The 41,157-nt window shown below is 60.8% G+C and carries 32 protein-coding genes and 1 pseudogene (1 of these 33 running past the window's edge); 10 read left to right on the top strand and 23 right to left on the bottom strand.

Features of this window, described 5'->3' with window-relative positions; all coding sequences use genetic code 11:
• Window positions 1-226 precede the first annotated feature (226 nt).
• Window positions 227-877, bottom strand: a complete 651-nt coding sequence (locus BN1800_RS06415) for a TetR family transcriptional regulator C-terminal domain-containing protein (protein WP_027507826.1) — start codon at window positions 875-877, stop codon at window positions 227-229.
• A 179-nt stretch (window positions 878-1,056) separates the two neighbouring features.
• Between BN1800_RS06415 and BN1800_RS06410 the strand changes: the two genes are divergently transcribed.
• Window positions 1,057-2,358 carry an amidohydrolase family protein gene (locus BN1800_RS06410; protein WP_086995594.1) on the top strand — a complete coding sequence of 434 codons (1,302 nt, stop codon included), beginning with the start codon at window positions 1,057-1,059 and terminating at the stop codon, window positions 2,356-2,358.
• A gap of 19 nt (window positions 2,359-2,377) precedes the next feature.
• On the opposite strand, the gene BN1800_RS06405 is transcribed toward BN1800_RS06410, so the two are convergent.
• From BN1800_RS06405 to BN1800_RS06375, 7 genes are all read right to left on the bottom strand, one after another.
• Window positions 2,378-2,800 (bottom strand): VOC family protein, encoded by a 423-nt coding sequence (locus tag BN1800_RS06405; protein ID WP_086995591.1) that lies wholly within the window; start codon window positions 2,798-2,800, stop codon window positions 2,378-2,380.
• 15 nt (window positions 2,801-2,815) lie between these two features.
• Entirely contained in the window at window positions 2,816-4,156 is a 1,341-nt protein-coding gene (locus tag BN1800_RS06400; RefSeq protein WP_086995588.1) for a thymidine phosphorylase, read from the bottom strand.
• Window positions 4,157-4,159: 3 nt separating this feature from the next.
• Entirely contained in the window at window positions 4,160-5,692 is a 1,533-nt protein-coding gene (locus tag BN1800_RS06395) for an amidohydrolase family protein (protein WP_086995587.1), read from the bottom strand.
• 9 nt (window positions 5,693-5,701) lie between these two features.
• Window positions 5,702-6,520: an ABC transporter permease gene (locus BN1800_RS06390; RefSeq protein WP_086995584.1), complete on the bottom strand. Its 819-nt coding sequence runs from the start codon at window positions 6,518-6,520 to the stop codon at window positions 5,702-5,704.
• On the bottom strand, window positions 6,517-7,440 hold the full coding sequence (locus BN1800_RS06385) for an ABC transporter permease (protein ID WP_086995581.1): 924 nt from the start codon (window positions 7,438-7,440) through the stop codon (window positions 6,517-6,519). The genes BN1800_RS06390 and BN1800_RS06385 overlap by 4 nt, the downstream gene beginning before the upstream one ends.
• Window positions 7,437-8,525 (bottom strand): ABC transporter ATP-binding protein, encoded by a 1,089-nt coding sequence (locus BN1800_RS06380; protein ID WP_037140815.1) that lies wholly within the window; start codon window positions 8,523-8,525, stop codon window positions 7,437-7,439. Before BN1800_RS06380 ends, BN1800_RS06385 begins: the two co-directional genes overlap by 4 nt.
• Before the next feature lie 138 nt (window positions 8,526-8,663).
• Window positions 8,664-9,842, bottom strand: a complete 1,179-nt coding sequence (locus BN1800_RS06375; protein ID WP_086995579.1) for an ABC transporter substrate-binding protein — start codon at window positions 9,840-9,842, stop codon at window positions 8,664-8,666.
• Window positions 9,843-10,646: 804 nt separating this feature from the next.
• Between BN1800_RS06375 and BN1800_RS06370 the strand changes: the two genes are divergently transcribed.
• The gene (locus tag BN1800_RS06370; RefSeq protein ID WP_027507834.1) at window positions 10,647-11,603 is read left to right on the top strand and encodes an alpha/beta hydrolase; all 957 of its coding nucleotides are present in this window, start codon (window positions 10,647-10,649) and stop codon (window positions 11,601-11,603) included.
• Between the two features lie 177 nt (window positions 11,604-11,780).
• On the opposite strand, the gene BN1800_RS06365 is transcribed toward BN1800_RS06370, so the two are convergent.
• The 9 genes from BN1800_RS06365 to BN1800_RS06325 all read right to left on the bottom strand — a co-directional run bounded on the left by BN1800_RS06365 (window position 11,781) and on the right by BN1800_RS06325 (window position 24,585).
• Window positions 11,781-13,100 (bottom strand): glycosyltransferase family 4 protein, encoded by a 1,320-nt coding sequence (locus BN1800_RS06365; protein ID WP_086995576.1) that lies wholly within the window; start codon window positions 13,098-13,100, stop codon window positions 11,781-11,783.
• On the bottom strand, window positions 13,097-15,334 hold the full coding sequence (locus tag BN1800_RS06360) for a hypothetical protein (RefSeq protein WP_086995573.1): 2,238 nt from the start codon (window positions 15,332-15,334) through the stop codon (window positions 13,097-13,099). The genes BN1800_RS06365 and BN1800_RS06360 overlap by 4 nt, the downstream gene beginning before the upstream one ends.
• A 17-nt stretch (window positions 15,335-15,351) precedes the next feature.
• Entirely contained in the window at window positions 15,352-16,083 is a 732-nt protein-coding gene (locus BN1800_RS06355) for a hypothetical protein (protein WP_086995571.1), read from the bottom strand.
• Complete coding sequence (locus tag BN1800_RS06350; protein ID WP_086995568.1) at window positions 16,080-17,342, bottom strand: glycosyltransferase family 4 protein; 1,263 nt, start codon at window positions 17,340-17,342, stop codon at window positions 16,080-16,082. The genes BN1800_RS06355 and BN1800_RS06350 overlap by 4 nt, the downstream gene beginning before the upstream one ends.
• Window positions 17,339-18,178, bottom strand: coding sequence for a class I SAM-dependent methyltransferase (locus tag BN1800_RS06345; protein WP_086995565.1), 840 nt, complete (start codon window positions 18,176-18,178; stop codon window positions 17,339-17,341). The genes BN1800_RS06350 and BN1800_RS06345 overlap by 4 nt, the downstream gene beginning before the upstream one ends.
• Window positions 18,175-20,430 carry a glycosyltransferase family 2 protein gene (locus BN1800_RS06340; protein WP_086995563.1) on the bottom strand — a complete coding sequence of 752 codons (2,256 nt, stop codon included), beginning with the start codon at window positions 20,428-20,430 and terminating at the stop codon, window positions 18,175-18,177. The genes BN1800_RS06345 and BN1800_RS06340 overlap by 4 nt, the downstream gene beginning before the upstream one ends.
• 65 nt (window positions 20,431-20,495) lie before the next feature.
• Entirely contained in the window at window positions 20,496-21,155 is a 660-nt protein-coding gene (locus BN1800_RS06335; protein ID WP_027507841.1) for a calcium-binding protein, read from the bottom strand.
• A gap of 272 nt (window positions 21,156-21,427) precedes the next feature.
• On the bottom strand, window positions 21,428-22,828 hold the full coding sequence (locus BN1800_RS06330) for an HlyD family type I secretion periplasmic adaptor subunit (RefSeq protein ID WP_086995560.1): 1,401 nt from the start codon (window positions 22,826-22,828) through the stop codon (window positions 21,428-21,430).
• Complete coding sequence (locus tag BN1800_RS06325; protein WP_086995557.1) at window positions 22,825-24,585, bottom strand: type I secretion system permease/ATPase; 1,761 nt, start codon at window positions 24,583-24,585, stop codon at window positions 22,825-22,827. Before BN1800_RS06325 ends, BN1800_RS06330 begins: the two co-directional genes overlap by 4 nt.
• Before the next feature lie 196 nt (window positions 24,586-24,781).
• On the opposite strand from BN1800_RS06325, the gene BN1800_RS06320 reads away from it, so the two are divergent.
• The 7 genes from BN1800_RS06320 to BN1800_RS06290 all read left to right on the top strand — a co-directional run bounded on the left by BN1800_RS06320 (window position 24,782) and on the right by BN1800_RS06290 (window position 34,539).
• Entirely contained in the window at window positions 24,782-25,354 is a 573-nt protein-coding gene (locus BN1800_RS06320) for a MarR family transcriptional regulator (RefSeq protein WP_027507844.1), read from the top strand.
• Between the two features lie 43 nt (window positions 25,355-25,397).
• A complete protein-coding gene (locus BN1800_RS06315) occupies window positions 25,398-26,645 on the top strand; it encodes a glycosyltransferase family 4 protein (RefSeq protein WP_027507845.1) in 1,248 nt (415 codons plus the stop codon).
• A 182-nt stretch (window positions 26,646-26,827) separates the two neighbouring features.
• Entirely contained in the window at window positions 26,828-28,309 is a 1,482-nt protein-coding gene (locus tag BN1800_RS06310) for a DUF6212 domain-containing protein (protein WP_027507846.1), read from the top strand.
• Complete coding sequence (locus BN1800_RS06305) at window positions 28,299-30,977, top strand: glycosyltransferase (protein ID WP_086995554.1); 2,679 nt, start codon at window positions 28,299-28,301, stop codon at window positions 30,975-30,977. Before BN1800_RS06310 ends, BN1800_RS06305 begins: the two co-directional genes overlap by 11 nt.
• Window positions 30,978-31,016: 39 nt before the next feature.
• Window positions 31,017-32,195 (top strand): polysaccharide pyruvyl transferase family protein, encoded by a 1,179-nt coding sequence (locus tag BN1800_RS06300; protein WP_086995550.1) that lies wholly within the window; start codon window positions 31,017-31,019, stop codon window positions 32,193-32,195.
• 39 nt (window positions 32,196-32,234) lie between these two features.
• Window positions 32,235-33,407 (top strand): polysaccharide pyruvyl transferase family protein, encoded by a 1,173-nt coding sequence (locus tag BN1800_RS06295; RefSeq protein WP_086995547.1) that lies wholly within the window; start codon window positions 32,235-32,237, stop codon window positions 33,405-33,407.
• Window positions 33,408-33,411: 4 nt separating this feature from the next.
• Complete coding sequence (locus BN1800_RS06290; protein WP_244564448.1) at window positions 33,412-34,539, top strand: glycoside hydrolase; 1,128 nt, start codon at window positions 33,412-33,414, stop codon at window positions 34,537-34,539.
• 191 nt (window positions 34,540-34,730) lie between these two features.
• Here BN1800_RS06290 and BN1800_RS06285 read toward each other — a convergent pair whose 3' ends face one another.
• Window positions 34,731-35,348: a GGDEF domain-containing protein gene (locus tag BN1800_RS06285; RefSeq protein WP_244564447.1), complete on the bottom strand. Its 618-nt coding sequence runs from the start codon at window positions 35,346-35,348 to the stop codon at window positions 34,731-34,733.
• Window positions 35,349-35,838: 490 nt separating this feature from the next.
• Here BN1800_RS06285 and BN1800_RS06280 point away from each other — a divergent pair.
• Window positions 35,839-36,060: pseudogene (locus BN1800_RS06280) on the top strand (HigA family addiction module antitoxin); the annotation flags it as partial.
• A gap of 113 nt (window positions 36,061-36,173) precedes the next feature.
• Here BN1800_RS06280 and BN1800_RS06275 read toward each other — a convergent pair.
• The 5 genes from BN1800_RS06275 to BN1800_RS06255 form a co-directional block, all read right to left on the bottom strand.
• Entirely contained in the window at window positions 36,174-37,259 is a 1,086-nt protein-coding gene (locus BN1800_RS06275; protein WP_086995538.1) for an ABC transporter ATP-binding protein, read from the bottom strand.
• Between the two features lie 11 nt (window positions 37,260-37,270).
• The gene (locus BN1800_RS06270) at window positions 37,271-38,323 is read right to left on the bottom strand and encodes a carbohydrate ABC transporter permease (protein WP_027507856.1); all 1,053 of its coding nucleotides are present in this window, start codon (window positions 38,321-38,323) and stop codon (window positions 37,271-37,273) included.
• Window positions 38,320-39,348 carry a carbohydrate ABC transporter permease gene (locus tag BN1800_RS06265; RefSeq protein ID WP_027507857.1) on the bottom strand — a complete coding sequence of 343 codons (1,029 nt, stop codon included), beginning with the start codon at window positions 39,346-39,348 and terminating at the stop codon, window positions 38,320-38,322. The genes BN1800_RS06270 and BN1800_RS06265 overlap by 4 nt, the downstream gene beginning before the upstream one ends.
• A 131-nt stretch (window positions 39,349-39,479) precedes the next feature.
• Complete coding sequence (locus BN1800_RS06260; protein WP_086995535.1) at window positions 39,480-40,748, bottom strand: ABC transporter substrate-binding protein; 1,269 nt, start codon at window positions 40,746-40,748, stop codon at window positions 39,480-39,482.
• Window positions 40,749-40,832: 84 nt separating this feature from the next.
• Window positions 40,833-41,157, bottom strand: the 3' portion of a protein-coding gene (locus BN1800_RS06255; protein ID WP_086995532.1) for a hypothetical protein. It continues 2,159 nt past the right edge of the window; the window shows 325 of its 2,484 coding nt (coding positions 2,160-2,484); its start codon lies off the right edge, out of view — the gene reads right to left on this strand; the stop codon is at window positions 40,833-40,835.

Raw genomic sequence — 41,157 nt, 5'->3', positions numbered from 1 at the left:
ATCCTGCCCCCGCAACCAAAAGCTGACGACTAATTCAATGGGCTTCGAGGAAACTCGGAGCCCTTTTTGCGTGAAAGGCACACCCTTTTCCCGCGGAAGCGGTTGTGCGCGAACGAAGACAAGACGAGATCTCCCTCTCACCGCCGCGGGACTAGGCGGCGACGGAGAAAGAAAGCCAATGCTCCCGAGAATGCTCTTTCTGCCCATCGCGATAGCTGGGTGGGTCTTACCCGGTATGTCGGTTAGGCGGCATCACTCCGGCTAGCACGGTGCGAACAATTGTGTCGGCCGCGATGTTGAAGTCAGCGGGTGTAAGTTTGCCGGTGTTCAACGCGTCGCAGGCGAGCGGCTCGAAATCGCTGTAGAACTGCGTGGCAGCCCACAGAATGATAAAGAAATGCCGTGGGTTGATGATTGCCATGCGTCCCTCGCTCATCCACTGCTCCAGAATCGCGGCGTGCCTATCCGTCGCCAGACGCATATGAGCGCGATCCTTCTCGCTTAAAAAGCGAGCACCCTGAATGATCTCACTTGCAAAAAGCCGGGATTCGCGCGGATAGTTCCGCGTGTATTCCAGCTTCACCTTGACGTAGTCGCGCAGTGCTTCCGCGGGCTCCCGGTCGGCACGCAGGCTGGACAGGGCGTCGTCCCAGCCTGCGATCAGGTTCGCGATAATGGCGGAATAGACCTCCTCCTTCGAGGCGAAATAGTAATAGATGTTGGCCTTCGGAAGTCCGGCCAGTTCCGCGATTTCGGCGATGCGGGTACCGTCGAAACCTTTACGGGAGAAGACGTCGGTCGCCACGTCGAGAATGATCCTCATGTTGCGCGCGCGGATCTTCTCGTCGAGTTTGTCAGCCGTCCGGCTCTTGGGCATGCTCTGGCTCATCCTTCTTGCCGCTTACGTGATTTTCAACCGACCGCAGCAATTAAAAAAATTGACGACTTGGTCAGGTTACCTCTAGCTTGCGCGGATAACAACGACCGGTCCCGCAAGGCAATCGGCTATCCGCTCGATCTAGGGAGCGACGCCAACTCAATCTCCGGAGCCGAATGATGACCTTCGACCTTCTCGTCAAGAACGCCAACCTTCCCGATGACCGGACCGGCATCGATATCGCCGTGTCGGGCGGCAGGATCGTCGCCGTCGAAAGCGGCATTACCGCCGAGGCCGGCCGCGTCATCGATGCCGGCGGCAAGCTTATCACCGCACCTTTCATCGATATCCATTTCCACATGGACGCGACGCTATCGCTCGGCACGCCGCGACTCAATCGCTCCGGGACGCTTCTTGAAGGCATCCAGCTCTGGGGCGAGCTGAAGCCGCTGCTCACCAAAGAGGCGGTTATCGAGCGTGCGCTGCGCTATTGCGACCTCGCCGTTTCACAGGGGCTGCTCGCGGTCCGCAGCCACGTGGATGTCTGCGACGACCGACTGGTGGGCGTCGAGTCCCTGCTCGAAGTGCGCGACCTCGTGAAAGACTATCTCGACCTGCAGCTCGTCGCCTTTCCGCAGGACGGCTTCTTCCGCTTGCCGACCGCGTCGAAGAACCTCGTTCGCGCGCTCGACATGGGGGTCGAGGTGGTCGGCGGGATCCCGCATTTCGAGCGGACCATGGAAGATGGGCGGCTGTCGGTGAAGGCACTGTGCGAACTCGCGGCCGAGCGCGGCCTGATGGTCGACTTGCATTGCGACGAGACCGACGACCCGATGTCACGGCACATCGAAAGTCTCGCTTACGAGACCCAGCGCCTGGGCCTCAAGGGTCGCGTTGCCGGCTCGCACCTCACCTCCATGCATTCCATGGACAATTATTACGCCTCGAAGCTTCTGCCGCTGATCGCCGAAGCGGAAATCCATTGCGTGCCAAACCCGCTTGCGAACATCGTACTGCAAGGCCGCCACGACACCTATCCGAAGCGGCGCGGCATGATGCGGGTGCCAGAACTGATGGCGTTGGGCGTCAATGTCGCCTTCGGCCAGGATAGCTGCATGGATCCTTGGTATTCGTTCGGCAGTGCCGATATGCTGGAAGTTGCCCACATGGCCGTGCATACCGGTCATATGACTGGCCGTGAGGCGGTGAAGGTCTGCTTTGCGGCGATCACCGAAAATCCCGCCAAGGTCTTCGGCCTCGAAGGCTACGGCCTCAAACCCGGATGCAATGCCGATTTCGTGCTGCTTGAAGCCCGCGACGCGATCGAGGCTGTGCGGATGAAGCCTAACCGCCTTGCGGTTGTTCGTCGCGGCAAGGTGATCGCCGAGACGGCTCCCCGCACGGCTAGCCTTTCGATCGAAGGCCGGCCGGCGACCGTCGAGCCCTGGCGCTACGCGCCGGTGGAGGCTTCAGCGACGTAAGGATGAGAACAGCGGCGGCTCAGAAATTGCCCATCGAGCCGCCGTCGTTCCAGGCGTAGATCTCCCAAAGCTCATCATCTGGACCGGCAAAATAAGCGCCGCGGGCGTTCCAGACATAATCGTTGGGTTCGCTGTAGAAAGGCACGCCCTTTTCCTTCAGCTCTGCATAGGCCTCGTCCACCACCTGCGGCGAGGGTACCCGCACGGCGATGCAGGCCTTGTGCGGTCCTTCCGCCTTGGCGTTCGGCACCCCGGTATTTTCGCTCAAGTGGTCGATCTCCCAGCAGGCGAGCGTCAGGCCGGCGCCGTTGAACTCGGCAAAACCCTCGGCGCGGCGATTGAGTTCGAAACCGAGCTTGCCGACGTAGAAATCGATCGAGCGCTGGGTGTCCTTGACGAGAATACAGATGTCGGTGATCGCGTGGGATTGAGCAAAGGGCATGGCGGGGCGATTCTTTCAGTCGGATGTTGACAGGCGGCCGGTAACGACCGGCCGGCGTTCAGGCTGGTGACGGCCGATGAGGATGGCTGCGGAAATCGCCTCGGCCGCCGTGGCGAAGGCGGCTTCGCAGCGGCAGTGAAGGATGCAGAGTGGCTCGCCTTTCTCAACGACGTCGCCGACGTGCACGATGCCGGTCAGGCCGACGTCGTGATCAAGCGCGTCGCTGGCGATCTTCCGGCCGGCGCCGAGCCCGACCATGGCAAGACCGACCGCATAGGCGTCGACCCTCCTGACGAAACCCGAAGTGGGCGAGGGAAGAGGGGACACGAACGGCGCCGGAGGAAAATAGCTGCCGGCGTTCTCAACGAGATCGGCCGGGCCGCCGAGCGCCGCCACCATCCGGCTGAAACGCTCGAGCGCAGAGCCCTGTGCCAGCCGCTTCTCGAGCATGGCGGCCGCTTCTTCGGTGGAAGCGGCAAGGCCGGCCATGACGAGAATTTCGGCGGAAATATCCATCACCAGCGCCCGCATACGCGGTTCCTGACGGCGGCCGGCGAGAAAATCGATCGCCTCGCGCAGCTGCAACCGGCTGCCGATCGCATCCCCCATCACCTCGTCCATCTCGACGATCGGCGCCACCATGGGCAGGCCGGCGAGGCGCGCGACCGAAATCAGGCTTCCAGCCAGTTCGTCGGCATCCGCATAGGTCGGCATGAAGGCACCGGAGCCATAGTTGACGCTCATGACGAGGCCGGAAACACCCGAAGCGAGCTTCTTCGAGAGGATCGAGGCGGTGATCAGCGGGATCGATTCCACCGTCGCGGTGACATCGCGAACGTAATAGATCGCCGCATCGGCCGGGGCCAGCTTCGTCGTCGGGCCGATGATCGCGACCCCGGCATCCATTACCGCCTGGCGGAACATTTGCGTGGAGGGGGCAATTGAGGCGCCCGGTATCGCCTCCATGAGATCGACCTCGCCACCGGTGTGGCCCAGACCGCGAGCCGAGATCATCGGCATGTGGATGCCGCAGGCGGCGACCAGCGGCGCGAGGATCAGGCTCACCTTCTCGTCACCTGTGCCGCCGCTCGAATGTTTGTCGATGATCGTGCGAGGATCGATGCCGGCACCGGTCCAGTCGATCACCTCTCCGGAATCGCGCATCGCCAGCGTCAGCGCCGCAGTCTCCTCCGGCGCCATGCCGTTCAGGAAGCAGGCCATGGTGAAAGCGGCGATCTGCGCCTCGGAGACCTCGCCGGCGCCGATGCCCTCGACGAAGCGGCGGATGTCCGCTTCGGAAAGGCTCTTGCCGTTCCTTTTGGCGCGGATGATCTGGGCGGGGAGAAAGACCGACATCGCTCAGCCTTCGCGGCGGTTGACGCCGGGCCAGAGCGGCAGATCGCCCTGGTAGCGGTTCATGCCGATGTCCTGGATCGTCGCGCGCCGATACATTTCACGCATGTAGGGCTCGAAGCGGGCGTTCAGCCGCTCAAGTTCCTCATGCTCGGCCAGATAGGCCGGCAGAAGCTCGCGCAGTTCCGCGAAAATCTCCGCCTCATCGATGGTGGTGAGCCTGTTGTCCTCGACGACGACCTGACCATTGACCATCACCAGACGGATGTTCGATCCGTTCTCGCAATAAACGAGATGGTGGTCGAGCCGGTTCATCGGCATGTAGTCGTAGCCTGTGATATCGAGCATGATCAGGTCGGCGCGCTTGCCGACTTCCAGCGAGCCGGTCACGGCATCGAGCATCGCCGTGCGAGCGCCGCCGATCGTGGCGGAGCGGAGCACCTCAGCCGCCGTCACCCAGCGTTCGGTATCGGGCGCGGCGATGTCGTGAAGCAGGGCCGCGAACCGCATCACGTCGAAGATGCGGGCGGTGTCGTTGCTGGAGAGCCCGTCGGTTCCAAGCCCGACATGCACGCCGGCATCGAGCAGCCGGCGGACGGGCGCGATGCCGGAACCGAGCTTCAGGTTGGAAACGGCGTTGTGCGCGACCGAGCACCCGGCCTCTCTCATCATGGCCATGTCTGCGTCGCTAACCCAGATCGAATGGGCGATGGTGGTATTGGCCGTCAGCACGCCAATATCCTTCATGTAGCGGATCAAGCTTCGGCCGTAGAATTCCGGCCCGGTGACCGCTTGCGTCTTCGTTTCCAGCACATGCGTGTGATAGGGCACGCCCTTGTCCCGGGCCAAGTTTACGCAGGCCTGCATCATCTCCACCGAGCAGCGCTGCGGGGCCGAGGCCGAGACCATGAAGCCGAGCCGGTCGGCGCGGCCGTGCTGCGAACCGAAGACGTCGGCGCAATAGGCCATGTAATCGGCCACGGTGATCGAGGGGCCATCGACCTCATCCTGCAACGCGGCGGGCATGATCTCCCGAAGATAGGGCATGGTGTCGAAGACATGCCTGTCGATGACGCAGTGGGAAATGTTGGCCCGGATGCCGGCGTCATCATATGCATCGAAGACGCGGGTGAGGCGAGCGATGTCAAAGCCCGGTGGATCGAAAAAGTCGTCGACCAGGGTCGTGACGCCGGCTTTCAGCGATTCCATCGCCGTCAGCAGACTGCGCAGATAGAGCAACCGTTTCGGGATCGGACCTTTCATCAGGATCGGATAGGAATAGAGCATCCAGACTTCGAGCGGCGTGCCCTGGTAGCGCCCCTTGAAGAAAGTCTCCGAGGAATGCAAATGGGCGTTGATGAGGCCGGGCATGATCAACCCGCCGGTCGCATCGACCACCCGGGCGTCTGCGGGAGCCGCGAGATCCCGATCGACCGCCGCGATGCTGTCGCCTTCAACGAGCAGATCGCCTGAGAACGGCGTCGTACCATGGGTCTTGTCCATGGCGAGAATGGTGGCATTCTTGAAGAGAAGCGTCATGCGTATGCTCTAGCTTTGATTGTCGGGCCTGCCGACCAGAAGCGGCAGCAGCACGAGTTCGAGGCCGATGAGGACGAGGCAGGAAATTCCGAAGACGATCGTGCCGATGGCGTTCAGCGACGGATCGATCGCGGCGACGAGAACGGAATAGATGGCGACCGGCAGGGTCGGTTGGAACCCGGAGACGAACCAGGCGATGATGAATTCGTCGAAGGAGAAGGTGAAGGCGAGCAGCCAGGCGCCGAAGATGCCGGGCAGGGCAAACGGCAGCACCACCTTGGTGACCGCCTGCCATTCGGTCGCGCCGAGATCCCATGCTGCCTCTTCCAGCGCCGCCGGCATCTGGGCGAGCCGAAGCTGGATGATGGCGAGCGCCGGTGCGGTGATCAGCACGACGTGGGTCAGGAAGACCGCGAACAGCGTTCCCGACAGATGCAGCCGGGCGAGCAGGCCGAGGAAACCAACACCGAGGATCAGCGGCGGAATGAGGATCGGCAGGGTCACCAGCGCCAGGAACGTCGTCTTGCCGCGGAAGGTGAAGCGGTTGAAAGCGTAGGCTGCGAAAAAGGCGATGACCGTCGCGACTGTCGCGGCCGCCGGCGAAACCACCATCGTGTTGCCGAGCGCCTTCAGCAGCGTGCCGTCGGAAAACAGCTTGTCATACCATTGCAGCGTGAAGCCCTGCAGCGGAAAGCCGGGGAAACGGTTCTTCTGGAAGGAGAACAGCACCAGCACGACCAGCGGCAGAAACATGAAGGCATAGGCGAGGCCGAGCCAGAGGCCGCCGGCAAGGGTCCACGGGTTGCGGCGGTAAGGAGCGGAGATCACGAAGTCCTCCTGTGTGCACGGTCGGCGGCGACGAAGCCGAACGCCAGAGCAAGAACCATGACGGCGATCAGGATCGTCGCGAGCGCCGACGTCCGCGGTAGGTTGGTGGAGCTCGAATAGTCGGACATGATCATCGAAGCATAGGTGGGCAGCTTGCCGATGATCGAGGCACCGGCGCCGCCGCCCAGCAGATTGCCGGAGAGCGCGTCCCCGAGCGAGACGATCACGGCGAAGCTCGCCGCCGTCATCAGCCCGAAACGCGACAAGGGCAGGATCACGCGGGTGAAGGCCTGCCAGCGCGTGCAGCCCAATTCGCGCGCCGCCTCGATCAGCACCTTGTCGATGGCTAAGATGCTGACATAGAGAATGACGATCAGGATCGGCGCGAGATAATGAATGAGGCCGATGCGGGTGGCGATCTGGGTATAGATGATGTCGATCCGGTAGTCGGAAAGCCCGACCTGTTTCAGCACCGAATTGATCACGCCGTTGCGTGACAGGATGGTCTGCCAAGAATAGAGGCGCAGTACGTAGCTTGACCAGAACGGTGCGACGGCCAGCAGCAGCGCCAGCCGCTGCCAGCGGCCCGGCACGGCGAAGGCGATCGACAGTGCCACCAGGTAGGAGAGGATGGTCGCAACCGCCGCCGTGGTGATCGCCACCCAGAGGGACTGGACGAGCGCCAGGCCATAGCGCGATTTCGAAAAGAAGCTCGCGAAGATTTCTGCGTAGTTGCCGAAGGAGAAGGCAGGGACGGCCTGGAAATTCTCGACCCGCCAGAAGCCGATCCACAAGAGAAAGGCGAGAGGCAACAGGAACAGAACGGCCAGCCACAGGCCGAGCGGCGCGAGAAAGAGGATCTTGAGCGGGCTGTCGTCCGGCGTCTTCAGCCGCTTGGAGGGGGAGGCGGTGTTCGTCATGCGGCTCCCCGGATCAGCGAGGCGTTTTCAGGCGAGAACCAGGCCGAAGCCGGGCGGTTGATCTCGACGGCGAGAACCTGCGGCACGGTCATCTTCACTTCGGTGCCGTCAACCAGGTCGAGCAGGTATACATTGTGGGAGCCGGCGTATTCACGGCCTCGCAAGGTGGCGTCGAGGCGGTTTTCGCCGGCAACGCCGGTGGGGGCCGGCGACAGCTTGTCGGCCTGCACCACCACGAAGACCGGGGTGCCGACTGGCGGCGAATCGTGGGTCCGGACCTCGACCTGGCCATGGCCGCAATGGACGATGACGCGATCATGCGCGACTTCCTGGATGCGCCCGGCAAAGAGATTGTTGGTGCCGACGAAGCGGGCGACGAATTCCGTCTTTGGCCGGGCATACATCTCCTCGGGCGCGTCGATCTGCTCGATTTTCCCCTTGTTCATGACAACCACCCGGTCGGCCATCGAAAAGGCTTCGACCTGGTTGTGGGTGACGTAGATGAAGGCCATGCCGAGCTGCTGCTGGATGCGCCTGAGCTCTCCCTGCATGCGGATTCTCAGATGGGCGTCGAGTGCCGAGAGCGGCTCGTCGAGGAGCAGGATTTCCGGCTCGGTGACGAGCGCGCGGGCAAGTGCCACGCGTTGCTTCTGCCCGCCGGAGAGCTGGCTGATCTTGCGCCCCATGAGATCGGTGAGGCCGACCAGCTCGGCCATGGCCCTTACCCTGCCGGCGACGACCGCTTTGTCGTGCGGCTTCAATGTCAGGCCGAAGGCTATGTTGCCGGCGACGTCAAGGTGCGGGAAGAGCGCGTAGTTTTGCCAGACAAGCCGCGTCGAGCGCAGGTTGACGGGCACGTCGGAGACGTCCTTGCCGCGGATGTGCAACTGGCCGGAACTGGCGGTCTCCAATCCGGCGAGAATGCGCAGAAGCGTAGTCTTGCCACAGCCGGACGGACCCATGATGGCCACGAACTCGCCGCGACCGACCGTCAGATTGATGCCGTCGACCGCGACGAAATCATTGAAACTTCTCGTAATCGCGACGAGTTCGAGATCTGGGGGCGTGGTCGAGGCGATGGTCATGGAATATCCCGGAAACGAGGAAGGTGCGCCCCGCACTCGCGGGGCGCCTGGGCACGGCGGAAGGCGATCAGGCCGTCTTGAACTCGTTGAAGATGTCNGCCCCGCACTCGCGGGGCGCCTGGGCACGGCGGAAGGCGATCAGGCCGTCTTGAACTCGTTGAAGATGTCGATCCACGCCTGTTCCGGCTGGTTGGCCGGCAGGCCGCGCGGCATCGAGTGGTCGATCAGCGTCTCGACAAGCATCTTGCCGGGGTTTTCGGGGTCCGGAACGTAGGACAGCAGCTTCTTCTGGTCGTCGTCCCAGTAGTCCACGATCTTCATGTTCGGGCCGCGCGCCTTGAAGGCCTTGGTATAGACGAGCTTCGACTGCACCTTGGGCGAGGTCATGTACTTGACCCACTCCATGGCGAGATCCTTGTTCTTCGACGCCGAGCAAACGCAGGCCACTTCCTGCCAGCGAATGCCGCCCTGCTTGGGAATCGTCGAAGAGAAGTTGTCGTAACCGGCCAGCTTCAGGTCGATATCGAGGTCGCCGGTCGGCGAGGCGACGATGTCGCCGGCAAGCATCGCTTGCGCGATCGGCTGGTTGGAAGAACCGAACATGCCGATCTGCGGCCGCAGCTTGGTAAGGAATTCCTTGACCTTGACCAGCTGGTCGTCGGTGATCGCGTAAGGTGTCTGGTTGCCGGGATTGACGGCGAGGCTGGCATTGCCAAGGTTCGGCAGGTACCAGTCGAACATGCCGATCTTGCCGGCATATTTCGGATCGAGCAGAGAATTCCAGTCCGCCGCCTGTTCCGCCGACATTTCGTCCGTGTTGTAGGAGATGCCGTAGAAGGAGAAGCGCGTCGGGATCCCGTAGACGGTGCCGTCGGTCTCGCCCTTGGTGGGTGCGAAATCGCGGAACTTCGGATGGTAGTTGGCAAGCTCCGGAATGCCGTCGGTCTTGTAGGCTTCGATCGCCTTGTTCGCCTTCAGCTTCTGGACATACTCGGCGTCCGAAATGATTGCGTCGAATGTGCCGGGCGGCGTCTGGGCGAAGAACTGCAGCATCTGTTCGCCGCCGATGTAGATCTTGAACTCCACCTTCGTCTTATGGAGATCCTCGAACTCGGCGATGACATCCCTCTCTTCGTAACCCGGCCAGCAGAGAACGCGCAATGGCTCGGCGGCCTGTGCCTGTCGTGAGAATATGGTGAAATTCCCGAAGGCGGCGGCCGCGGCACCGGCGGCCGTAGCCCCCAAAAGCTTGCGGCGCGAAATCTCTGTTTGATTGGACGTATTCGTGGTGTCTTGCAGGCGAGGCTTATTTGACATGTCGTTCCCCTGATGGCGATGGTTGGCACCGATCAGAGAGCAGCAAGTTCTATGCCATGTGATTATCTGATTGATTTAATTGGGTCGTGCTTCTTTTGAGAAAGGTAGCCTTGGAACGGTCAAGGTCAAAAACTGACCAAATGGTCAATTTTTTGACAGTTGTAGAATCATCTGCCGAGTACCGACGAGGATCGGTGCTCCGGTCCGCGTCGGGCTTTGCGACGCTACCCAATTATGATGACGAAATCGCTCGGTGAATGTGTCACGACTTGAGCCCGCGCATGAGGCCTCATCGCAAAATGGTCGGGCCTCGCTAATGGGAGCACAAGGATCGCGCTGTCACTAAAGATATCAATTCACCCATTTAGGCATCGTCTCCTCAAATCCCTTGAAGACGACAAATTTTACAAGCGTCTGTGCCATCAGGGCCCCCGCAACCAAAATTTACACATTATACCAACGAGAAAGCCCTCTCAGAGGGCTTTCTTGCGTTTAAGGCCCAGCACACGGCAATCTGGCAGGCTTCCATTCGATCCGTGTCGCAACTACGCCTGTCTCCCTCTCCTCAAGTAAAGCCGCGTGCGGGAGCGACACATCATGCCTGAACGCTGGACGTGAGTAATTCCTCGGCGAACTGGATAAGCCTCTTCTGTAACCCGGAGTAAGCGATTAGCAAATATATCGTCTAAGCGTGAGTATAAATTCGGAGTTGATTTTCAGCATGTTTTTACGCATATTTCTATCATGGATAGTATATTTCAAATATTGAAGTATATTTGTTCCGTAATTGCTTGGGATCGCCGTATGCTCGTATTTTCAGATGAAAATTTGGAGGTGATACATCGTTCAGGATCATCTCCCTATCTTCTCGTCACCTTTAACGAGATGGAAATGAAGGCGAACGGCAGCCGCTTCTGGGGGCAGCGGTTCTGCGAGAAAGCTGACATTTCGGCGCTTGGCTTCATCAGTCGACGGCCGAACTGGTTTCCGGCGGCGAGCGTCGTCAAGGCGGTCGAGGCGGCCGCGCCCATCCTGCGAGCAGCACCGGAGCGGATCCTTTACGGGCACTCGCAGGGCGGCTATGCGGCGTTGCGGTACCGAAGGCGCTTCAACGCTGCCGTTGCCATCGCTTTTTGCCCTCAGATCTCGATCGATCCGAAGGCCGTTCCTTTCGACGGCCGGTTTGCACGCCATTTCTCGCCCGACCTCCACGCCAATATGGGGATCGCGCCTGATCACGCAGCTGGCCGGGCCTATCTCTTCTTCGATCCGTTCCACGCCGTCGATCACCAGCACGCGGTTCGAATCGCGACGCTGCAGGCGAGGACGCACCTCGTACCGGTCCACATGACAGGCCATGGCACCGTTCGGGCGTTCACTGGAACTGCACGCGCCCTGTCGCTGATCGAAGCCTGCCGCGAAGACGATCTTCCGGGTCTACGCGCGCTGGCTCGCGCAGCCCGAGTCATGGCGCCGATGCGACCCTATCAGATCGCTGTGACGGCGATCGCCCGGCATCGAGCCTGGGCCGACCAGTTTCATGCACGCTTCGGCTCGGCTTTCTCTCCGGTTGAGCGAGCAAACTTCCTCTATCATCGCGCCAACCGCCACATTCGCGACGGTGAGCTTGCGACGGCGCGGACCATGCTTGTGGACGCCATGACATATCAGCCGGAAAATCCTAGTTTCGCCCGCAGGATGGCGGAACTGGACGGCCGTATCGCGCGCCGCCTCGGGGCCGATGAGGCCGCGCATTCGTGATCCGAATGTTGCCGAGCCTACTCGACAAGATGGCCTTGCTGAAGAGTGACAACCTGTCTCAGGTCCAACGCTCTTGGTTGCCGGCAGCATCCTTGTTCCTACGAACGGCTTCTCAAGGGTTTGGTTGACCGATCCTCTCTTGTGAAGCCCTTTCAGCGCTTCACAAGGCGAGCGTCGTTAACGCGAGTGCGCGAGAAGCGCCGAGCTCTCGGTCATCGCGGCATCTAGCTTCCGCCGCAGCAGCGCGCGATAGAGTTTGACGTGTTCTCGCGCGCAGGCGAGGCGGTCGGCGGGCTGTCGCATGGAAACGCAGAGGCGCTCCCAGATTTGGCTATCACCCAAGACTTCGACGATGCGGTCCGCGAGATCCTGGCTGCTGCCTGCGCGAAAGTGCAGGCCATCTTTTCCTTCACGCACCTTCTCGGCCATCCCGCCGATGTCGGAGCAGATCATCGGCCTACGATGGAGCAGGGCCTCCTGGATCACGATGGGCGAGTTTTCCCACCAGACAGACGGCAGAACCACCCAGTCGACCGAACGCATGAGACGCGGCACGTCGGCGTTCTGGTAAGCGCCGTAGAAACGGACGCGGTGGCCGGCGTCTGCGATGAGCTTCTTCATCCGCTCCTGGAATTCGATCGGCTGTCGCTCGAGGTTGCCGCCGAAGATCATCAGGCAGGAGTCTTCGCCCCATATCTCCTTCGGGATGCGCGAAACAGCGTCGATCAGGAGGTCGGCCCCCTTGAACGGCGTCATTTGTCCGAAATAGGCAAAGCGGTTGCGGCGCGGTTTGGGACCTTGCGTTTCTCGCGCGGGCGCAGCTGTTTCCACGGCGATGCCATTCTCGATCACACTGAGCTTGTCCTTTTCGATGCCCCATGCGACGTAGCGCTCCGCCAGAAACCGGCTGGGGGAGACGAAAGCGTCGGCAAGGCCAAGCATCCCGCGCGCAAACAACTCCCGCTTCAGGAAGCGTGAGACGGGGATGTCGGGAAAGCAGCCGTGGCAAGCGACGGGGGATGCTGTTTCGCAGAGCTGACCGGAAGGCCGTTTCACCATCTGCCCGTGATTGTGGCAGATCGACAGATACTCGTGGAATGTGACGAGTATGGCCGCGTGCGGAAATGCTTCTCTAAGGGCGTAGAGGGCTTCAAGGCCAATGCCTAGAACATGATGGAAATGAACGACATGGGGCCTGAGATCGCGCGCGAAACGCAACAGGTCGCGGGTGATTGCCTGGGTATCGCCGTTCGACAAAAAGAAATGGTCGTAGTCGTCCGCGTGGAACAGCAACTCATCCTCGGCAAGGCGAAGGCTCATCAGCGCGGACGAGGCATGCCGCGGGACCGGATGGCCCACCCGGGCCAGGTAAACCGATTGCACGTTCGGCAATGCGTTCAGGCCGCGATGTAGGTTGTGAGAGGCGATTTCCGCCCCGCCGAGCGAAACGCTCGGGTGCGCATGCGAGACGACAAGGACGCGAAGCTGCTCGTTCATGCGGGCCTCTTTTCCGAGTGCTTTTCGACGGTGAGGATAGGCAACCATTGGCTCTTGAAGATCTTTCGATCGATCTCTTCCACCAGAGCCGCCATCGCTGGACTGCCACCGTTGCGGGCGTCGTCGCAGCCCCACATCTGCACCGATGGCAGCAAATAGGAGTCAAACCCGGAGCGGCTGAGACGGAGGCCGAGATCCAGACCCTTTTCCTGCGCGCCCAGATAGCCGCCGGAACAGCCGCCGGCGCGCAACAGGGCATCGCGGGGCATGACGCAGCACTCGAGCGAGGCCGCCGCGATACGGGTCAGCTTCATGTCGGTAACCGCTTTGAGAGGATATCCCGTATAGCGGCCCACGACTGGTTCGTCGCCGTTGCCGTCATCGATCCAGTTTCCCGCCCAGCGAATGGAATGGTCCTCGTAAACCAGGACCGGCGAGACGACGCTTCCTTTGAGCGTCGCGGCCCTGGCCAAGAGTTTTCCATACCAGCCTGGACCGTACGGGATCAGTGAGGCGGAGAGCGACACGACCGTTTCACAGGAGAGTGCTTGCGTGCCGGCTTCCAGCATGTCGTAGACGTCGCCTGTTCCCTTCGCCGATACCAGCCTGGCCGAAAGGCTATAGAACCGCGCGAGTTCCCTGAGGCGAGCAGCCTGCCTGCGGAAGCGCTCTGCGGGCATGGCGATCACGATCGGCGTGCGCCGAGTCTCCGGATCGAGCGCAAGCAAGGCCAGCAGCGGGGAAATGTCCTCCTCGCCCTCCCCGGCGCCGATGACGATCGGTGGGCCGTTTTTCTCATCGAAGGAGCCGGCATCGAGGATTGTCTCGACAACCGGTGTTAACCTTCCAGATTGTCCGAGGAACGGGACAATTTGTGAATCGACTATCGCCGGCAGCGCACCGTTTGCGGGATCGATGGAGCCGATCTGGCGCAATGCCGCCAAGCGCGCAGAAACCCGCGTTGGTTTCACTGGCAGAAACGCACGGCGCGAATCGTGCAGTGTTAGTTCGAAATAGAGGGGCGCACCAGGATCTTCATTCGGCAATTGGGCGTGGGCGATGAAGCCATGCGCGCGCTGTTCGCTCCGAAGGCTCGGTGTGAAGTGCTGCTGGTCGTCGAAACTGTCCGTGACATCGGGGCGATCAAAACGCGTCCAGCGTTCGTCGAGGCGAGCCGCGGCATCGCATCGACGCAGTCTTACCGTTGCGACGTGGCCGTCGGGGTCATAAAGCCAGCCGGAGACGAGGAGGTTTCCTCCATCGGCCTCAAATGTGCTGTCTACTCCCATTCGGACGGGATAAGGCAGGCTGGAGACGGTTTCCTTGCCCTCAAAGCTGTTGGCGGCTGCTCGCAGGGACAGGAGCACGTCCGGCGCACCATGGGTCCGCAGTAGAATCGACCGGATATGTTCGGGCGTTTCCAGCGGGCCGGCGATGCGCTTTCGGGGGTGGACCGCAACATACCTCCAACCGGCGCGCCCCCGAAAAACCAGACCTTCGATGTCGAGCGCGAGGGCAGCCTGGCTGGCCTCGAGAAGGCCGACAAAACCAGAGGCGCCATCGGGAGCGTCCCGGCGAGGAAAGATGGCGATACCGCACTCCGCAACCACCGGCGTCACATTGCCGACCACGGACACCCGGCAAGGCCCCGGCGCCATGCCGCGGCTCCAGCCCTGCAGGAACGTCGCGCCATCATGGCTCTCACCAATCAACTCGATAAACCCATCGCCGGCGTGGGCTGACTGCAAAAGCGCGGTTATGGTCAGAAGTCTGCGGCGGCTGACATTGCCGACCATCAGAGCGTCCACGAGCCGGTCGAGGACTGCGGCTGACTGAGATCCCGCAGACTCGACCACAAGCGCGGCTGCTTCCTCCGCGGAGATAAGCCGGGGCGCAAAGATGTAGCGTGCGCCGGCCTCCTCCTCTCCGAACCGGATCGTGCTCATGGCCAGGTCCGTGCCCACAGCCGGAAGGATCGCCGCGAAGCCGTGCCTGGCCCGCGGTGAGGATGCGGCCAATCGCCATTCCGAGACAAACAAGCTTGGCGTGACGGCTTGATCCTCTCCGAGGCCGACGACCACGTCGCCGGCCGTGACACGGCCGAGGCCGATGATCAGCAAGGTTGTCTCATCGACGCGGCAGCCGATAACCCTTCCAGAGCGTATTGCCCTGCTCGCGGCATGCCCGCCTGCCGAGGGGCCAATGACAGCGGGGGATTGTTCTCTAACCAGCACGCTTTACCCTCCCTGGATCAGATTCTGGCAACCAGCGTAAGGCTGGCGCCCGCGGCAAATCCCACGAGAACGAACAGCAGCAGCAGCAGGGGCTTTATTTCGCCGTTCGCACGCTTTCGCACCGTATTCAGATTCTTCTCCATTCCTGCCACAACCCCATCCAGCCGCATCAGGTGGACATCGAGATCATTCAGCCGTTGGCTGATATCCACCTTGAGGCTTTCGACCGCGTTGCTGACATCGGTGCGGCCGGCGGTCTCGGTCTTGTCGGCATCGATTTCCGGTGTGCGCTGCAGCGAGCGCTGTGAGACCTGCAACTGCCGCTGCGCCGCCATCAGCAAATCGAGCTTATCGAGCACTTTCGCTAGCGGTGCGGCGATGAGAGCCTCGGCCGCCTGCTCGTTTGGCTGGGGAACGCGCAGGGCATGCTCGGAACCGCTTCCATTTCGCGCCATGACGACAATATCGTTCGCCCGAGACTGGACGGGATCGGGCAGCGCGATTTCAAATGCGTGTTTGCCGTCGCCGATACCGTTGCGCCGCAGGTCGGGACGATTGCGGTCGGCAACAGTCTCGGCAATCACCTTGCCATCGAGGAGGACACGAATGGTCAGCCGTTGATCCGGCGCCATCGGGTCGAATGCCCAGCCGAAGACCCTGCCCATGTCAACGGCATCCACCCGGCCGTTCATCGGCTTGGCGTTGTCCTGTTCGGATGCGGCATCCGGTCGTTCAGCGGGACTAATCATAAGCTCTCCTGTGCCTGAACCGGTGCCGTCTCCATCCGCTTGAGGTAGCGGCGGGCGGTCGTGTCGATGTCGTCGGGCTTGCGGGCGTTTTCGGAGAGCTGGCGCAGCAGGTTCGGCTCTTCCGCCATGTTCCGCATCGCCGCGGCGAGCGCTCGGGGATCGTTGGGTGGAACAGTCAGGCCGTTGACGCCATGCTCGATCATTTCAGCCATTCCCCCGATGTTGCTGGCGATGACCGGGCGGCCTTGAGCCTGGGCTTCCTGAATGACAAGCGGCGCGTTCTCCCACCAGACGGAAGGAACTATGGTGCAATCGACCGCGGCCACGAGATCGCCGATATCTTCCCGTCGATAGGGGCCTCGGGACTGCACGGATTCTGACGTTTCGGTAAAGCGCCGATTGATCTCATCGACGAAGGCCTCGCTCTGGAAGGGCGCTCCGCCATGGACGCGGAGTTCGAAATCAAGGCCATCGGCCAGAAGCTGACGCGCCGCCTCGAGCAATACCGTTATCCCTTTCCAGGGGTTGAGATTGCCGAAATATCCGAAGACCGGCTTCCCGCCTTGGAGCAGATCTCTTCGTACGCTGGCTTTGCGGGCGGGGATGCCATTGGGAATGACGCTGATCGTATCTTCGTCCAGTCCCCACTGCACGAAGCGATCCCGCAAAAAGGCGCTTGGCGAGACGAAGTGGTCAACCGTGCTCAACAGGGCCTTCAGGTGGCGTTCGCGCAAGGCAAAGCGATCGAGCGGAATGTTATTGAAGCAGCCATGGCAGCGGTCCGGGCTGGCCTGGTGGCAAAGCTCCTTGCTGCCAGTGCGCACCATCAGGCCGTCATGGTGGCAGATGGGGTAGTAGTCGTGGAGTGTCATGACGATCTGGCAGTCGGGCAGGGTACGGCGGACGATGTGGGGGAATTCGGCGCCAAGCAGCAGCATGTGATGGAGATGAACCACATCCGGCCGGAAATCGCGCAGCAGCTCCGCTATGTCCGGCACAACACCATAGAGGTCGATCTGGCTCATGAAGAAGCGGTCGAAATGTCCGGACCACAGCAGGATTTCGTCACCCGCCGAGCCGATGCTCTGGAAGCTCGTGCCTGGTCTGGCTTCGCGATGGATTTGGTTCGTGGCACCGAGAAACAGGGCTTCGTGCCCCTCGCGCTGGTAGGCACGAAACAAGTCGTGAGCAAATATCTCCGTTCCACCCGGGTGAAGGGACGGATGGTTGTGGGCTGCCACCAGAATGCGCTTGCTCATCGACCGTTTACCCGGCGCTTTGCCACGATGAAGTCCTGATGGTGGCCCGCATTGGTGCCGCGCCAATGGCCAAGCGATTTCAGAGCGACGGAGAGGCCGGCCCGTTCGAGCGCCTTGTCCAGAAAGCCGTCTTCGAAACCGACCGCGGCAAGCGGTGGCTGGTTGGGTACGAACCAGCATGGGCTTTCGCCATAGCGGCGGAAGGCGAGACGCGGATCGCGCCGCCCATGTTCGTTTGCCGCCGCGATCCGGTCGACCACGAAGGCGGTCATGAACAGGCGCCCGCCGGGTGACAGGGTTCTGCGGACCTCAGCGAGGTAGACAAGGACCTCCGCGGGCGGCAGATGAGTGACCAAGGACGTCATGATGACGAAGTCGAAATGGTGATCCGGAAAGGGAAGCCTCAGGGCCTTGCCGCTGACCTTGCCATTTGGATTGTAGAGCTCGTGCGCGATATCCAGTCGCTGGAAGGCGAAATTGGAGTAGGCGGGAGTGATCGTCCGCTGACACCAGTCGATCCCGCCCTCGACCGGATCGATGCCATCGTAGCGGCTCGTTTGCGGATCGAGATACTGGGTGAGCGGCACGGCCATCCGGCCGATACCGCAGCCGATATCGAGCACGCGGGCCTCTTCGCGCAGGCCGCCGATACGGATGAAGTGCCCGAGGAATTCCGCGCCTATCGCACGAAAATCACCGTCACCCACGAAGACATTGGTGGGTTCCGGCCGCGGCAGAAAACGGTTGCCCCGAACGGCTTCAAGCAGCCAGCGAACACGATCCTCATCGACCAGTCGAGTCGGCTTGGGAGGGTGCACGAGTGCTACCTGTGTCACGCTGCGTTCCTTTCCCGGATTTTCGCATTTGTGGCGGCGGGGCGATCTTGATCTCTGCCGAATTGGTTCGCCATCAAGTCGGTGATGTCGTCTTCCCAGCGTTGCGTGTGCAGCCATGAATTGTATTGGCTGGCAACGCCGCGCATATAGTCCTGGCTACGGCGAATCGAGCGCCGCTCGAAATGATACAGGCACGCGGCCGGCTCATAGGCGATCTGGAGCCCGAGACGGCGGATCTTGAGGCAGAGGTCACTGTCCTCGTAGTCTCCGATCACGTAGTCCTCGGTGAAGCCGCCGACACGCTCGTAGATGGCCCTGCGGGTCACGAGGCAGGCGCCGGTGACGCCGGGAACCTCGCGGGCTTGTTGGGCGGGAGCATAGTCGCCGGGCATGCCCTTGTTGAAATGGTGGTTCAACCAGATCCCGCGCTGGTCGCGGCCAAAATAGAGGCCGGCATGCTGCAGCGATCCGTCTTCGAAGAGCAGTTTCGGGCCGATGGCGCCCAGCCTGCTGTTTTCCAGCAGCGGCCGCGACAGCACCTGAAGCCAACCTGGTCCCTTTGGCACGACATCCGAATTGAGCATGACCAGAATGGCGCCGCGGGCAAAACGTGCGCCGGCATTGCAGGCGCGCGCGTAGCCGCTGTTGCGGTTCATGACGACCAGCTTCATCGGCAGCCCGTGCAGGAGGTGCAGGCCGCCCAGCAGGTGCTCCGTCTCATCCTGGATTTCCGGTGAATCGAGGACAAAGATGATCTCGGCATTGGCGACGAGCCACGGATCGGTGGCCATTCCCGACAGTTGGAAGCGCAGGAAATCGAGAACCTTGTAGAGGGGTACGACAATCGAAACGAGGGGTGTGGTTTCGGGCAGGCTGTAGTCCTTCGCGGAATCGACCTCTATGGTCTTGCCCAGTCGCCGTTCTATGTCCTGCAGGGCGGGCGCGAGGATCGTGCGGAAGGCACTGTCGACCGCATGCTGTGGCGGCACGGCGCGCAGGACATGGTTTCGTTGTGTCGCGGGCTCGAAAGGCTGCGGCGTCGGTATCAGCGGCCTGACCGCTCCCGAAGCAAGGCGCATTTGAAATCGCGGTTGCAGGAGCGGCCCAGGGGATTCCGACAGCGGGACCCAGGCAACGAAACCGGTCACATCGGTCTTACTCTTCTCATCCTTCCCTTGCGCCCATGCCGGAAATTCGTAGCTATTGCCATCGAGCGGCACGGCCGTGCCGTCCTCTTTGACGTAGTCGATGCCGGCGAACGCGGATGACGGCGCGTGGAACCAGCCGCCGGCCAGCAGACCGTCGTCGAGCGCCAGAGCGAGATCGACCTCACCGGACGGATGCATCGATGACTTGGCAATCCGACTTGTCGCCAGTGGTGCACGAACTTGAAGGTCGATCGCCGTGGCGGCGCCGCTTTCCGGCAACGTGGCGAGTCGACGGACAATCATTTCGCGCAGTTCCACCGCCTCGGGGTTTTTGCCCCACCAACTCTGAAGGTTGGGATGGCGAGGCTTGCCGTGAGCAAGCTGGCGAATGGCGATGCCATTCTTGCTCAGGAGCACGATGAGAAACGGAGGGGAAGGGGAAGGTGCCTCTGCGATGAAATGGCACGATTGCAGAGCGTTTTTCGCGTTGCGTCCAAGGACAAGCCTTACGGCCATGCGTGTAATCGAAGCTGCACCGATCGCATAGACCGATGTGATGTCGCCCAGATCCGGATTGATGGCCGTCTCAATCAGATGGCATCCTTGCGCAATCTGGCAGACGATGCTGGCTGCCTGCGGTTCGGGCACGAGCGCGTGAAGGGCGTCTTCGACCACCATGGTGAAAAGATGGTCGCTGGCGATGCGGAAGGCGCTTCGCCACACGGTCAGCAGGTTGTTGACAAACTTGATGCGGGCATCCGGCGCGAGATCCGCGAATAGTGCCTCCACATCGAGGGGCGCGAGCGTGCGCGCCGGCTGCATCACGATGGTTTCGGCGGTGCTGCCGTGTTCCGTGCAAATGCCCACACTCACCGGCTGCTTTTCCGGTCTCATCGCCCAGAACATTCGTTGTCTTCCGTCGCCAAGCGGCAGCATCATGCTGACGAGCGGTACTGGCGACTGGTCCATGGACAACAGGCACTTTGTGGTGGCGGGCAGGGACGGGGGAAGATCCCAGATAAGGAGGGCCAGGTCCGCGCCGAGCCGAAAGATCTTTGCGTTTCTGAAAACGCCAGTGGCGTCTATCGATTCGTGGAACGTCACACGCTACCCCTTTGGATCGGAGTTGCGCGCCCCACGGGAGGAGGCAAGGCGCGCAGAAGTCATATTCAGTGAACGGTGAAGTAGTTCTCGGGATTGGCATGGATGTCATCGGCATCGACATTTACCAATGTGAGCGTATCGCCATGGCCGAGATCCACGACGACATTGCCGCCGACCTGCGTGACACGCGAGGCCAGGTCTTCGGGCGAAGACACATCGAGGCCATTGATGCCCTTCGAGATCTGCAGCAGATCCTCGCCCGCGTTAAAGTCGAGGATGACGTCATTCCCGCCGCCGCCGTCGAAGACGAAGATGTCATGGCCAGCACCGCCTGCCAGGACGTCGTTGCCAGCACCGCCATCGATGATGTCGGCACCATTACCGCCATAAAGTATGTCGGCGCCCTTGCCGCCGGACAGGAGGTCGCTTCCCTCTCCGCCGAGCAGGGTGTCGTTTCCCTTGTCGCCATACAGAAGGTCATCACCCCAGCCTCCGACGAGGTTGTCATTCCCGTTTTCACCGTTCAGCAAGTCATTGCCCTCTCCGCCGAACAGGGAATCGTTTCCCTTTTCGCCGAACAGCAGGTCGTCTCCGTCACCACCGAACACGAGGTCGTGCCCGTTGCCGCCGCTCACGAAATCATCGCCCCCATGGGCACGAATGAAGTCGTTAAAGCGGGAGCCGAACAGTGCATCGTCGTATGCTCCGCCTTCCAATGTGGCCATCTGCCTCTCCTCTTCGGATTGATATTGATGCGTCTCGGCGCCGGGTGCGACGATTTCGCGCTTGAACTGTGCACTGCAAAAAAACGAAGTGCAAGCATATCGTGAAGCCAAAATGTCATTTCTTGAGAAATATATTTCCCAAATTGAGTCTTAATGGCACATTATTTCAATAGTTTCCTGAATTATAAAATAATATACACATATATTACTTGGTAATAACTTCAAAATTTGAAACAATTTCTGCGATGCAGCATTCCATTTCATCTGGGATTCTAGTCTTCCCTGAACGCGCGATTGAAGCTCTCGAGGACGGGAGAGGTGAGGTAGTCGATCGCAAGGCGTGACTCGTGGACGATCAGCACCTCGGCGGGCATGCCGGGATAGAGCCGGACATCCGGATTTGCCTTGAGCGATGCCGGATCGAGTTTGGCGCGCGCGACGAAAAACGCACTGTTTGACTTTTCATCTACCGACTGGTCCGCGGCGACATATGTAATGGTGCCTTCCATCGGCAGGCGGGAGCGTTGACTATAGGCTGTCAAACGGACTTGCGAATGCGAGCCCACGGCGATGCTGTCGATGTCGCGAGGATTGACGCGCATTTCGACCAGCAGTGGCTCATTTTCCGGAACGATCTCGAGCAACGGTTGGCCGGGCGTGACCGCGCTGCCAGGGGTGCGCAGCAGGATGTTGCTGATGATGCCATCCTGCGGAGAGCGAATCTCAAGGCGCCGCAGTACGTCCTTCGAAGCGGTGATCTGCTCTTCGACGTCCGCGAGATCGATGCGTGCCGTGGTGATTTCGCCGGCAATCGTCGACTGAAAGTCACTTTCGATCCCGGTCAGCGCAAGCTGTGCTCCTGCTGCGGCTTTTTCTGCCTGGGCCTTGTTGCCGACGAGTTCGCCCCGTTCCCTGGCAAGCTCGCTTAGCTTGGAGTCGATCTCGATGAGTTGCGTGCGCGGTGCCGCGCCTTTTTTCACCAACGTTTCCGTCGCCGTCCGGTGCTCTTTGAAGAGATCGATTTGCTGGTCGGTCGCCTGGATCTGGATGTCGAGCGACGTTGCTTGTTCGAGGTGCTCCTCGATGGTCTTTTGCTGGACCTCGACGCGTCCGACCTTGGTCTCGCGCCGCTTTTCGAAAAATATCGTCTCCGCCTTGACAGCGTCATCGACCGTAGCGTCACGGGTGTCACCCAAATCGCGCGGAAAGCTGATTTGCGGCATGTCAGTCTGCTCGGCTTTCAATCGCGCCAGTTTCGCGATCAGGCCAATGCGTCGGATTTGGAGCGACTGCAGGCTGGAGCGGGCGCGCGTATCCTCCAACGCGATCAGGGGCTGCCCGGCGGAAACCTTGTCGCCCTCCTGAACAAGCAGTCGGCTCATCACGCCGCCTTCGAAATGGCTGATAGACTTTCGCTTCGAATCGACGATGACCGTGCCGTTGGCGACCGTCGCGCTGCTGAGCTCGACCGAAAAGGCCCAGGCAAAAAATCCACCGAAGGACACAAGGATCGTGGCGAGCCCCGCAACGACAAGACGACGGAGCGGTGAACGGTTATCAAACCGGTCGAATTCCAAGTTCGACGGGCCGACATCCCGCGAAGCCGGCTGATGCTGCTGGAGGCGACGTTCGGCGAGATCGGGCCGGACCGCTAGGGGGGTCTTTTCAGTCATATCGCGGCTACCTCGCGGTGTGGTTCGCCCGGCATCGTGGTTGTAACCACGGCCGTTCGCGGTCCGAACTGTGTGACGCGGCCGTTTTCGAGCACGAGCAGCTTGTCGGCGACCTGCATGATGGCTGGCCTGTGAGCGATTAAGATAACGATGGCGCCGTCGTCGCGCGCACACTGGATCGCGCGGATAAGGGCACGCTCGCCGATCGAGTCCAGGTTTGCGTTCGGCTCGTCGAGCACGATGAGGCGAGGCTGGTTGTAGAGGCAGCGCGCCAACGCTATGCGCTGCCGCTGCCCTCCGGAAAGGGTCAGATGTCCGTCGCCGACGGGTGTGTCGTAACCGAGCGGCAGGCGTCCGATCATCTCATGGATGTCGGCCAATCGCGCCGCCTCCAGCACCTTGTAGGGATCGCTGTCCGCCATTCGCCCAATGTTTTCTCGAATGGTGCCTTCCAAAAGCGAGACGGATTGCGGCAGATATCCGACCACCTGACCGAACGAGCCACGCTCCCACAGATAGGTATTGTTGCCGTCGAGGAAGACACCGCCGGACGTGGGGCGCAAGATGCCGACCAGCAGCCGCGCGAGCGTCGACTTGCCGGCCGCGGAAGGACCGATCACGCCAAGAACCTCGCCCGGAGAGAGGGAGAAAGAAATGCCCTTGATGATGGGCACATCCAGCCCGGGAGCTGCGTAGACGAGCTTATCGACCACGATGTCGCCCGACGAATGCGGCGTGGGCATCGTCTGGCGGATTGCAAGGTCCGCCTTGAGAAGGGCCTCGAGGCGACGCCAGCCAGCGATCGCCAGCACCCATTGGCGCCAATTCTCGATGATTGAATCGAAGGGGATCAGGAGGCGTCCGACAAGAATGCTCGATGCCATCATCGCGCCGGGCGTGACTTCCTGCTCCAGCACCAGATACGCGCCGGCTGCCAGGGTCATGATCTGGATGGAATAGCGCAGGCTGCGGGTGATGGACGACATCGCCTTGCTCCTGCACCCACTCGTTTCAAAGGCGGTGAGAGCCTGCAGTTGAAGGGCGCGCCAACGATTTGCCAGAGCTGGCAGCATGCCCATCGCCTCGATGGCCTCGGCATGTCGCAGCGAAGCGCCGATCCTGGACACGGCCTCGATATTTGTTTGGTTCGCTTCCTTGGTGAGTTGATGCGTCAACATGTCCGTGACCAGGCCGCCGCAAATGAGCAGTGCGGCGGAGACGGCTCCGATAAGACCAAAAAGCGGATGCAAAAGGAAAAGGGCGCCGAGGAAAATCGGTGACCAGGCAGCGTCTAGGGGCGCACTGACCGCTGACGAGGTCAGGAAGCTTCGCAATTCTGCGATGTCCCGAAGCGACTGGGTCGCGCGCGACAGGCCCTGATCGACAGAAGCCTGAACGGCGGCCGCCAGGACAGGCATGTTCAGCCCACGCACGAGCGCGCCTCCGATGGCTTGGAAGGAGAGGGCACGGATGAATTCCAGGACGCCGAGCACCACAAGGGCGCCGACAGCCAAGATAGTGAGCATTGCAAGTGTGTCCATGCTCTGACTGTTGAGTACCCTTTCATGAACTTGCAGCATGAACAGGGGCATCGTCAGTTGTAATATGTTCATACACACGCTTAGTGCAGTTGCATAAAGCAACCCGGACAAAAATACACGCTTTGCTTGCAGAATCAGCAACCTTGGGCTGCCTTGTTTTTGGCCTCCCTCGGTTCGCCCCTTGCTTCTTGTCTCATTTTGAACCGTATCACGCATGAAGATTTGCCTCGAGTTAACTTTAGAACCATCTGTTGTAGGACAGATTTGGTTGTAACTGAGCGTAAGGATAGTATTGCTTCGACCAATCTGGCACATAACAACGGGATTGTGCAAGCTCATGGTGATCGACAGTGGTGAGCGTATTTGAATATTACTTCAAGTTTTGAAGTATTTCCTTGAAACGGAGAGTCGAATGAAAGAAAACGATGTGTTCAGTTTGCCGGTAGAACTGAACGACGATCTGAGTCTTCGTCTGAGCCAGACAGCACAAACAGACCCCCGGCTTCCTCAGGGTACCGAGCTTGGGGACCTCCAACAGGTTACGTATTTCGAGCTCGCTCGCCTGATGGAGCGGGCAAGCCGGCGCTTTTCGGGCCTGATCCGTGCGGAGCTGACCAAGCTTCGTGTAGACGATATCGGGCCGGCGCAGGCGATGATTCTGCTGGCAATCGGCGATTCGGAACTGTCGGTCGCCGAGCTTCTGGATCGTGGGCATTATGTCGGCTCCAACGTTTCCTATTATCTGAAGCAGCTTGGCGATGGCGACTACATTGATCGCGTTGCCTCCCAGCGCGACAAGCGGTCCGCCCGCATCAAATTGACGGAGAAGGGGCGGCAGCTCAGGGCAAATCTCCGCGACGCGGCGATGGCCTATGAGCGCGCGGTGAATCGTGGCGACCTGGAACAGCGGATGCTTGAGACGGCTTTCCAGACGCTGCACCAGCTCGAACTGGCCTGGGGCAGGGCTTCACGGTACGGCGTCTAAGCGGTGAGCGATGCCGCGCACCTGGCAACGGCGGACTAACGCGATGCACGTGGCGTTTGTTCATCGACGGGGTTTCGGTCAGTTCGCTGCCTTGGCCGCTCAGCTCGCGCAGGCGGGCAATGAGGTCAGCCTCATCACTGAGACCATAGACCAGAAGATCCCATCCGTTCGCGTCGTTCGACATCGAGCGGAATCGGGCCCGCGCGCAGATCCGCATATGGCCCGACACATGGGTACTCCCGATCACCATGCACGAATCGGCCATCGCGTCGCCGAAACGCTCGACGCCATGGCGCGGCAAGGGCTGGTACCCGACGTTGTCGTAGGCCATATCGGTTGGGGAAGCATGATGTTCTTGAAGGACGTGCTGCCGCGGGTGCCTGCATTGGGGTATTGCGAGTTCTTTTACCGATCGGAAGGGGCGGACATCGGGTTTTCCCCCGACGATCAGCCCGATCTGGAGACGCGCAAGAGGCTGCGGCTGCGCAACATCGCGCAGCTCCTGTCCCTTGAGGCCATCGAGGCCGGCATCAGCCCCACCCATTGGCAGAGAAGTCTGTACCCCGCCGACGCCCGGGGGCGCATTTCGGTCTGTCACGAGGGGATCGATACGGCGCAGTTTCGACCGGACCCAACAACTTCGGTCAGGCTTTCGGACGGGCGTGTGCTCAGCGCGGGTGGTTCTCCCATTGTTACCTTTGTCGCGCGCGACCTTGAGCCGTATCGTGGATTTCCACAGGTCTTGGAGGCTGCCGCCAAGGTTGTGCGCCAACGCCCCGATGCCTTGTTCGTTTTCGTCGGAGGAGATGGCATCAGCTACGGTGTGCCGCCGCCCGGCGGCGGGGCGTGGAAGGATCACCTCCTCAAATCCCTGGATATACCGCGGGAGAATATCCTCTTTCCCGGCGCGGTGCCGCATTCGGTTTTGCGGCAGCTTTTCCAGATCTCGGCAGCGCACCTTTATCTGACTTATCCATTCGTTTTGTCGTGGTCGATGTTGGAGGCGATGGCGTGCGGCGCCCTGGTCATCGGATCGGACACCGCGCCCGTCCAGGAGGTTATACACTCCGGCCGGAACGGCCTTTTGGTGCCGTTCTTCGATACGGATGCACTCGCTGAGGCCGTTCTCGGCGCCCTGAAGAGTCCCGAACACCATTTTGGGATGCGTGCAGCGGCGCGCCGGACGATCGAGACGCGTTTTCGACTGACGGACTGCCTCGATCGTCAACAGAATCTTCTTGAGAAATTGACCGGAAAATCACTTCGCCGCAATGCAGAAATGAATGCATGATTATTACTTTGATTTTTAAAGTATATATGAAATGTTTTTCTTTGTGGTGGCTAAATTTTATTATTGTGCACTGCAACGTTAGTTGTTAGGCTCCCTATACATGGCGCGGAATGATTTGAATAAATATCTGATTATTCGGCGTCTTTGCTTTTTTCTCCGAGATAATTCTTCAGAGGCCGCGCGTGCAAGAATTGACGTCTTCCGGCATTGGGAAACGACTGGTGACGAGAAAGCTAATAGCGGCATCGGGCCGGGATCGATTATGCTTCGAAGGCAGCGATATCGAGCATCTGGTTGTTTACCTCGATGTTGATGGGCATCCTCCGGCGACATTGCAGAATGCTTTTCCATTGATCGCCATCGCCTTTTCCGAAGAGGGTGAGGCGGATTTGCGGGAGCGTCTGGCGCTGCTTGGACCACTGGGAACTGTCCCCGCGGTTCCCATACAGCGGCTTGATCCCGCAAATAAGCTGGACAGTTTTCCGCTTCTGCGGGCGCTCACTGAGGGCGGCGTCGGCCGGCTTGCCCGGTATAGCGCCTCAATCACTTCGGAGCTTGCGATCCTGCGCCGGGAACGCGAAACGCTGCTGGAAAACTACCGGGCGCTCGAAGATGCGTTCCAGGCGCGAAACTGGGAGCCGGTTTCTGAGATTTTTTCCCATGATCCCTACGGCGATCCAAAGGACGAGGGGATCGGGCCGTTGCTTGCCGCCGCCTTTGTCGAGCAACTGCTGCCGATATCCAGCCTTGGCGTGGCAGGGTTCGCCCTTCACCTGCACTCGGTGCCCAGGATCACCGGAGAGCTTGTCGTCGCATTGAGCTACCTCGAGAGTGGCGAAGGAGTCGCCGAGTGGATCGTACCGTATGCGCAACTCGTGCCGAACTGGAATTTCTTCTCGCTGCCCCGGGCCTGCGGAGGGGCTGCGCGGACGCTTCGGCTGCGGATCTCCGCGACCGGACCGGAGACCGTCGGCCTTTCGCTCGGCTATCCGATCGCCGGCGAGCGCTATTCGGCACGGTCGGAACTCCCGCATCCGGATCTCGACCTGCGCCCGCTGGCGTTCAAAGTGTTTACGGGACTGCCGGGAGTAAAGCCCGCCAGAACACCCAACATGATTGCGCCCAGCAGCCTGCTCGAAGGCCAGTATACTGTCGATTATCGCCTGGCGGTCGCTACGTTGAGGCAGATCGCGGACGTTTCGGTCACGCCGATCGTCCCGGAATTCCAGACGGTGCGCTTCCTCGAGCATGAGCATGCTGTTGTCTGCCACCCGTTGCCGAGTGGCATATCGGCAGGCGCGGTCAGTCGCGCCGTCGAGCCCGGAACGATATCCTTTTCGGCGAGCGCCTTTATCGATCATCCGGAAGGTCAGCCCGCGGCGGTCAGCTTCCTGCTCGCACCGACGAATTCAAATGCGCGTTCCGAAGTGGCCGAGGTTGCGCGAAAGGGCGCGGCCAAACCGTCGGCATTCTTCAGCGGATGGCGTGAAGTCAGCTCCAGTGAGGTCGTCAACATCAACATCCAGCTGGACGAGCCGGCACGCGGCCCGATGGACCTGATGATCCTCAGCCGCGCAGTCACGGATTCGGTCGATTTCTCCTGGCTCAAGGTGTCTGGCTTCAGGCTGGTCAAACAGTTTACGGAGGCCGCCGATGTCCAGTAACGGGGAGCCAACGGACCTGATCGCCGTGGCCATGCCCCTTTACGGTCACGCGGCACTTGCCCTGGAGGCGATCGAGTCGGTATTTGCCTCGAACGTTAGCAGTTGCCGGATCGTCATTGTCATCTCGGTCGACGGCGATCCACGGCACGAGACGTTCGATCAACTGTTGCTCTACGCCGCGGTCCATTCTTCCGTCCATGTCGTGTTCGGCCAGAACGCCGGTCCGGGTGGCGCGCGCAATCGCGCCATCGACTTCGTTCTCGAGCGCTTTCCAGAGACGAAGGCCGTCTATTTCCTCGACGCCGACAATCGCGTCCTTCCCGGCACCATCGAGACGCTTTACCGGCACCTCCTCTCCAGTGGCTGCGGGTGGGTCTACACGAATATCGACACATTTTCGGTAAGCTGGCGCGCCCACTATGGCAACCGCTATTCACGACTGGTCCACTGCATCACCGACAACATTTGCGATACAGGATCGATGATCTCGATCGATGTTTTTCAGCAAGGCGTCCGCTTCAACGACGACAGGCAGAACGGCTTCGAGGATTGGGAGTTCTGGCTGTCCTGCATCGAGCATGGTTTCGTCGGCACGCCCTGCCATGACACGGTCTTCGAATACAGGCTGAGGGCGGAGAGCCGCTTCAAGGAGGCCAATCGAGACCGCGCCACGTCGGTAAGCTTCCTGCGTAAGCGCCACAGGCCGCTGTTCCAGCGCCCGATGCTGGTGGATTTCGAGCATGAGGAGTGCCCGCGCTACCTGTTTGCGCGAACGGAAGATACGGCGATCTCTTTCTTCACTGATCCTACCAAGCCGCCGACGATCCTTCGCCTCGACGACATCATCCCCGCGTTCTGGGGCAATATCGGCGAGCCAGACAATGAACATTTCCCGCCTTTCCTGGTCGCCGGAAGCGGCGCGGCGCTCGACCTTCTGCGGCGTTCGCGCATGCTGCCGAACGTGCTTGCCCATCTAGAGCGCTTGAGCGAGAACAGCAACGTCGTCTTCGTCCAACTCGCCAACGATGCCGCCCAGCGCAAGATCGAGCCGATCGTTCATGGGGCGGGCGGACAAAAAATCGGCCCCGCCGATCTCGTTTTCCTTTCGATCCGGCTCGTCCAGGAGGTGGTCCAGAACAATGCTGTGGACTGGTTCGCCTCGATCGGGAGCCAGCAGGTATGGCCGACATCGACCGTTCTGAAAGTGCACTTCCCTTTTCCAAGAAGCCTCCCGCGCCGCTCTCTCATCACGCCTCAGCAGGTGATGATCAATTGCGTCAACGCAATTGCCATGAGCCCCCTGCGCGAGACGGCGGGCAGGCGGTGGACGTGGCGTCCCGCGCGGCTCGTGCCCTACACTGATCTCTACAAGGCATTGCGCAAGGAAGTCGGAGGATCACCAGTCCTGCCGCTCGGCCATAGCGAGGGCAAGCGGACCGTGGCGCTGCTCGTGCCGAATGCCTCGTTCGGCGGAGCCGAAAAGGTCGTCTATGCAGCCGCCCGGGAATTGAAGGCGGCGGGTTACGAAACTCATCTCTTCGTGCTCGGCACGTCCCGGATGGATGTGATCGATGAATTCGATTCCAGCTTCGACTACATTCACTTCTGGGACGCGGGAATTCCGGCCTGGGGAGGGTCGGGCTCCTTCCTGGGACAGGATTTCATCGACGAAGGGCATTCGGTCGACTGGGAGGCGCTGAAGGGACAGCTTTCCGGCTTCGACCTGGTCATCAACAACCACGTGATGGCCGTCCATCCCCTCATCGCGCGATTGCGCTCCGAAGGCACGCGCACGGCCTGCTATCTTCACGTCGTGGACAACACGGCCTTCAAGAGGCCTGCCGGTCAGCCTTTCGCAGCGATTGCCCATGAGCACTGCTACGACGCCTTCCTAACCTGCTCCGAACAGCTCAAGATCTATCTGCACAGCTACGGCGTCCCCCACGAGAAAGTCTTCGCCGTCGCGAACGGAGCGAGCTTCTCGGTACCGCCCAAGGCCCTGGCGGAGGTTCTGGCCGTCAGGCGGATCGAGCGCAGGGATGACCGATTGCGGCTTCTTTACATGGGCCGGTTCGATCAGCAGAAGGGCATTGACCGGCTGGCGGCAGCGCTCGCGGAACTGCGGGTCTCCAACGTCAATTTCGAAGCCCGGGCCATCGGAGGGGAAATCCTCGCCGATTCCAGGGTCTCCTGGAGCGAACGGCTGAAGGACCTGGGCGTCGACGTGCGCTCGCCCGTCTTTGCGAGCAAGGATCTGATCAAGGCACTGGGCTGGGCCGACGTTCTCGTCATGCCCTCACGATGGGAGGGCGCGCCGCTGATGATCGCCGAGGCGCAGCAACTCGGCTGCGTGCCCATCGCGACCGCGGTCGGCGCGGTGGACGAGCTCATTTCCGACGGCGAGGACGGCATACTCATCAACGCGCCTTCCGATTCTCAGGTGGTGAGGGAGATGGTGCGGATCATCGAAGAGGTCGCGCGCAATCGCGAGAGGCTCGCTCCGCTCATGGAGGGCTGCATCAGGACCGCCGCACGCCGGTCATGGGCCTCCTCTTTCTCGGAGTTTATCTCTTGGAGCGATCGGTCCGTGAAGAATTCGTCACTGTCCCGCGCTGCGGTCTTTCGCGAGCAGGCGGCGCCAAATCCCGTGGTCGCGGCAATTGGCTGATTGCCGCGCCGCTTCTTTGAAACAGAAAGGTCTAGTCGAATGCGTCCGCGAATTCTCGTGACGGGTATTCCCGGTCACTACACGCGCCTTGCCAACGGCGCCCACGGCCTGTCCGTCTCCTATGCGGAGCGGCAGAAGCAGCCGGAAACGAAGGAGGAGTTTCTGCAGGAGCTGCGCAACATCAGCAATACCGGGAACTACCTCATCGGTGAGGGCGCCCTGCATGCGCTTGCGCCACATGCGAAGCAAGTTCCCTTCTGGCATCTCTACAATTTGAGCAAGAACGGCAATGGATTCGACGAGTTTAACGCCAACTTCGACATCTGCGTCTTCACCTGCGCAAACCTATTGCGCAAGGGACTTTCCGCGGACGCAGAGGCGGATGTCCTAAGCCGACTCAACATGCCGATCGTCATGCTGGGCATCGGCCTGCAGAACCGCAAGGACCTTGAGAACAATCTTCCGGAGGGAACGAAGCGGCTTCTGGCCGTCCTGAAGGAGCGTGAGCACTACTTCCTGACACGCGGCTACGAGTCCGCCGGCTTCTTGAAGGACCAGGGCTTCTCCTTCGTGCGCCCGACCGGTTGCCCTTCCGTCTATTTCATGCCGGCCAACATGCGTCGGTCCATGAGAAAGCTGCCGAGTGTAAACATCGGCAAGGCGCGGACAATCTTTTCAGGCTATCTCGGCGGCGATCAGGATGCGATCCTCGATGCGAATGCGCTGGCCCCGCCGGACACCGTGCCGCAATATGTCGTGCAGGATGAGTTCCTTCACTTCGATATGAAGGTGGAGCCTAACGACGAGGGACGCGTCTATGATTCCGCATCGGGCCTGATGATCGGCGATCTGGCCTATCCAGGCACTGAGCGAGAGAAGCAGCGGTTCGAGTTTCGCACCTTCTTCGACACCAACCAGTGGCGCGCCTGGGCTTCGTTGATGGACTTCAATTTTGGCCGTCGTTTCCACGGCTCGATCATCGCCATGCAGGCGGCCGTGCCGAGCCTGATGGTGGCGGTGGACGACCGCATGCGCGAGATGCTGGGCTTCACCGGCCTACCGGCCGTCGACATCACCGAAGTCGACAAGGCAGAGAACCGGGCCGAGTTCGTGGCCGATTATCTGGCAAAGCTCAACACGAATGAACTTGTCGACCGCTATTCCGACCGCGAGCGCGCCTTCCGCACCACGCTTCGTGAAATCGGCATCGGTCTATAGCGGCCTGAAGGCCATCACTTTTCGGTTCAGAGGACAGTTATGCGTATTTTGCTTACGGGCATTCCATCCTACTTGCAGCGGACGATTGCGGACGTCTCAGGCACGACCGTGATCCATCGGCCCTATTTCGACGAAACCAGGACCAGGAAGGACCTGATCTCGCAGGTCAGGAAGATCGCCAACACCGGCAACTATCTGATCGGCGAAGGAGCGGCTGAGAGCCTACGCGGTCATGACGTCACCTATCTGCCGTTCTGGCATCTCGCCAACAATCGGGACTCAAACGAGCTTTACGAGCGCGTGAACTGCGAATTCGATTTGTGCGTCTTCGCCTCCGCTAATCTGCTGCGTCCTGGCTATTCCGCCGATCTCGAAGCGGAAATCTTCGCGAAGCTGAAGATGCCGGTTGTGGTGATGGGCATCGGCATCCAGCGCAAGGAAGGCCTCAAGGATCAGCTGCCGGCCGGCACGATCAAGTTCCTGGAGGTGCTGAGGAACAAGGAAAGTTTCTTCCTCACGCGTGGCTACTTCACCGCCGAATTCCTCAGGGAGCAGGGGATGAAGTTCGTCAAGCCGACGGGTTGCCCGTCGCTCTACTTCTCGCCGAACGACATGAAGCGTTCGCTTTCTGCACTTGCCAATCCGGGACTGGCGGAGGCCCAGAGGATCGTCTTCGGCGGCTATCTCGGTAGCGTTGCCGATACGATCGTCGATGCTCATGCGCTGCTCAAGCCCGACAGCGTGGCAAGCTATGTCGTCCAGGACGAAGTGGTTGCCTACAGCCTCTCCCTGACAGGTGACGATAATGACATCGTCTATGATCGCGCCAGCGGGCGCATTACGGGAGGGACGGAGTACAAGCATTCGGAGAAATGGCAGCGGAAAAACGAGCTGCTGGTCTATTTCGATACGAACCAGTGGCGCGGAGCGATGTCCGCGCGCGATCTCTGCTTCGGCCGCCGCTTCCACGGCTGCATCATCGGCATGCAGGCCGGCACGCCCGCCCTCATGATTGCGGTCGATGACCGCATGCGGGAGATGCTGGAATTCATCGGCTTCCCCTATATCGAGGCAGCCACCTGGAACAGGGAGGCGGACAAGCGTTCCTATCTCGCCAACTTCCTCGGGAAGATCGACACGCAGGCCGTGATCGACCGTTATTCCGCTTGCGAGGCGAATTTCCGCAATGCTCTGGGGCAGATCGGACTTTGAGCGGATGAGGGCGGTGGCGCAAACGCGCGCGCGCCTTGCTTGCGCGCTGGCAGTGCTCTGGGCCTTTGCCCCGGCGCTGCCGACAGGCGCTGCCGAAGTGCTCTCCGATCGTATCGGAATCAACCGCGTAAACCTAGCCTGGCTTTCCCGCGGCGATCAGGAGCGCGTACTGAATGAGATCGCGGCAAGCGGTATCACCCATGTCCGGCTTTCGCTGTCGAGACCGGTGGACAAGAGCATCGAAGCGCTCGAAATGGCGGACCGGCGGGGGTTGAAAATCCTCCTCGAGATCCAACTCGGTAACAAGGACTATTATCCCGCGAAGGCGCGTTCTCGCACCGGTTTCGGCCGCATCTGGGATGTTCAGCGGCTTTCGGATCTCGATCTCGATCTCTACCGAGCGCATTTGCGCTCGGCGCTTCGCCGCATTGACGAAATGGGTATCCGCATCGACGCCGTCGAGCCCGGAAATGAAATAAACTACAGCCCTTACAACGGCGACCTCGTCGTCTATGAAAAACCTGGGCGGCGGACGCCGCGCAACGTTTCGGAAGTTGCAAATCGCTCGGCCCTCGAACGCGGGCTCGACGCATATGTCGGCGCCCTCCGCATCACCCGGGAAGAATTGCGGGCGACGGCCTATAGCCGCGACGCGCTTCTGATTTCGGCCGGACTTTCCGACGTCGGCACTGGCGAGGCCGACCGCCGCGGCATGGAACGGCTCGAACCCGGCGAGTTCATTTCACTCCTGCGGAAGCGGGGTATCGATGCGCTGGTCGATGGCTACGGCATTCATGTCTACCCGGGACGCAAAGATGACGCGGCGCTTGCACGCTATGTGACGACGCTTCTCGACTTTTGCCGGCCTGAAGGGGAAGGCAAGCCGTGCTGGGTGAGCGAATGGGGCATTGCCAACACCGCGCTTTCCTGTCCGGTCGATGATCGCGAGCGGGAAGTGGCGGTCCGTGCGGTGCGTCGCAGCTTCGCGGAGCTGATGGAGAAGGGAAGGCTGAAAGCGGCCTTCTACTATGACTGGGACACCCAACCGGTCTACAGCGTCTGGCGTTGCGGCGCCTTGAGCCCAGCCGGCGTTGCGGCCACCGAAGCAAATAGCGGCGGGGCAGCGAGATGACGGGTCTGTCCGTTCGCCCTTAGCCGAGGTCCGCGCGGCCGCGATGGAAACGGTGACGGAAGGTCGGCAGATACACGACTGGTTGCATCCCCGTCCCTGTGAGGGATAAGACGACGTCCGCCGGAGGCAGCTGTGGTCTAAAGACCGTAAAGCCCGTTTATTCGCGGCAGACCCTAGCTGAAGCCTCTCGTTCACGAGAACAGCTCCCGGAATAGGGGTGGGCCAGCTTCTTCCTCAGCGAGGGCGGCGCGGTTAGCGGCCTCACGGAGTGCCTGAAAGTCGGCCTGATCCTCGAGCCTTGTACCGCCAAGCCGCACCGTCACCGATATCTGGCGCTCTTGTCCGGCTGTGAACGTGGTTTCTTGCACCCGCGCGCGGATGCGCTCGCAGATGTTGCTGGCATTTTCCGTTGTTGTGCCGGGCAAATAGATGCCGAGTTCGTCGGAGGCAAGGCGGGCGACGAGATCACCATAGCGCAGGGAAGAATGTACGATCCGAACAATCGATTGAAGCAGCGTATCGGCCCATTGCGGACCATAGCGACGACTGATCTCATCGAAATTACCGACATTGAGAACGAGCATGACGCCATCCGGGTTTTCCGCGCCGCTCACGCGCCTGCGGTCTATCGCTTGCTCGACTGAGTTCGCAAATTCGCTGGCGCGCAATGTATCCGTGACGGGATCATGACGGAGCGCGTACTGAAGTTCTTTTTGGGTATCACGAAGCGCTTCGTTGCGCAGACAGATTGCCAATTGAAACAGAAATGTGACGGCAGCCGATATTAACGCCACGGCGGTCAATTCCACCCAAAATGGAGGTTCGGGAACAAGCAGGCTCAGTGCCCAAACGAACACGGTCGCTCCAGTCGCAGAGGCAAGGGCGCGGAGCGTTGACATCTTGATATGCGGGGCGATTACGGCCTGGCGACAACGAAATTGCAGAGTCATCGGTTAACGGAGCTTTTGCAGTGGTCGCTACCTTTAAGGGCTTCGGTGAAACACCAGGTGAATAAATCCGATGGCATTTTAGCAATGGGCCACGAAGAATTTGATCGTCACGTGAACCAAATCACCGCCTGTGAGGCCCAGGCCAATGAGCTCATTTAAAAAACATTCGCACCTTCTGCGTTAACGCCGGGAGTATTTGCTTCAATCACAGAAAAACCGTGGAGGCCTGCGGCTCGATTGCCATAGGGTGAAAATTTACAAGTCTCCGCGCCATCAGGCCCCAACCGGTTCCAACATAAATCGCTCATCGTAGCGAGCTAATTAACCACCAAGCGCAAGCCGGCGAATGTCGGCCGAGGCTATGGGCGTGCAGCGCAAGCACGTCAACGAGTTGTGCGGGAACCGCAGGAACGTGACCGCCGCAACGGCGCTCATCCTTGCCCGCGTCTTCGGCAACAGCCCGGACTTCTGGCTCAACGTGCACCGGCGCAACGATCTTTGGGAGGTGATGAACACGCCCAAGGAGCGCGAGCGAGTCGAGCGAGCGCGCCCGTTGAAGCGCGCTGCATGAGCGGCGTTACGGAGCGACGACGGATGGTCAGTGTTTTACCCGTTCTATATGCCGCCGTTGTACCCGTCCGGAGATTTATGGGGCCATTACACAGAGCGACTTTTCCGGAACGATCAAACAGCGTTATCAAGGCGGAGGCCCTTCTCGTTGAACAGATGAAGCGGTGCGGCCGAGAGCGACAGGCGGAGCTCGCTCCCGATCGTCAGGTTGTGCTGGCCAGGTGCGACCACCAGAACCTTCTGCCCGGCTACATCAGCATGGATGACGGTTTCCGAACCGAGCGCTTCCACGAGCCTGATCTTGGCCGGAATGGCGGTCGGCTCGCTGCCAACCGCAATATGGTGGGGGCGCACGCCGACCGTGACCCGCGCGCCTTGGCCGAGATTGGTGCCGTTGACCGGAAGCTCGATCCGTTGCCCGCCGGGCAACGCGGCAACTGCCCTGCCGGACTGCACGGATTCGACCGTTGTTTCGAGGAAATTCATGTGCGGCGAGCCGATGAAGCCCGCAACGAAGCGGTTGGCCGGTGAATTGTAGAGTTCGAGCGGCGTGCCGACCTGCTCGATCCGGCCGGCGCGCAGCACGACGATCCGGTCCGCCAGTGTCATCGCCTCGACCTGGTCGTGGGTAACGTAGATCATTGTCGCCGCAAGCCGGGCATGGAGTGCTGCAAGCTCAGCGCGCGTTGAGCCGCGCAGCTCGGCGTCGAGGTTGGACAGCGGTTCGTCGAGCAGGAAGGCGACTGGCCTGCGCACGATGGCGCGACCGATGGCGACACGCTGGCGCTGGCCGCCAGAGAGCTGGCCCGGTCGCCGGTCGAGATAGGCCTCTATCTCCAGCATGCGCGCGGCTTCGCCGATACGCTCGGCGATCTCCGCCTTAGGCATCTTGGTGTTTTCCAGGCCGAAGGCGAGGTTCTGGCGCACGCTCATATGCGGATAGAGCGCATAGGACTGGAACACCATGGCAAGGCCGCGGTCGGCGGCCGGGATAGTGTTGACCACCTTGCCGTCGATGGCGAGTTCGCCGCCTGTCGGCTTTTCGAGCCCGGCAATCATGCGAAGCAGTGTCGACTTGCCGCAACCGGAGGGCCCGACGAAGACGACCAGTTCCCCGTCCTTGATCTCCAGGTTGATGCCATGGAGCACGTCCACCGCCCCGAAGGATTTCGTCACATTGGTGAGCTTGATATGACCCATGACGGCCTCCTCTATTTCAGTCCGGTTCCGGCAATGCCGGTGGTGATGAAGCGCTGCAGGAAGATGAAGACGAGGACGACTGGGATCATCGTCACTACCGTCATCGCCAGGATGAAATGCCACTGCACATTGAGCTCGCCGGAATAGATGCTGAGGCCAACCTGCAGAGTATAGAGTTCCTTGCGCGATAGCACGATCAGCGGCCAGAGGAAGTCGTTCCAGCGCCAGACCACGGAGAAGATCGCAAGAACGGCGAGCGCGGGTGCGGTCAAGGGCAGGATGATGCGCCAATAGATCTGCCATTCCGACGCCTTGTCCATGCGGGCCGCGTCGATCAATTCGTCGGGAATGGTCAGCATGTACTGGCGCAGGATGAACACGCCGGTCGGCGTCGCCACGGTCGGCAGGATGACGCCCCAGAGATTGTTGAAGAGGCCAAGCGCCGAGACGATCGAATAGAGCGGTACCATGATCACCGAGAGCGGCACCATCAGAGTGGCAAGGATGAGCAGCATGGCAAAGGTCCGGCCGCGAAACTCGTATTTGCTGAGCGCAAAGGCCGCCATTGAATTGACCACGAGCGTAATCAGCGTTGCCGTTACCGTCACGAAGACGGAATTCCACAGATAGCGGACGAAATCGAAATGGGTGAAGGGTTCGGTATAGTTCTCCGACGCGAACGACATTTCGCGGACCGGGGTGCGCTGCGAGATGTTGACCTTGACGATCTCGCCCGGTTTTTGCGGATCGATCATCTGGCTCACGATGCCGATGCGCCGGACTTCGGCGAGTGTCGCCTTGCTGCCATCCGGCAGCGTGACGTTGTAGAGATCGAGCGGCTTGTCATAGCCTTCGACCGTCACTTTCTGAGTGACGTAGGGCAAGATAGTCGGCGGGAATTCGGCAAGGGCTGCCGGCGACTTGAATGACGAGCCGACGAGCCAGACGGCCGGGCCGAACATGACGAACAGGCCGCCGACGAGCCAGACCCAGGTGACGATGTCCGTCCAGTGCCAGCGCTTGCCGCCCTTGCGGCGCAGGATGAATTCGGCAACGCGGCTCATTTGCGGGCTCCTTTCTTTTCACTGGAGCGGCTGAGGCCGAGCTGCATCAGCGTCAGCACGACGAGGACGACACCCATGAGGATCGAGGCCGCCGCGGCAAGCCCAGGATTGCGCAACTGCGTGGCAAAGCCGGTCTCGTAGATATATTGGGTGAGGTAGAGCGTGCTGGTGCCCGGTCCGCCGCCTGTCAAGACGTAGACTTCGTCGAAGATCTGCACGGCCTTAATAAGGACGAGGACGACCACGACGAGCAGGTTGGGCGCAAGCAGCGGCATGGTGATGCGTAGGAACGCCCGCGTCGGCCGGGTGCCATCCATTTCGGCGGCTTCGTAAAGATCCTTCGGGATCGCCTGCAGGCCGGCGAGCAGGATCAGCGTGTAAAAGCCCATATGCGCCCAGATCGACACGCCGATCGTGGCGGCAAAGGCCCAGTTGCGATCGTTCAGCCAGGCATAGGGATCAAAGCCGAAACCGTAGAGGCCGAAGTTCATCAGGCCCTGGCGCTGCAGGATCCATTTCCAGATCAGGCCGACAACAACAGGCGACAACAGCACCGGAAAGAAGAACACCGCCCGCCAGAAGCTGCGCGCCGCCAGCTCACGGTTGAGGATCAGCGCGGTCACGAGCGAGACGGCGATCATCAGGGTAACCTGGATGATGACGAACCAGCCGGTATTGCCGACCGCCGTCCAGAACGTGTCTTCGGCGCAGCTATTGGCATTGAGATAGTTCGTGCAGTCGAACAGCCGGGCATATTGATCGCCGCCGACGAAGCTGCGATCCGGCAGGAAGAGGGCAGTCCCACCGGTCATCGAATAGGCGAAGTTGATGAAGAAGGGCAGAAGAACGAAGATGCCGAAGATCAGCATGTTTGGCAGCAGGAAAAAGGCCGCCATGCCGCTGATCCCGGTGACCCTTTGCAACCACCGCAGCGGCGCGTCGATCAGCCCCATCGTGAAGCGCACCGGCGCGAGAACGACTTCGCCAATACCGGAGCCGGTTTTTCCGGGAACATCTGCGTTCATTGCCCACCTCCCAGCGGCAGGTGGAAACTTACTCGTTTCCAGCTGCTGTCGCAGTTTGCAAATTGCTTCTCAAGACGTGCAAGTCGGGGGCGAGCGGCGACGCAGTTTTGCTGCCGCCGCTCGCCTCACTGTTAGCGGCCCGAGTCCTTGACCTTGGCCGCAATGTCCGCATCGATACGGGTGTAGGCTTCGGCCAACGGCATTTCGCCCGCCGCTGCCTGGCTCACTCGTGTGACCAGCGCCGCATAGTAGGTGTCCGACCAGAACCAGCCGGGCAGCTTTCGGGCGATATCTGAAAGCGAGCCGGTCGCCCCGACGAAGATGTTCAGGGCTGCCTTTGCCTGTGCATCGTCAGTCTTGAAATCCAGACCCTTTTCGACCACGCCTTTGTGCGCAGGCAGGAACAGCGTGCGTTCGGAAAATTCCTTCACGATGTCTTCGCGTGCCAGATAATCCATGACCTTGGCCACTTCGGTCGGATTCTTGGTGTATTTGACCGCGACCAGCCCAGCGCCGCCGGTCATGCCGGTGCAGTTTGCCGGACCGCAAGGGCTGCCGGTTGCGACCCAGTCGAAGTTCGAGCCGATCTTGGTCGAGAAGTTCGGGACCTGCCAGGAGCCGGAATAGTAGTAGGCAAGCTGGCCGTTGATGAAATCGTCGGCTCCGGCGCGGTAGGTCGAGCCAGCTGCAGACACCCAGACGTCCTTGCTCATCGTTCCGTCGCCGACCCAGCCGACGAATTTTTCGATGAACGCCTTGGCGCCGTCATCCAGCGGAGCGGGTTTTCCGTCGGCACCGATGTAGTTCGAGCCATAGGCTAGGATCGGCCCGCTCAAGCGGTGACCGGATCGGTCAAGCGCCATGGCGAAAGGCACCTGCTGGCTTTCGGCGACCTGCTTGGAGGCCCGGGCCCAGTCGTCCCAGGTCGCATCCTTGCCCGGCATGGCAATGCCCGCCTGGTCGAACAGCGTCTTGTTGGCAAAACCGCCGGCAAGCGTGATCTGCGTCATGAAGCCGGAAATCTGGTTGGACCCATCCGGACGCATCCAGTCGGCCTGAGCGCCGAAATTCGTGTCCCAGTACGCGGCGTCGGCGACCAGTGGGCGAAGATCGAGCCAATGCTGGCTCATTGCCTTCAGGTTGGTGACGCGGGCGATATCCGGACCGTCGCCGGCTTCAAGCTGCACTGGCAGCTGTTCGCGCACGACCGTGTACGACACGTTGTCGAGCACGACGTTGATCCCGGGATTTTCCTTCATGAAGCGGTCGAGCAGGTCTTTCAGCACCTCGCCCTCGACGCCATCGGAATACCACATGATGCGGACGTCGCCGGCGAGTGCCGCCGTCGACGTCAAAAGCCCGACGGCAAGCGCCGCCAGCAGTGTTCTGGTCTTTCGCATTGTCTTCCTCCTCTTCCGTGCACGAGCCCTTCTCCCGCTCGCAGGTAAACGTCGCGCCGGTTTCTCCTACCAGGCGCTTTGCTATCAGTTGGCAGCCAGCATGGCGACCTCGCCGGCAACCGTGAAGTCCTTGGGCGAAATGGTGCGGCCCTCGGCCTCGACCGAACCGTCGGCGCGAAATGTTACTGTGCCGTATTCCGGGTCCTCGATAGCGAGCGAGCCGTCTTCCTTCTCCTCGACTGCAAGAGCCGTGAACCGGGCTTCCACCGCGGCAAGGGTGGAGGCCTCGCAGACCCGAACGATCCAGCGGGTTTTTCTGCCGTATTGGCGCAGTTCCGCATTGGCGGATGGACCATCCTTGATCGCAACGAGATCGGTGCTGCCGCGCAACATCATCGCGCCGTTCCCG

Origin of the sequence: Rhizobium sullae, from assembly GCF_900169785.1 — a bacterium.
GTDB lineage: Bacteria > Pseudomonadota > Alphaproteobacteria > Rhizobiales > Rhizobiaceae > Rhizobium > Rhizobium sullae.
This window is presented reverse-complemented; position numbering and strand designations above follow the sequence as displayed.

Bases quoted from the DNA above. Each gene is read 5' to 3' on its own strand.
- BN1800_RS06415 (WP_027507826.1), bottom strand. From the start codon at position 877: ATGCCCAAGAGCCGGACGGCTGACAAACTCGACGAGAAGATCCGCGCG.
- BN1800_RS06410 (WP_086995594.1), top strand. From the start codon at position 1,057: ATGACCTTCGACCTTCTCGTCAAGAACGCCAACCTTCCCGATGACCGG.
- BN1800_RS06405 (WP_086995591.1), bottom strand. From the start codon at position 2,800: ATGCCCTTTGCTCAATCCCACGCGATCACCGACATCTGTATTCTCGTC.
- BN1800_RS06400 (WP_086995588.1), bottom strand. From the start codon at position 4,156: ATGTCGGTCTTTCTCCCCGCCCAGATCATCCGCGCCAAAAGGAACGGC.
- BN1800_RS06395 (WP_086995587.1), bottom strand. From the start codon at position 5,692: ATGACGCTTCTCTTCAAGAATGCCACCATTCTCGCCATGGACAAGACC.
- BN1800_RS06385 (WP_086995581.1), bottom strand. From the start codon at position 7,440: ATGACGAACACCGCCTCCCCCTCCAAGCGGCTGAAGACGCCGGACGAC.
- BN1800_RS06380 (WP_037140815.1), bottom strand. From the start codon at position 8,525: ATGACCATCGCCTCGACCACGCCCCCAGATCTCGAACTCGTCGCGATT.
- BN1800_RS06375 (WP_086995579.1), bottom strand. From the start codon at position 9,842: ATGTCAAATAAGCCTCGCCTGCAAGACACCACGAATACGTCCAATCAA.
- BN1800_RS06370 (WP_027507834.1), top strand. From the start codon at position 10,647: ATGCTCGTATTTTCAGATGAAAATTTGGAGGTGATACATCGTTCAGGA.
- BN1800_RS06365 (WP_086995576.1), bottom strand. From the start codon at position 13,100: ATGAACGAGCAGCTTCGCGTCCTTGTCGTCTCGCATGCGCACCCGAGC.
- BN1800_RS06355 (WP_086995571.1), bottom strand. From the start codon at position 16,083: ATGATTAGTCCCGCTGAACGACCGGATGCCGCATCCGAACAGGACAAC.
- BN1800_RS06350 (WP_086995568.1), bottom strand. From the start codon at position 17,342: ATGAGCAAGCGCATTCTGGTGGCAGCCCACAACCATCCGTCCCTTCAC.
- BN1800_RS06335 (WP_027507841.1), bottom strand. From the start codon at position 21,155: ATGGCCACATTGGAAGGCGGAGCATACGACGATGCACTGTTCGGCTCC.
- BN1800_RS06330 (WP_086995560.1), bottom strand. From the start codon at position 22,828: ATGACTGAAAAGACCCCCCTAGCGGTCCGGCCCGATCTCGCCGAACGT.
- BN1800_RS06325 (WP_086995557.1), bottom strand. From the start codon at position 24,585: ATGCGTGATACGGTTCAAAATGAGACAAGAAGCAAGGGGCGAACCGAG.
- BN1800_RS06320 (WP_027507844.1), top strand. From the start codon at position 24,782: ATGAAAGAAAACGATGTGTTCAGTTTGCCGGTAGAACTGAACGACGAT.
- BN1800_RS06315 (WP_027507845.1), top strand. From the start codon at position 25,398: ATGCACGTGGCGTTTGTTCATCGACGGGGTTTCGGTCAGTTCGCTGCC.
- BN1800_RS06305 (WP_086995554.1), top strand. From the start codon at position 28,299: ATGTCCAGTAACGGGGAGCCAACGGACCTGATCGCCGTGGCCATGCCC.
- BN1800_RS06300 (WP_086995550.1), top strand. From the start codon at position 31,017: ATGCGTCCGCGAATTCTCGTGACGGGTATTCCCGGTCACTACACGCGC.
- BN1800_RS06295 (WP_086995547.1), top strand. From the start codon at position 32,235: ATGCGTATTTTGCTTACGGGCATTCCATCCTACTTGCAGCGGACGATT.
- BN1800_RS06290 (WP_244564448.1), top strand. From the start codon at position 33,412: ATGAGGGCGGTGGCGCAAACGCGCGCGCGCCTTGCTTGCGCGCTGGCA.
- BN1800_RS06275 (WP_086995538.1), bottom strand. From the start codon at position 37,259: ATGGGTCATATCAAGCTCACCAATGTGACGAAATCCTTCGGGGCGGTG.
- BN1800_RS06270 (WP_027507856.1), bottom strand. From the start codon at position 38,323: ATGAGCCGCGTTGCCGAATTCATCCTGCGCCGCAAGGGCGGCAAGCGC.
- BN1800_RS06265 (WP_027507857.1), bottom strand. From the start codon at position 39,348: ATGAACGCAGATGTTCCCGGAAAAACCGGCTCCGGTATTGGCGAAGTC.
- BN1800_RS06260 (WP_086995535.1), bottom strand. From the start codon at position 40,748: ATGCGAAAGACCAGAACACTGCTGGCGGCGCTTGCCGTCGGGCTTTTG.